Below are 48376 nucleotides of genomic sequence, written 5' to 3'. Positions count from 1 at the left end.
CGGCACGCTGTACACGGCGAAGGGCACGGCGTCGATGCTGGTTCCGGTGGCGTCGCTGCTGTCGGCGGTCGGTGGCTGGAACGCGGTGTTCATCTGCGCGGCGGGCATCTCGATCGCCGCGGCGATCGCGGCCAAGTTCCTGCTCGCGCCGATGAGAAAGCGCTGGATCAACAACACGGCGCTCGCGTACGAAAACGCAAGCTTCGAGGTCCCGGCGGAGGCGCGTCCCGCTTCTTCGTCAGGCCGTTGAGAGAAGCGCCGCGCACCGCGACCCGGTGCGCGGCGCGCTTCGTCTGCCGATCAGAATCAATGCAGGAACACGACCATGTCAGAGACCTACGACGAGCAGGCGGACCTCACGTTCCTCGCCATCGCACGCAAGCTCGAACCGATCGACGCGAGCGCGCCGCTGCGCAAGCAGGCGTACACCCAGCTGCGCCAGGCCATCGCCGACGCGGACATCTACGGCTCGGAGCGGGAAATCCGCCTCGACGAGCGCAAGCTGACGACCGCGCTCGGCGTGAGCCGCACGCCGGTGCGCGAGGCGATCACGTTGCTCGAACAGGAGGGATTTCTGCGGACCGTGCCGCGCCGCGGCGTGTACATCACGCGCAAGACGCGCGCCGAGATCATCGAGATGATTCATCTGTGGGCCGCGCTCGAAAGCATGGCGGCGCGTCTTGCCGCCGAGCGCGCCACCGACGAGGAAATCGCCTTGCTGCGGGCGATGTTCCATGACTTCCACGATCACTCGCCCGCCGACGACATCGACAACTATTCCGACGCGAACATCGCGTTCCATCAGGCCGTGGTGACGCTATCGAAGTCGGAGGTGATTTCGCAGACGCTCTCCAACATCTTTGCGCACGTGCGCGCGATCCGTCGCCATACGATTTCGCAAAGCGACCGCGCGTCGCGTTCGATGGCCGATCACGAAGAGATCATCGCCGCGCTCGAACGGCGCGACGGCGAACTGGCGGAAGCCATCGTGCGCCGCCATTCGCTCGATCTGGCGGCATTCGTCGAGACGAACTGGGGAATGTCGGCCTAGTTCATTGTCCGGCCAGTCTGCGCGCTTCCTCCAGCGCGGCGACGATGGTCGCGATGGTGCGCTCGCGCGCCGTGTCGTCGTCCTGACGCAGCGCATATGACGGGTGGTAGGTCGCGACGATCCACCGCTCGCCGAACGGCACCGCGCGCCCGAGATGCGACTGCAAACTCGCGCGCTTGCCGACGAGCGCATTGAGCGCCGTCGCGCCGAGCGTGACGATCACGCGCGCATCGACCGTGCGCAACTCCTTGTCGAGCCAGTAAGCGCACGCATCGACTTCCTGCTGCCCCGGCGTCTTGTGCAGACGCCGCTTGCCGCGCGGCTCCCACTTGAAATGCTTGACCGCGTTGGTCAGATACACGTCGCGGCGCGCCACGCCCGCCCGTTGCATCGCGTCGTCGAGCAAACGGCCGGCAGGACCGACGAACGGCTCGCCCTTGAGATCCTCCTGATCGCCCGGCTGCTCGCCGAGCAGCATGATGCGCGCGCGTTCGCTGCCCTGCCCCGCGACTGCCTGCGTGGCCGTGCGCCAGAGATCGCAGCGGCGGCAGGCGTCGAGCGACGTGGGCGCGTCGCGTTCGGGCTGCGCTTCGCTCGCTTCCACCGGAATCGACTTGCCGCCGAGCGCGCCGACGCCCTTCGCCTGCGCCACGCGCCGCGCGCCGCTTCTTGCCTCGCTGACGAGGCGCGGGATCAGCGCGCCTTCAGGCAAGCCTTTCCAGAAGCGCACCGGCATGTGCAGTTCCAGCGCGTCTTCGTTAAGCCGCGCGGGATTGAACGTGCTCTTGTAGTAGGTGAGCCAGAGCGCTTCGGCGGAATCGGGCGTGTCGCTCACGTGATCGGCGGCGAAGGCATGACGACGTTCGAGTCGCAACGTCTCGCCATTGAACATCGCGGCGCCAGTGGGCGTCGTGATGAGCCACGTGGATTTGCCCATGCGCTTGGCGAAGTGATCGGCGCCCCAGGCGAGGACGTCGTGATCCGGCTCGTACCACGCGACATACTCGGGCGAACCGAGCGAAGCGTCGCGCTTTCTGAAGCGCACATACGCGATCATGTCGTGCTGCGCGCGTCGCACTGCTTTCGCCATTCGATGCAGCCGCGCGCCGTCTTCATCGGCAGCCGATGCGACCGCACGATCACCCTGCGCCCACCGCCACAACACGCGATAGAGAAAGCCCCAGCGGGACGCATCGGTGAAGTGCGCGGCCTCCTTGATGAGCGTTGCCAGTTCCTTCGAGACGCGCACGGTCGGCGCGTGCGATTGCGCTTCGTGATGCTCTGCCTCCGAAGGTTCGAACAACGACAGCTCCGCAGCGTGAGCTTCCAAAGTACGCCATTCGATCGATTCCGGCGCGAGTCCTTGTGAGCGCGCGCTTAGCGCCGCGCTGCGCCACGCGTCGAATTCGTCTTCTATCGTGATCGTCTTCATCAGAGCAGCGCGAGCTGCACCGGCGCGGCAGAAAGCGCGCGCCGCAATTGCTCAGACGATGTCTCGCGAACCGGCGGCCGGTAATCCTGCGTGACGACGAAAGGCTTGACCTTCTCCATGCCGCAGCGCAGCCGGACAAGATCGGCATAACGAATGCGTCGCGAGCGCCGCAATTCGACGAGCCGCTTCGCATTGCGCATGCCGATGCCCGGAATGCGCGCGATCATCCGCACCGGCGCCGCGTTGAGATCGACTGGAAAGCGCTCCCGATGCGCGAGCGCCCAAGCGAGTTTCGGATCGACGTCGAGCGGCAGGTTGCCGGGCGCATCGAGCAATTCGGATGCGGAAAAGCCGTAGCCGCGCATCAGAAAGTCCGCCTGGTAGAGCCGATGCTCGCGCAAAAGCGGCGGCGCCTTGAGCGGCACGATCGACGGACTGTCGGGAATCGGACTGAACGCCGAGTAATAAACGCGCTTGAGCCGATACGATCCGTACAGCGTTTCGGCGGTGGCGAGAATGGTGCGGTCATCGGTTTCATCGGCGCCGACGATCATCTGCGTGCTCTGCCCCGCCGGCGCAAAGCGCGGTGCGCGCGGTTCCGCTTCCGACTCTTCCTGCGCGAGACGGATCGATCCCATCGCAAGCTTGATCGTGCGACCGCTCTTTTCTGGCGCGAGCTTCTCGAGACCGATCTCGGTCGGCAGTTCGATGTTCACGCTCAGGCGGTCGGCATAGCGTCCCGCCTGAGCGATGATTTCGGGGTCCGCGTCGGGGATCGTCTTCAGGTGGATGTAGCCGCGAAACCGATGCTCCTCGCGCAGCGACTTCGCGACGCGCACCAGTTGCTCCATCGTGTAGTCCGACGAGCGGATCACGCCCGAGCTAAGAAAGAGGCCGTCGATGTAATTGCGGCGATAAAAGTCGAGCGTAAGGCCTACGACTTCCTCCGGCGTGAAGCGCGCACGCGGCACGTTACTCGAACGGCGATTCACACAGTACTTGCAGTCGTACAGACAGAAGTTCGTCAGCAGGATCTTGAGCAGCGAGACGCAGCGGCCATCGGGCGTAAAGCTGTGGCAGATGCCCGAACCGGTGCTCGCGCCAAGCCCGTCAATGCCCCGCGACGCGCGTTTCGGCGCGCCGCTGCTGGCGCACGACGCGTCGTATTTCGCCGCGTCCGCGAGGATTTCGAGTTTTTCCGACAGCTCCATGCTCACCACTGATACTGTATATGCGTACAGTATCTTAAGCCGCATTGTGGCACGAAGCAAACGGTTTCAAACGGTGCGCATTGCCCTTCTTTTGTCCATCCGCAAGCGAGCGAGAGCGTCGAACTAGTTCGCTATGCAATCATCGGACGGCATCACGGCATCGCGTTCCATGTATGCGCCGTCACGTGCCACTTGCCATCGGCGCCCTTGCTCATCACGCTGAGCAGCACGCCCTTGTATTGCGACTTCTTGCCGTCCTTTTCCGCGACCGCGGTCCAGTTGGCCGTCTGATACATCGTGTTGCCGCTATGGCGCACTTGGATGACTTCGATGGTGTGATCGTGGACGCCCGCATCGAAGAAGCTCTTGAAGAGCTTTTCGATTTCCGCGCGACCCTCGATCGACTTGCCATTACCCGGCGATACCACCGCCTTCGGATCGTAAAGCGCGGCGAGCGCGTGCGCGTCGCCGCTATTGAACGCCTTGTTCCAGTTGGCGTTGGCTGCATCGACTGCCTTGTCGCCCTGTGCAAGAGCGGGATGCGAGGCCGCGAGCGCGAACAGCACGCACGCGCCGACATGTCGGACGGACTTTTTCATTGCGTATCTCCGGTGGCGTAATCGCAGACCGGACGCCTTCGCGCTGGGTCAGAGCGGCGGCGACGGGCGAGCACCAGCACGGCGCCAGCGCGGGCGCCGATCCGGAACAGGCAGTCGGGTCGATCTTTCTTACAGTTACCAGTCTGCGCGAGCAGTATAGGAACGGGGTTCTCTGTAATCAATTAGCGCGCCGCGTTCGTAGGGAGCACTTAGCGCGTCTCCATCCAGCTTACGTGCGCGCTCACCACGCGCCAGCCGTCCGCCGTCTTCATCCATGTCTGGCTTTGACGTCCGATGCGCGGATCGCCTTCGCGACGAAACTCGATGTTCGCGACGGCAAATGCATCGCCGTAAGAGGTCACGACGCGCGCCGTGATCGTGCGCGCGAGTGCCGTACCGGGACGCGCCGCCCGGAACGCGCGAATCGCCTCGTAGCCATAGAGGTTTTCCGTCGCGCCATAGCGCAGCGTGTGAGGCGAATCGAAGAACAGTTCGTCGAGCGTGGCGACGTCGTTGGTGACGAGCGCCTCTTCGTAGGCATCGAAGGCCGCGTCGACTTCGGCGAGCACATCGGGTCGATTGATCTCGTTCATTGCGCGCCTCCTGACAGCGGGAACGAAGGCGGTTCGGGACACCATGCAAGCTGTGCGTCGACCAGACGGCGCGCCGCTTCGAACGCGAGGTCCTCGCGCCACGGCGCCGCGATCACCTGCACGGCGAGCGGCAGACCGGTCGACGTGCGCATCGGCACCGCGACCACCGGCAGTCCGATACACGATATCGGCTGCGTCAGCAGCCCGAGGTTCGGACGCACCGCCAGACGCTGGCCGCCCACGTCCATGAACTCCTGTCCGATGTGCGGAGCGACGACAGGCGTCGCGGGCGCGATCAGCACATCGTAACGCTCGAACAGTTCGAGCACGCGCTTGCGCAACGCGGCGCGCACGCGCTGCGCCTGCAACACCCACGCAGCGGGCAGCAAGGCGCCCGCAATCAGACGATCGCGCGACAGCGGTTCGTGCTCGTCGTATCGCGAGCGCAGGGTCGGCAGATGCAACTGGCCGCCTTCCGCCGCGCTGATCATGAACGCGGCACCGGGCGCGGCCGCCGCCTCGGGAAACGCGATCGTCTCCCGAGCGCCGAGCGCGCGCGTTGCCGACAACGCGAGCTCGCGTGCTTCGTCGCCTGCGTTGTCGTCGAAGTAGCCGCCCAGCCGCGCGACACGCAACGCGCCGCTTCGATCCGATGCGCCGACCGGCTCGATCGCGCGCGCGGAACACGCAGGGTCGTTTGGGTCGATGTACTGCAATGCGTCGTAGGTCACGGCGAGGTCGTCGATGTTGCGCGCGAACGCGCCCATGTGATCGATGCTCGCGACGAACGGAAACGTGCCGTGGCGCGAAAGGCGCCCATAGGTCGGCTTGACGCCGAACACACCGCAGAGCGATGCGGGCACGCGCACCGATCCGTTCGTATCGGTGCCGAGCGTGACCGGCACGAAGCCCGCGGCGACCGCGGCCGCGCTCCCGCCCGACGAGCCGCCCGACGTGCGCGACAGGTCATGCGGATTGCGGCACGGCCCGGCGTGATGGTTCTCCGTCGTGAAGCCGTAGGCGAACTCATCCATGTTGAGCGCGCCGACCATGATCGCGCCCTGCTCGCGCATGCATCGCACGAGCGTCGAATCGCGCGTGGCGGGAGCGTTGCCGGCCAGTATGCGCGACCCCGCGATGGTCGTGATGCCGGCCACGTCGAACAGGTTCTTCGCGGCGAACGGCACGCCCGCGAGCGGCGGCAGCGACTCGCCTTTCGCACGCTTCGCGTCGAGTTGCGCGGCTTCGTCGAACGCGCGTTCCATCGTAAGCGCCGTGAACGCGTTGACGTGCTTGTCGCCGATCGCAATGCGGCCAAACGTGTCGTCGATCAGATCGCGTGCCGTGAATTCGCCCTGCGCATACGCGCGCGCGATGCCGAACGCATCGAGAGGATAGCGGGCGGCCGTCATGGTCTGTACACCGGTGCGGGTTCGTCGTCGGCGGCGAGCGGGTACAAAAGCACCGGGCCCGCGAGCATCGCGATGCGTGCGAACTGCTCATGCACGCGCGCGGCGGCCGCTTCCGTCACCGAGGGAAAATGCAGCGCGAGCGCGGCATCGACATAAGCGGTGGCGGTCGCGCGGTCGGGCGGCGTGTTGACGTCGTCGGTCATTGGGCTCCTCTACTCGATGGATGAAAACAGGTGGCGAACGAGCGCGATCAGCGCACGATCGCTTCCGCGCGGCCCGATGAAGGACAACGCCAGCGGACGATCACGCTCGTCCGCGAGCGGCACGGTCACTTGCGGCAGACCGGCGAGCGCGGCAATGGCGTCCATCGTCAGCGCATCGCGATAGAACGCGCCGATGCGTTCGCCCGATGCGTTCTTCTCGATGAGCGCGAGCGGCGTGGTCGGCAGAACGATCACGCTCTTGCTCACGAGCGCGTCGATGCGTGCCGCCAACGTCGAGCGCAAGGCGCGGCAGCGTGCGACTTCATCGTCGTCGAGCAGGGCGAGCCTCGCGAATCGCGATGCGATTGCGGGCCCGAAGCGCGGTGACGTCGCGTCGATCCAGCCGCCGAGCGACGCGCGGATCGCATCGTCCTGAAGCTGCTGGTAGCAGTGCAGCCATCGCGCGGCATCGCCGTGAAAGACGCTGATCTCGTCGTGTGCACCGACGCTCGCCGCCAGCGACGCCAGCGTTGCCGCCTCGTCGGGTTCGTTCGCGGCGCGCGCTCCGAACGCTTCCGAGCATCGCGTCATGTGCGGCGGCACATCGACGGGCGCCGTTCCCGCGAGCAGCACGTCCGCCACGCGCGCGAGCAACTCGCCCGAGCGCGCAAACCATCCGACCGTGTCGAAGCAGGGCGCGAAAGGCAACACGCCTTCAGCCGATACGGCATCGTGCGTCGGCCGGATGCCCCATAGTCCGCAGAACGCGGCGGGCACGCGCACGGAGCCGCCGGTATCGGTGCCGAGCGCGAAATCGACTTCGCCGCTTGCGACCGCGCTCGCCGATCCGCTCGACGACCCGCCCGGCAGCGCATGCGGCCAGCGCGGATTGAGCGGCGTGCCGTAGTGCTCGTTGACGCCTTCGAGGCTGTACGCGAGTTCGTCGGTGATCGTCTTGCCGTCGACCGACGCGCCCGCCGCGAGCAGCGCCGCCACCGACGGCGCGTGTCGCGTGGCCTCGGCATGCGTCGCGAGCCAGTCGGGGTTGCCGCCGCCGGTCACGACGCCCGCCACGTCGATCAAGTCTTTGACCGCGAAGCGCAAGCCGTCGAGCGGGCCGCTCGACGTCGCCGCGACGCGCACTCTCGCACCGGGGACGAACGCGCTCATCGCGTCTCTCCTTGCAATGCGTCGGCCAGTTGCGAAGACGCCGCGACAAAGCCGAAGCACTTCTTCACGTTCCAGATCGTCGCTTCCGTACAGAACGCCGGCGACGACGTTGCGCAGCAATCGGACAGCATCACGCAGCCATAGCCGAGGAAGTTCGCGTCGGTGAGCGTGTGCAGCACGCACTGGTCCGTATTGACGCCCGCGAAGAACACCGTGCGCGTGCCGAGGTTGCGTAGGATGCTGTCGAGCGGCGTATCCCAGAAGCCGCTGATGCGGTACTTGTCGACGCGGATGTCCTGCGGCTCGGGCGCGAGTTCATCGACGACCGCCGCCGCCCACGAATCCTTTTCGAGCACGTGCGCGCCGTGGCCGGGAAGCGGCTCGCCGAGGCCGATGCCCGTACCCGTCGGCTTATATAAATGGATTTGATTCGGCGGCATGTTCGCGAGATCGGGGCGATTGCCCCAGTTCACCCAGATCACCGGCACGCCATGGCGGCGCGCGATCGGCAGCAGGCGCTGCAATGGTGCAATCGGCGCGCGATCCGCTTCGTAGTCGCCCCCAAGATGGGCAACCCATCCGCGTTTGGTGCAGAAGTCATTCTGCATATCGATCACGACGATCGCTGCTTTATCAATGTCGAAGCGCACCTGCTGCGGCTCTGAATCGAGCGTCGCCAGGCGTGGCGAAGGCGTCGCGGGCGCCATGTCGACGAGCGTCTGCGTCGCGCTCCAGCGCGTCTGCGCGAAGACGCCGAGTGCGCCGGAAAGCGCCGTCGTATCTGGGCTTTCGCCGTTTTCCAAGGTGTTCTCCAAAGCGTGCCTCAAAGGGAAATAGAAGAGAAGCGGCTGACTTCCACGATGCGTCGATGCGGCCTTCACGCGCATCGCTCATCGCTCGTTTCGTGTTCCATGCATCGCATCGTCAGGCGTGCATGGCATCGAAGTTGCGTTGACGATTTCGTTCATGAATAACCTACTTACCAAATCCAACGCAAAAGGAGTGCCAGTGATGACTGGATCACAACAACCTTCGCAGCGCGTTCGTCACCGCCGCTTTGTCGCACGAACCGTGGTCGTCGCGGCATTGATCGCGATCAGCACGCCCGCGTTCTTCATCACGAAAGCGCGTGCCGCCGACGACGCGATGCGCGTCGGCGTGCTGATCCCCGGCTCGAAGACCGACAAGGGCTGGATGGAATCGGGCTACGACGGCGTCGTCGCCGCGCAGAAGGAATTCGGCCCGAAGCTGAAGACGCAGATCATCGAGAACATCAACTACGCGGACATGGAGCAGGCGCTCACCAATCTCGCGACGAAGAACCAGCTCGTGATCGGCGTCGGCGGGCAGACGCAGGCGGCGGTGCTAAAGGTCGCCAAGCGCTTTCCCAATGTGAAGTTCTCGATCGTCGGCGGCAGCAAGGGCGAGACGATGCCGCCGAACGTCGCGGGCTATGACGTGAAGCAGGCCGAGATCGCGTTCGTCGCGGGCGCCACGGCCGCGATGCTGTCGAAGTCGAATGCGGTCAGCTACGTGGGCGGCATGGAGATTCCGTCAATCGTCAACGCGGGCAAGGAGTTCGGCAACGGCGCGCGCTACATCAATCCGAAGGTCAAGTACTTCGAGAGCTACACCGGCGACTTCGACAACGTCGCGAAGGCCCGCGAAGCGACCGCCGCCGCCATCGCGCAGGGCGCCGACGTCCACTATCACATCCTGAACCTCGGCCTGCGCGGCCTCGAACAAGCGGCGAAGGAAAAGAACACGCACATCATCGGCAGCTATACGGACCGCTGCGGCAGTGACGCGCTCTATGTCGCGTACAGCATCACGGGCGTCGGCTACCAGGCGCAGTATGCGATCGAGCAACTCGAAAAAGGATCGTGGCAGCCGGGCTACAAGGCATTCGGCCTCGCGATGGGACCGAAGGCGTCAGGCATGGCCGTATGCCAGACGACGCCCGCGATGCAGGCGAAGATCAAGCAGATCGAAGACGACATCCTGAGCGGCAAGATCAAGGTCTCGGAAGGATGAACGCCGCCGCCCTCGCGCCGCGCACGGACGCGGCGCCGATCCTCTCGCTCGCGGGCATCGGCAAGCGCTTCGGCGCGTTCCAGGCGCTCGACGACGTCTCGCTCGACCTGATGCCCGGCGACGTACATTGCCTGATCGGCGAGAACGGCGCGGGCAAGTCGACGCTCTGCAACGTGATCTTCGGCGTGCATCAGCCGGACGCGGGCACGATGCGCGTCGATGGCGCCGCGTACCGGCCGCGCAATCCGCGCGAGGCGCTTGGCGCCGGCATCGCGATGGTTCATCAGCACTTCAGCCTCGTCGACGATGCAAGCGTGCTCGACAACCTGTTGCTCGGCCAGTCGCGCGGCTTTCTCGATCGCGCGGCGCGCTCGAAGGAAGTGCAGGCGGTGCTCGCGAGCGTCGGCCTCGATCTCGCGCTCGACGTGCGCATCGCCGACCTCTCGGTGGGCGAGCGTCAGCGTGTCGAGATCGTCAAGTGCCTGATGCGCGAGCCGCGCCTGCTGCTCCTCGACGAACCCACCGCCGTGCTGCTGCCCGCCGAGATCGACGCGCTGCTCGATACCTGCGCGCGCGTCGCCGAACGCGGCTGCGCGGTGGTGCTCGTCACGCATAAGCTGAAGGAAATCTGCCGCATCGCAACGCACGCGACCGTGCTGCAATCGGGACGCGTCGTCGCGCGCTCGGCTTCGCCTTCGACCGACATCGATCATCTCGTGCACGCGATGATCCATCGCGCCGAAGCGCCGGACGACAGCGAAGACATGGCGAGCCGCCTCTCGCTCGCGCAACTTCGCGCGACCTCGCCCTACTCGCGCCCGCTCGACGACGAAGTGCTGCAGATCGACGGCCTCTCCGCCCGCGATGCCGAGGGCGTCGCGCGCTTGTCCGACTGCACGCTCGTGGTGAATCGCGGCGAGATCGTCGGCATTGCGGGCGTCGAAGGCAATGGTCAGAGCGAACTCGGCGCCGTGCTCGCGGGCATGATGCCGGCGGCGGCGGGACGCTTCTTCATCGCGGGCCGCGACATGACGAACGCGGGCCCGCGCGAGCTGACGCGCGCGGGCGTCGGCATCGTGCCCGAAGACCGGCACGCGGTCGGCTGCGTGACGGGCATGAGTCTCGCCGACAACCTGCTCATCAATCACCTCGACCGCTACACGCAGTACGGCTTCCTGCGACGACGCGCGATGCGTGCCGCCGCGCTGGCGTTGATGACACGCTTCGACGTGCGCGCGAGCGGTCCCGACGCGCTGTTCGGCGGTCTGTCGGGCGGCAACCAGCAGAAAGCGGTGCTCGCGCGCGAACTGACGCTCGACCCGCTCGTCTTCCTGCTCGCCGCGCAACCGACGCGCGGTCTCGATGTCGGCGCGGTCGCCGCTGTCTACACGCACATCCGCGCGGCGCGTGAACGCGGCGTCGGCGTGCTGCTGATTTCATCCGAACTCGACGAACTGATGAGCGTCGCCGATCGCATCGTCGTGCTGTACCGCGGACGCATCATGGGCAGCTGCACGCCCGATGCGGCCAATCGCGGACGCATCGGCGCATGGATGGCGGGCTCGGGAGACACCGCATGAATCCCGATCTGAATCTGCATGGCACGCTTTCGCGGTTGCGCTTCAGGCGTGGCGACGGCAACGCTTCGCCGCAAGTGCGCGTCGCGCTCGTGGTCGGCGCATCGGTCGGGCTGGCGCTCGTCGCGGCGTTGCTGTTGATCACGGTCGTCGGCGTGCCGATCCGCGATGCGATCGGCGCCTTCGCCGACGGCGCATGGGGCTCGCCTTACGCCATCGGCGCGTCGGTCAACCGGAGTCTTGCATTCGCGCTCGTCGGCACGGGCTTCGTGATCGCGAACCGCGCGCGGCTCACGAACGTCGGCGGCGAAGGGCAGATTGCGATCGGCGGTATTGCGGCCACCGCGATGAGCCTCTACGGCGGATGCGCGCATCTGCCGTTCGGCCTCTCGTTCGCCGTGCCGATGCTGACCGCGGCCGCCGCGGGCGCGGTCTGGGGCGGCGTGCCGGGCGTGTTGAAGGCAAAGGCCGGCACGAATGAGGTGATCAGCACGCTCTTGCTGTCGTTCATCGCAGTATGGCTGCTTTACTGGTGTGTGCAGAGCGAAGCGCTCTTGCGCCAGCCGATGACGAGCGGCGCCACGCTGCCCGAATCGCTCGACATTCCGGACGCGACCAAGCTGCCGGCCGTGCTCGCCGCGAGCGGCATGAACCTCACCATCGGATTGCCGCTCACGCTCGTGCTGGCGGTCGCCTCCGCCGTGATGCTCCGGCGCACGCGCTTCGGGTTGTGCCTGCGCGCCGCCGGCCTGAACCCGGTCGCGGCGCGCCGGGCCGGTCTGCCGATCACGTCGGCGCTGGTCGGCGCGCTCTCGCTCGCCGGCGCGTTCGGCGGCCTTGCGGGCGCGTTGATGCTGCAAGGCGACCAGTATTCGCTGAAGGCGGGCTTCTCGTCGGGCTACGGCTTCGACGGGCTCGTGGTCGGCCTGCTCGCGCGCGATTCGATTGTCGGCGTGTTCGCTGCCGCGCTGCTCTTCGGGTTCCTGCGCTCGGGCGGCATCAACATGGAAATGGTCGCCTCGGTGCCCTCGGCGCTGGTGCTGATCGTGCAGGGCATCGTCACGGTCGCGCTGGCGGGCGGCGCGATGTGGCTCGAACGCAAGGGAGCGCGCCAATGAACATCGAGCTTCTGGCTGTCTTCGCGGGCGCCTCCATCCGCCTCGCCGCGCCGATGATGCTCGCCGCGACGGGCGAACTCATCAGCGAACGCGCGGGCGTGCTCAACATGAGCGTCGAAGGCATGATGCTGACCGGTGCGTTTCTCGGCGCGACGTTTTCCTGGCTGACCGGCAATCCCGGGATCGGTCTCGTGTGCGGCATGATCGGCGTGATTCCGCTTGCGTTGTTGCAGGCGTTCCTGAGCATCACGCTGCGCGCGAACCAGATCGTGACCGGCATCGGCATCAACATTTTGGCGCTCGGCGGCACGACGCTCGCGTATCGCGAAGTGTTCGGCGAGCGCTCGAGCGCCGTGATTCCGGGGCTGTCGCGCTGGTCGCCGCCGGGGCTCGGGCAACTGCCGGTGATCGGCGAACCCGTGTTTCATCAGGTGTGGCTGCTGTATGCGGGACTCGCCGTGCTGATCGCGACGTCCATCGTGATGCGGCGCACCGCGCTCGGCATCGCGCTGCACGCGGCGGGCGTCGCGCCGCGCGCGGTCGATCAGTCGGGCTTGTCGGTCGCGCGCCTGCGCTATGGCGCGGTGGTGTTCTCGGGCGTGATGTCGGCGGCGGCGGGCTGCTTCATCTCCATCGGCGACATCCACACGTTCACCGAAGGCATGACGAATGGCACCGGTTATCTCGCGATCGCCGCGATCATCTTCGGCAACTGGAAGATCGGCCGCACCGCGCTCGCGTGCCTGCTCTTCGGTGCCGCGACCGCGATGCAGTTCCAGTTGCCGATGTTCGGCATTCACGTGCCCACGGCGCTGCTCATCATGCTTCCGTACCTGCTCGCGCTCGTCGCGGTGGCGGGGCTGATCGGCCGGCAGACCGCGCCGCCCGCGCTGACGCAGCCATTTCGCCGATAACGCCGCACGGAGTACCATCGCGGAGATCATCGACGTGCATCGATCACCGTTCGCTCAACCATTCGACACTGTCCATGCCTAGCAAGAAGCCGTCATCGTCTGCTAAAGCGCTCGGCGCCGACTCTCCGGCTGCGCCGGCCACCCGCCGCCAGCAACTCGCGAGCAAGACGCGCGAGCGGATGCTGAAGATCGCGATCCGCGAATTCGCGGACAAGGGTTATAGCGGCGCGCGGGTCGAGACGATCGCGAGCCGCTCGAAGGTCAACATCCGGATGATCTATCACTACTTCGGCGGGAAGGAGAAGCTGTACGTCGAAGTGCTGGAGCATGTGCTCGCACGGCTGCGCGAAGCGGAACTGGCCGTCACGCTCGACGTGCATACCGTCGATCCCGCTGCCGGCATCATTCAGCTTTACGACTTCACCGAAGAGCATTTTTCCGCGCACCCCGAATTGCTTTGCCTACTTTCGTGGGAGAACCTGAACCGGGCGCGGTATCTGAAGCTTTCCAAAGTGATTCAGGCGATGTCGTCGCCGGTGCTGGACAAATTGCGCACGCTGATCCGGCGCGGGGAAGTGGGCGGAACGTTGCGACGTGGCATCGATCCTTTGCATCTGTATGTCACGCTCGTCAGCCTCGCTTATTTTCACAAGTCGAATGCGTATACGCTCTCGCGGATGTTCGATACCGACATGCTCGCGGCGAGCTGGCAGGCCGCGCATAAGGAGCAGGCGCATGAGCTGGTGCGCGGGTTTCTCAGGAAGGGGACGGTGCGGCAGGGGTTGGCGGTCGCGTAGGGTCTAAGGTTCGGTTTCGGGATCTGAATCATCACCTTCGAGCCCAAGCACCGTCACTCCCACATCCACCCGGTGCGACCCACCCCCAAGAATAAGCCCGCGCAGCAGAGAAACATCGCTATAGTCCCGCCCGATTGCGAGCGTGATGTGATCCAGATCGGCGAGCACGTCGTTGGTCGGATCGAGATCGATCCACCCGCTGCCCGGGCAAAACACCGACACCCACGCGTGCGACGCATCCGCGCCAATGAGCTTCACCTGCCCCGGCGGCGGATCGTTGCGCAGATAGCCGCTCACATACCGCGCGGGCAGGCCGATTGCCCGCATGCAGCCGATCATCACCTGCGCGAAGTCCTGACACACCCCGCTCTTCAGTTCGAACGCCTGATGCGCGGGCGTATCGTATGAAGTGGAAAGCGGCCGGTACTCGAAGTCGGCATAAATGCGATGCATTAAATCGATCGCGCCTTCGGCGAGCGGTCGCCCCGGCGTAAAACTGACGAGCCCGTATTCCTGCAAGTCCTGCCGCAAGCCGATATTCGGCGAGGCGAAGCAGAACTCCGTTTCCGGCACGAACGGCGCGCCGGCGCAATAACGCGTGGTCGCCGCGACCGTGTCCCAGGCCGGCGTCGCGGCCGGATCAAGCGATGCCCAGCGCGGCGTCAACTCCACGGTCGTCTCGCTGATCATCTGCAACGATCGGTGCGGCGACTCCAGCGAAAAATACAGCACGTCGTTGCCGAACGCATCGACGCGGCTGTTGATGTACGACGGCGCCGGCTCGATGCTCTCCTCGTGCGCGATCACGCGCTGCCACGCCGTGTTCTGCGGACGAATCGTCGCGAGATGCTGGGCCGTCTCGACGTAGGTGGAGTAGCGATAAGTCGTCCGGTGCGACACCGACAACACGGCCTTTTCGATCGTCACGACGACACCTGCAGCGATTGCGTCTTCGCGTGGCTGAAGTAGCGCGCGCTGATTTCATGCGCGGCCGCGCTCACCTGCGCCTCCAGTTCGTCGCATGCGGCGACGAGCTCGGCGTGCATGCCCCCGGCGTCGGTCGTGCAGAGCGCTTCGAGATTGCGCAGCGACGCCGCGTAACGCGTCGCCTCGCTGAAATCGCTGTGCGCGCCGCGTCCCGCCGCCTGCGAAATCTCGACGAGCTTCGTGCACAGGCGCTTGTACACGCCATAGAGACCGCGCGGATTGGTCGGCTCGACCACCAGCAGGTCGATCAGCGGCGGCACTTCAAAGCGTCCGGGATAGAGCGACCGATACGTCAGCGTGCTGTCGAAGAGTTGCAGCAGCAGATCGAAGCCGCCCGCCGTCGCGATCTGCCGGTGCTTGACCGCCGTGCGCAGGAACGTCGCCATCGTCGCGACGCGTTCGATGTGCCGCCCCGCAAAAATCAGCCGCCACGCTTCGTCGCGCGTCATGCGGTCGCCCTGCGCGCCGCTGATCGCGAGCAGTTGCGACGAGAGCGTTTCCAGCGTGCGCGTGAGCAGCACGCGGTCATAGCGCTCGATGCCGCGCACCGGATGCAGCGCCTGGATCGCATCGCGGAAATCGTTGCGCGCCGTGAGGATCGTGCGCCAGTGATCGGTCGAGAGGCGTCCGCGAATCTCGCCGCTCGCGCGCGCCTGGCTCGCGAGATTCTGCCCGATGCTCGACGCCGCGCTGCCTTCGCCGAGGTTCGCGACGAGCATCCGTTCGAGCGAAGCCGACGTATAGCCGCCGCGCGGCGCGCCCGGCGGCAAGAGGCCGCATTGCCAGGCGAGATCGACCATCGTGTCGAGCAGGCCTTCGGCGTCGTTGCTCTCCAGCGACGAAAGAATCACGCGCATCAGCCGCGTGTTGTTCTCCGCGCGCTCGCCGTAGCGGCCAGCCCAGAACAGATTCTCCGCGGCACGGCTCGACACCGTGCGGTGCTTGCGCGCGAGGTCGTCGGGCGTCATCGGCGTGGGCAGGAGCGAGAGCGTCGAACTCGGATGGCTCGACAGCACCCACGTATCGACGCTGCTGCTGCCATATTGCATCGACACCGATGGCTGCCGTTCCGCGCCGAGGCGCGTGAAGCCGCCCGGCATCACCGACCAGCCGCCTTCCATGTCGGCGATTGCGTAGACGCGCAGCACGCTGGAACGACCGGCGATCGTGCTCTCCTCGTAGCGCGGCGCGTGCGAGCCGGGAAACAGCTCCTGGATCGTGAAGGCATCGGGCATCGCCTCGATGCGCTTTGCCCACTTGGCAAGCGGCTGCAAACCGTCGCCGAAACCGCGCGGACTGCGCCCGTTCACCTCGACGCCAGGCCACGTCGGAATGACGAACGCTTCGTCGAGCGATTCGAGCGCCGCCTCGCGCGCGGCCGCCTCGCCGCACCACCACGTCGGCACGCTCGGCAGTTCGAGCCGCTCGCCCAGCAGCGAATGGGAAATCGCGGGCAGGAAACCATGCAGCGCCGGCGATTCGACGAAGCCCGAGCCCGGCACGTTCGACACCATCACGTTGCCCGCGCGCATCACCTGCAAGAGACCCGGCACGCCGATGCTCGAATCCGCGCGCAGTTCGACGGGATCGCAGAACGCGTCGTCGAGACGGCGCAAGAGCACGTGCACGCGTTCGAGTCCCGCGAAGGTCTTGAGGAACAGCTTGTCGTCGCGCACGGTCAGGTCCTTGCCTTCGACGAGCGTCACGCCGAGATAGCGCGCAAGGAACGCGTGCTCGAAGAAGGTTTCGCTGAACGGGCCCGGCGTGAGCAGCGCAATGTGCGGCGAGCCTTCCTCGCCGCGCATCGTCGCGCGTCCGCCTTCGACGAGCGATGCGATCAGCCGCGAATAGAACGGCGCGAGGCGCTGCACGCGCATCGAACGGAACGGGTCGGCGAAGACGCCCGCGACGATCAGCCGGTTCTCCAGCGCATAGCCGAGCCCCGACGGCGCCTCGGTGCGATGCGCCATGATGACCCACTCGCCGCTCGGCGCGCGCGCGAGATCCACCGCGACGAGTTGCAGGTACTGACCGCCCGGCGGCACGAAGCCCTTCACCGAGCGCAGATAGCCGGGGTGGCCGAAGACCATCGCAGGCGGCAGAAAGCCTTCGTGCAGCAGCGTCTGCGGCCCGTAGACATCCTTCACGATGGCGTTGAGCAGGGTCGCGCGCTGTTTGATCGCGCGTTCCAGCTTCGCCCACTCGCCTTCGTCGATGAGGAACGGCAGAAGGTCCAACGCCCACGGACGCGGCTCGCCGTTATCCGCGTAGACGTTGTAGCTGATGTCGTTGTCGCGCACCTGCTGCGCGATGGAGTCGACCGCGTGATCGAGACCGGCGATGCCTTCGTCGCCGAGCAGGTCGAAGAAGCGCCGCCAGATGGGACGCAACTGGCCCGATTCGTCGCGCAGTTCATCCCAGTGACCCTCCCTCACCGGCAGCGCGCGCAAAGGCGACGACACCTTCGCGCGGACCGCGGCTTCTTCGAAAGGGAGTGAGGTTTGAACGGCCAAAAGTTAAACCGGTTGTCGTTTTAGTAATCGATCACAGGCGGCAATTTCACCGCCAGCGGCGCAAGTCGAGCGTGAACGGGAATTCGAAGCTGCGCTGCGGTTCGCCCACGTTCACGCGTCCCGGCGTGTGGCCGCTCTTGAAGAAGCGCGCGCGCCGCCGGCTTTCCGCCTCGTAGGCGTTGACCGGAAACGTGCCGTAGTTGCGGCCGCCCGGATGCGACACATGATAACGGCATCCGCCGATCGAACGCTTGTTCCATGTGTCGATCACATCGAAGGTGAGCGGGGCATCGACGCCGATCGACGGATGCAGCGCCGACGACTGCTGCCACGCCCTGAAGCGCACGCCCGCGACGTGTTCGCTCGCGCGGCCTGTCGGCTGCAAGGGCAGCGGCACGCCGTTGACCGTCACCACGTGCCGGTTGCTGTTCAAACCGAGCACATGCACTTCGAGCCGCTCCACCGACGAATCCACGTAACGCACCGTCCCGCCCGGCGCGCCTTCCTCGCCCATCACGTGCCACGGTTCGAGCGCGTTGCGCACCGTCAGTTCGATGCCGCTCGACTGGACCGTCCCGACCAGCGGGAAGCGGAATTCGAAGTGCGGCGCGAACCACGCGGCGTCGAACGCGAAACCGGACGCGTTGATGTCGGCGATCACGTCCTCGAAATCCATCCGGATGAACGAGCCGAGCATGAAGCGGTCATGCAGCTCCGTCCCCCAGCGCGTGAGACGCGTCGTGTAAGGCTTCTCCCAGAAGCGCGCGACGAGCGCGCGCAGCAGCAGTTGCTGCACGAGACTCATGCGCGCGTGCGGCGGCATTTCGAAACCGCGCAGTTCCAGGAGACCCAGGCGGCCGGTCGGGCCATCGGGCGAATACAGCTTGTCGATGCAGAACTCGGCGCGGTGCGTGTTGCCCGTCACGTCGATCAGCAAGTTGCGCAGCGTGCGGTCGACGAGCCACGGCGGCAGTTTCGCGCTGTCACGGCCGCCGAGCAGGTCGAGTTGCCGCTGCAGTTCGTTGAACGCGATCTCCAGTTCGTAAAGCTGGTCGTTGCGCGCTTCGTCGACGCGCGGCGCCTGGCTCGTCGGTCCGAGAAAGAGCCCGGAGAACAGATACGACAGCGACGGATGATTGATGAAGTACGCGATCAGGCTCGCAAGCAGGTCCGGGCGCCGCAGGAACGGGCTGTCGGCGGGCGTCGCGCCGCCGAGCACGAAGTGGTTTCCGCCGCCGGTGCCCGTGTGGCGGCCGTCGGTCATGAACTTCTCGGTGCTGAGATACGTCTCGTGCGCCGACTGATACAGGTATTCGGTATGGTCGACGAGTTCGTCCCAGTTCGCGGCCGGATGAATGTTCACTTCGATCACGCCCGGGTCCGGCGTCACCTGAAGCAGCTTCAGGCGCTGGTCGCGCGGCGGCGGATAGCCTTCGATGATCACCTTCATCCGGAGATCGGCGGCCGTCGCTTCGACGGCGGCGAGGAGATCCAGATAGTCGTCGATTTCGGTGAGCGGCGGCATGAACACGTGCAACAGGCTGTGGCCGCTGCCGAACGATTCGGCTTCGACCTTCGGTCCCGCCGCCCGCGCCGGATTGCGCGCCTCGACGCACAGCGCCGTGCGGCGAATCCATGAAGCGGATTCGCCCCGCGCGGGCTCGCGCGAGACTGCTGCGGCCGGCGTCGCCGCCGTTCCCGTGCCTGTTCCCGTCCCGCTTCCGGCGCCCAGACCGCCGACGCCTGCCCAGCCCGCCGTCTCGACCGCGCCCGGCACGCCGGCCGCGAGCGTTCCGCCGCCGTACTGCATGCGCAATTCCGTCGCCGATCGCAACGGCGCCTGCTGCCCGAACGGATCGACCGGATGCTGATACGGATAATCGCCCGCGCTCACCCACGGCAGCGAGTCGAGCGGCAGCCGATAACCCATCGGCGAATCGCCGGGAATCAGATACATGCGGTCGTCGCGGAAGAACCACGGGCCGCTGACCCAATGCGGCGGCTGCATCGGGATGTCGCGTTCGCGCGTGATCGGCAACACGTAGCCCGTCACGCGCGCGAGACCGGCGTCGAATACGCGCCGCAGACGCACGCGCTCCAGTTCGTCGTCGAGTTCGGATTCGAACGGATCGACGTTGACCGGCAGCTTGCGCTCGCGCCACAGGTAGTAGAACGTGTCCTCGTAGCCGGCCTGGACGTGTTTCGTGTCGAGCGCGAGCTTGTTCGTCAGATGCAGGATGAAGCGATGCGCGTCTTCCGCGGTATAAGCGCCGGGTTCGCGTTCGTCGGCGAAGAGCGTCGGGTCGGACCAGACCGGCTGGCCGTCCGCGCGCCAGTAGAGCGACATCGCCCAGCGCGGCAGCTGCTCGCCCGGATACCACTTGCCCTGCCCGATATGCACGAAGCCGCCGACGCCATAACGCGCGCGTAGCTTGTCCATTAAGCCGACGGCATAGCCGCGCTTGGTCGGCCCGAGCGCGTCGGTGTTCCATTCGGCGGCGTCGCGGTCGCGCACGGCGACGAAGGTCGGTTCGCCGCCCATCGTCAGACGCACGTCCATGTCGGTGAGACGCCGATCCACCTGCGCGCCCATCGCGAGCACGTCGGACCAGACTTCCTCGGTGTACGGCTTCGTGACGCGCGGCGTTTCCAGCACGCGCTCGATCGACATCAGATGCTCGAACTCGACCTCGCTCTTGTCGACGGCGCCCGAGATCGGCGCGGCGCTGCCCGGCTCCGGCGTGCACGCGACGGGAATGTGCCCCTCGCCCGCGAGCAGGCCGGACGTCGGATCGAAACCGATCCAGCCCGCGCCCGGCAGATAGACCTCGCACCATGCGTGCAGGTCGGTGAAATCGACTTCGGTGCCGCTTGGGCCATCGAGCGAGCGCTGGTCCGGCGTAAGCTGGATCAGGTAGCCGGAGACGAAGCGCGCGGCGAGCCCGAGATGCCGCAGCGTCTGGACGAGCAGCCAGCTCGTGTCGCGGCAGGAGCCGAGCGCTTTTTCGAGCGTCTCCTCGGGCGTCTGCACGCCGGGCTCCATGCGGATGATGTACGCGATCTCGCTTTGCAGGCGCTGGTTCAGCGCGACGAGGAAATTGGTCGTGCCGGTCGGCGTCGTATCGATGCTCTCGACGAACTGCTTGAGGCGCGGCGTCAGCTCACTCTTCACGAGATACGGCGCGAGTTCGGTCGCGACGTGCGGCTCGTACTTGAACGGGAATTCCTCGGCGCTCGGTTCGAGGAAGAAGTCGAACGGGTTGTACACCGCCATTTCGACGACCAGATCGACCGTGACCTTGAACTCGCGCGTCTTCTCCGGGAAGACGAGGCGCGCCTGATAGTTGGCGAACGCGTCCTGCTGCCAGTTGACGAAGTGATCGGCCGGCTCGACCCGCATCGAATACGCGATCACCGGCGTGCGGGTGTGAGGCGCGGGCCGCAGCCGCAAGACTTGCGGGCCGAGCGCGACAAGGCGGTCGTAGCGGTAGTGCGTGATGTGGTTCAGCGCGACGCGGATTGACACACCTGGCTCCTCTTCGAATGAGATGATCTGCAACGAGGACGTTACCGACCTCGCGGATTGTACGTCGCATCATGCGGCAGACAATTTACCGATTGAACAAAGTCGCATGGCCGGGACGCCCCGCCGCTCTTTCGTGTGTGAATCGCGGCACGTCGCTTGCTCCCTGCTTCCGATAGTCCCGCACCCACCTGACTGTCTATCATGAAAACGTTTCATTGCGACCGATGCCAACAGCACGTCTTCTTCGAGAACGTGAAATGCGAGTCCTGCGCCGCGCTGCTCGGCTACGTTCCCGCGCTCGCGGAAGTCTGCGCGTTCGAACCCGCCGATGAAGGCACGTGGCGCAACCTGCATGCATCCGCGAACGGCGCGCTGTACAAGCAGTGCAACAACTACGCACTGGAAAACGTCTGCAACTGGATGCTGCCCGCCGACTCGCCCGACGTGCTGTGTCCCGCCTGCAGCCTCACGCACACCATTCCGAACCTCACGGTTCCGGAGAACCGCGTCTACTGGTATCGGCTCGAAACCGCCAAGCGTCGCCTGCTCTATGCGCTCGGCGCCCTCGGGCTGCACGTCGAATCGCGCAAGGAGAATCCCGGGGGCGGCCTGCAGTTCGAGTTCCTCGAAGACGGCGGCGTCGGCGAGAAAGTCCTGACCGGCCACGACAACGGCCTCATCACGATGAACATCGCCGAAGCGGACGACGCGCATCGCGAGAAGACCCGCATGGAGATGGGCGAGCCTTATCGCACCTTGCTGGGGCATTTCCGCCATGAAATCGGCCATTACTATTTCGACCGGCTCGTGACCGGTTCGAAATGGGAAGAGCCGTTTCGCGCGCTCTTCGGCGACGAGCGCACCGACTATCAGGCCGCGCTCCAGGCGCACTATGAAGAAGGCCCGCCCGCCGACTGGGACGCGTCGTACGTGAGCGCCTATGCGACCACGCATCCCTGGGAGGACTGGGCCGAAACGTGGGCGCACTACCTGCACATCGTCGACACGATCGACACCGCGGCTAACTGCGGCCTCGAACTCAAGCCCGACGACAAGAACGAACCGACCCTCACCGACAGCTCGCCGATCGAAAGCGAAAGCTTCGATAACCTGATGAAGCGCTGGTTTCCCCTGACCTATGCGCTCAACAGCCTGAACCGCAGTCTCGGCCTCGCGGATGCCTATCCGTTCACGCTCGCGCCGAAGGTGATCGACAAGCTGCGCTTCGTCCACCGGGTGATCGCGAGCGCGGATTCGAAGCAGGAACCCATGCCGAACCAGATCAGCGAATCCGAGCCTTCCGGCGCGGAGGCAACACCCCCGAAACCCGCGACAACCGCGCCGGATGGCAAGAACGCGCCCGCGCCCTCGGATGGAACGGCAGTTGCTTGATAACGGGTGCGGCCCGCCCTACCCTTCGCCGCTCCATTGCTGCATCACCGAGAAAGGACCTCCGATGAGACTCCGCGTTGGTTACGACCTGATGTATGAGTGCGCGCAGCCAACACCGATGTTGCTGATGCTGAACACTCATTACTCGCGCGCTCAGGACATGCTCGTGCCGGATCACATCTATACCGATCCGCTCGTGCCGCTGCGTCAGTACCGCGATTCGTTCGGCAATCTCTGCACGCGGCTGACCGCGCCGCCGGGCAGGCTGACGCTGTCGGCGCGCGGCGTCTTCGAGGTCCCGCCGACTCACGAGATACCCGAAACGAACGGCTATCAGCATGCGATCGAGGAACTGCCCGACGAATGCATGGTGTACCTGCTCGGCAGCCGCTATTGCGAAACCGATCTGCTCTCCGAGGTCGCGTGGCAGCGCTTCGGCCACACGCCGCTCGGCCGCGACCGCGTGCAGGCGATCTGCGACTTCGTGCACAACCATATCCGCTTCGACTACAACTGCGCGCGCCCGACCAAAACCGCCTGGGAAACCTGGCAGGACGGCGCGGGCGTATGTCGCGACTACGCGCATCTGGCCGTCGCGCTGTGCCGCACGATGAACATCCCGGCGCGCTACTGCACGGGCTACATCAGCGACGTCAACCTGCCGCCGCCCTACGCGCCGATGGACTTCTGCGCGTGGTTCGAAGCGTATCTCGGCAATACGTGGCACACCTTCGATCCGCGCAACAACGCGCCGCGCACCGGGCGCATTCTGATGGCGCGCGGCCGGGATGCCGCCGACGTCGCCATCAGCAACACCTTCGGGCCGACGATCCTCAGCAAGTTCTTCGTCGTCTGCGAGCCGGAGTAAAGCACGCCGGACGCACGCGGCAAGGGCACCTCCCGCTCATGCCGTTTGCGTCTGGCTCTGGCTGCTCGGCGGCGGCTCATTCGGTTCCGGCGCGAGCGGCAAGAGGAAGTCCTGGCTCACATGGCTCGCGAGGTCGTTGACGCGCGCAAGGAAGCTCACCAGATACGCGTGCAGGCCGCCCTGCAAGATGTCCTGGATGCGCGCGTTCTTCAGTTCCTCGCACAGTTGCGTCGCCATCCGCGCCGTCTCGCTGCTGCGCCCGTTCATCACCTTGCCGATCAGATGCTGCACTTCCGCGATGCTCGCCGCGAGCGAGCGCGGCCAGTCGCCGTACAAGATCAACAGACCCGCGACGCGCTCCGGCGTAACGACATCGCGATACACCTTGCGATACACCTCGAAGCCCGACACCGAGCGCAGCACCGCGGTCCAGTGGTAATAGTCGAACGGTTGCGCCGACGTATCCGCGCGCTGCTCCATCATCTCGAACTTCACGTCGAGGATGCGCGCGGTGTTGTCGGCACGTTCGATGAAGGTGCCAAGCCGCATGAACCAGAACGCGTCGTCCTTCACGAGCGTCCCCAGCTGCACGCCGCGCGACAAATGCGAGCGGAACTTGACCCATTCGAGAAACTCGTAGGGATCGCGCTCCAGAATGCCGTCCGCGACCAGACGCTGCGCGTCGAGCCATGTCGTGTTGAGGCTTTCCCACAGTTCGCTGTTGGTCGAACTGCGCACCGCCCGCGCGTTCTCGCGCGCCGCGCGCAGGCAGCTCAGGATCGACGACGGATTCGACAGGTCGCGAACCATGAAGTCGATCACGTCGCGGCTTTTCATGCCCTGATGCCCGGCGGCATAGACGCCGGAGAGTTCGGAAATCGACAGCATCGCGCGCCAGCCGAGTTCGGCGTATTCGTCGGACTGCGGCAGAAGCGACAACTGGTAATTCGCGTCGAGCATCCGGGCTGTGTTTTCGGCGCGCTCGATATAGCGCGCCATCCAGAAGAGATGATCCGCGGTACGGCTCAGCATGGGTGCTCCCGGTCCTCTTGTTCGACTCTTGTTGAAAGTGGCGACGAATGTCGTGAGCGATCGTGGCTTTCCATCAGCGCTCGAGTACCCACGTGTCCTTGGTGCCGCCGCCCTGCGACGAATTCACCACGAGCGAGCCCTCGCGCAGCGCCACGCGTGTGAGTCCGCCCGGAACCATGCGCACCTCGTTGCCCGACAGCACGAACGGCCGCAAGTCGATATGGCGCGGTGCGATGCCGGCGTCCACGTAAGTCGGGCAGGTCGAGAGCGCGAGCGTCGGCTGGGCGATGTACTTGTCCGGGTTCGCCTCCAGCACGGCGCGAAACGCCTCGATCTCCGCCGTCGTCGACGCCGGCCCGACCAGCATGCCGTAGCCGCCCGCCCCGTGCGTTTCCTTGACGACCAGATCCTTCAGGTTCGCGAGCACGTGTTCGAGATCGTCGCGCTTGCGGCACATCCAGGTCGGCACGTTGTTGAGGATCGGTTCCTCGCCCAGATAGAAGCGCACCATGTCGGGCACGTAGGGATAGATCGACTTGTCGTCGGCGATGCCCGTTCCCACCGCGTTGCACAGCGACACGTTGCCCGCGCGGTACGCCGAGATCAGCCCCGCCACGCCGAGCGTCGAATCGGCGCGGAACACGTCCGGATCGAGGAAGTCGTCGTCGAGGCGCCGGTAGATCACGTCCACGCGCTGCGGCCCTTGCGTCGTGCGCATGTAGACGTGATCGTTCTCGACGAAGAGGTCCTGCCCCTGCACGAGTTCGACGCCCATCTGCTGCGCGAGAAACGCGTGCTCGAAGTACGCGGAGTTGTACATCCCTGGCGTCAGCACGACGATGCCGGGATTGTCGACGCCCGCGGGCGCGGCGGCGCGCAACGTATCGAGCAGCAGGTCCGGGTAGTGCGCGACCGGCGCGACGCGATTGCGCGCGAAGAGGTCGGGGAAGAGCCGCATCATCATCTTGCGGTTCTCCAGCATGTACGACACGCCGGACGGCACGCGCAGGTTGTCTTCGAGCACGTAGAACTCGCCCTGCCCGGCGCGCACGATGTCGATGCCCGCGATATGCGCATAGATGTTGCGCACGACGGAGACGCCCTTCATCTCCGGCCGATACTGCGCGTTGTTCAGGATCTGCTCTTCCGGGATGATGCCGGCCTTGATGATGTCCTGATCGTGATAGACGTCGTGGATGAAGCGGTTGAGCGCATTCACGCGCTGGCGCAGGCCGCGCTCCAGCGCCTTCCATTCCGTCGCGGGGAAGATGCGCGGAATCACGTCGAAGGGAATGGTGCGCTCGGCATCGACGCCCAGTTCGTCCTTGCCATACACCGCGAACGTGATGCCGACGCGCCTGAAGTTCAGGTCCGCCTCCGCGCGCTTCAGGTGAATCTGCTGCTCGCTCTGCGTGTTCAACCAGTTCATGAATTCCAGGTAATGCCTGCGCGGATCGCCCGCGCCACGAAACGCCGCCGCCGGAACGCCTGCCGCCTGGAGGTCGGAGCGTTCGAACATTTCGTTGAAGAAAGCTTGCGTCATAAACCGGTCTTCCATGTGAAGTGCGTGCCGGGCTCGGTCCCGGCTTATCTGTGCATGCTTTCGCACGGCCTTCGCACGGCGTTCGTCGCTTGCGGTTCGCGACAGTCGCAAGACAGTCGAACGCCGGCCGCACCGGCGCGCGGTGCGGACATTGTCTCTTCACGCGGCGAGCGCGAACGTGCGATGCATAACGCCTGCAACTCCATCGCGGCCGCGCAAAAGTGAACGAGACGGTTAAAGCAACAAACACGCCAACGTTGCGCGGCATGAAAGGAAGGCGTGTCGTGCCCGATTCGATGGCGCGTCGAGCGACACGTTTTGGCGCCTGCGCACCAACGCGGGGCGCGGTTTACGCTCGATCGCACAGTTAGGGGTTTTGCGGCGTCGCTTATCCTTGGCGTTCTTGGTCGACAGACTTCAGAGGCGATCCATGACGCAACCGGCATTCTCAGGCGCGCTGCCACTCCCGCATTCCTTCGATTTCGAAGGCCAGTCGGTGCGCTACGGCGTGATCGGCACGGGCGAGCCGCTCGTCTTCGTCCACGGCACGCCGTTCTCGTCGCAGGTCTGGCGACGCATCGCGCCGATCGCCGCCCGCGTGCGGCAGGTGTTCTGCTTCGATCTGCTCGGCTACGGCGCGTCCGAACAGCGCGCGGGACAGGACGTGTCGCTCGGCGTGCAGAACCGCTTGCTCGCTGCGTTGCTGAAGCACTGGCAGCTCGGCAGGCCCGATGTCGTCGCTCACGACTTCGGCGGCGCGACGTCGCTTCGGGCCGCGCTGCTGAACGGCTGCGAATACCGGTCGCTGCTGCTCGTCGATCCAGTCGCGGTGGCGCCGTGGGGTTCGCCGTTCGTCCGGCACGTCCGCGCGCACGAAGCCGCGTTCGCGGGCGTGCCCGCCTATATCCACGCGGCGATGCTCGACGCTTACCTGCAAGGCGCCGTGCATCGGAATCTCGACGCCGATACCTTGCGCATCCACGCCGCGCCGTGGACGGGCGAAACGGGTCAGGCGGCGTTCTACCGCCAGATCGCGCAGATGGATCAGCGTTACACCGACGAAGTCGAGCCGCGCTACGGCGACTTGCGCTGTCCCGTCTCGATCCTGTGGGGCGAAGAAGATCAGTGGATTCCGGTCGAACGGGGCGAGGCGCTATCGAAGATGATCCCCGGCGCGCGTCTGACGCGCGTGAAAGGCTCGGGTCATCTGATGCAGGAGGACGCGCCGGAAGCGATCGTCGGCGAGTTGCTCGGGTTCCTTCAGTAAGTGCGTTGAGGACCCCGGCGCGCAATCGGGGCAACTCCTCGCCGCCGCACGCGCGCACTGGCCCGGATACTGCATTCGATCCGCCGGTATGATTCGCCAGTCCCGGTCTTAACCAAACAGTACGGACCCACGCCGTTTCGCCGCACGAACGACGCCCTCGCATGGTGCACGCGCACGCCATTGCGGGGCATCGTCTTGCCAGGCCGATGCACGCGGACCGTCTCTGGACCGGGGCCGACCCGCCAATCCGACCCGACGAGGATCAACGTGAACAATCGCGCGTCCGAACCGAGCTTGGCACGATATGCATTATGGAATCGCAAGCAGACACGGGTTCCGGCGAACTCGCGGCGAGTGCTCCTCGCCAATGCCGACAAGGCGCTCGGCGAATCGCTCAGTTCGCTGTTCGCCCTGAAAGGCTTCTCGACGGACTTCGCGCTCGACGTCACGTCCGTGCGCACGATCGTTCGATCCTGGAAGCCGCAGGTCACCTTTCTCGATACGCGCATCGGCGGATGCGGCAACTACGCGCTGGTGCGCGAACTGCGCGTGCTCAACGGCGACCGGAGCGGCGTCATCATCGCGATGAGCAGCTTCTTGCCCGAGGAACCGGTGCATCTATTGAAGGAAGCAGGTTACGACGGCCATTGCCGGCGGCCGTGCGCCGTCTGGCAAATGACCGATCTGCTCGAAGAGTTCTTCGCGCCGGGGCCGGGCTCCGCGCGGTAACGGCGATGGCGCCGGTACGCGGGCGCCGTCGCGTTCAATCCGAAGCGCGCGCGTTGCGCTGGGCGACGCTCGCCGCTTCGTTCGACGCCGCCTGCGGCTGCGGCGTCAGCGCGAAACCCGTTTGGCCGTCTGCGTGTGCCTGCGATGCGTCGCTGGCCGCGACGGCGCCCGCGGCCGTGCGTTCAAAACCCGGCGCCTCGTTCTGCGCATGTTTCGACGACCGTCCGATGCCGGCGATGAGGAGCGTTGCCGCCACCGCGACGCCGACGAGTACTGCCACGACCGCGAATCCGCCGTTTTTCTTCCGCATGACTCTCCCTGATCCGATGCAATAGCGTTAAACGCGCGTTCAGAGCCGCAGCACGACCGCGCCGGCGATCACCGCGGCCACGCCGGTCCACTGGAGCGCGGTCAGCCGCTCCGCGCGCAGGGTCAGGCCGAGCAACGCGGTGACGCCGCCCGACAGCGTGCTCAGCACGGTGACGATCGCGACCGCCCCCGTCGACGCCCCGATGGCGAAGCTGCCGAGCGCGGCAAGACTGGCTGTCGATTGCGCGAGCAAGAGCGGCCACGCGGACGCGGGCGGCGCGCGCCAGCTTTCGCCGCGTGACAGCGTCAGGAGCAGCGCGAGGCTCGCCACGCCGAACGCGTAGCCGACAAGGAGCGTCGCCGTGGTGCCGAGCGTCGGCAGCGCGTAGCGTCCCTGAACGAAAAAACCGACGCCGTACAGCAAAGCGGCCAGTATCGCAAAGAAGACCGGGGACGTCTGCGCGCCATGCCGCACGGCCGGCGCCTCGCGCGTGAGCGCGGTCAGCGGCACGCCGCCGATGCAGATCAGGATGCCCGCGACGCCCAGCGCGCTCAGGCGCTCGCCGCTCAGCACGGAGAGGAGCGTGGTGACGGCGCCGTAGCTCATGGCGATCGGCGCGACGATCGCGGCCTTGCCGGTCGAGAGCCCTTTCGAAAGCGTGAGCGAGCCGAACAGCGTGCAGACCGCCGCCGCGACCGCGCCCGCCCAGCCGCTCGCGGGCGCGTCGAAGGCCTGGCTGCGCGCGGCGGGCATCGAGAGAAACACCGTCCCGACGACGACGAGCCCGAAACTCAGCGACACGAACACCGCCCGCCGCACGCCGATCCTGCGCGCCGACATGCCCGCGAGAAAATCCGTAATGCCCCAGAAAAAAGCGGCCAGGAGGCCGAATGTCACGCCCACGTCCGATCCTCCGCCGGGAAACGGCTCATCCTATCCGCTTCGACGGAAAGCGGCGGCGCACCGGATCAGCGGCAGGACGCGTTCACGGCTCGCTCGCGCTCATCGCCGGCGTGGCTTGCGGGTCCCGCGCGTGTTCCCAGAAGCGGATCATGCCCTTGCCCGCCGACTTGGCTTCGTAGAGCGCGTTGTCTGCGTGTTTCAGGACGTCGTCGAACGATTCGCCGGCGCCCGCGATCGCAATGCCGATGCTCGCGCCCACCAGCGCACGTCCGCCCGACGTCAGCGGATACGGCGCCGACAGTTCCTGAATGATGCGCCGCGCGAGCACGGCGCTCGCGGACGTGCCCGTCTGCGACGCGACGACGGCGAACTCGTCGCCGCCGAGACGCGCGACCAGTTCGCCACGCCGCATCACGTTGCGCAGACGGTCCGCGACCTGCTTCAGCACTTCGTCGCCGGCGTTGTGGCCGAGCGTGTCGTTGACGTGCCTGAAGCCGTCGAGATCGACGTACATGACGGCGACGCGCTGTCCCCGCACGCTCGCCGAAGCCGACAGCAGCCGCTTCGCGTGATCGCCCAGATAGCGGCGGTTCGGCAGGCCGGTGAGCGAATCGTGATGCGCCCAGTGCAGGATTTTCGCTTCCGACTTCCGGCGTTCCGTGACGTCCTCGATGATGACGACCTCGCTGCCGTCGGGCACCGGATTGCGCGTCATTTCGAGCTGACGGCCGTCCGCGAGCTTAAGATCGAGCGGCGCGCGCTCCTCGCGCAGCCATTCGGCGCAACGCCGCACGAGTTCGTGGCGCAAGGTTTCGCCGAACTTCGCGAGTCCCACGTAGCCGATGAATTCCGGCAGCGGCACGTTCAGCCGCAATTTCTCGACCGTCGCGCCGAAGAGTTCCGCCGCCTTGCGATTCGCGATGACGACCTTGCCGGCTTCGTCGATCGTGCACAGGCCGTGCGGCATGTGAGCGAGCGCGGCGTCGAAGCGGGCGGCGAGTTCGGCGTGCCGCTGTTCCGCCGTCATCAGCCCGACGAGCGCGCGATAGTGGCGGCGCACGACCGACACCATCGCGCCGACATACAGGAAGAGCGGCGGAATGAGAATCCAGTAGGCGGTATCGGCGGCGAAGGCGGCGCCGATACCGATCGGCACGGCGCCCATGCAGATCTGCGCGATCGCGAGGCGCGGCAGCGCGGCGTTGCGCGACGCGACGCCGCCCAGGATGCCCGCCGTCACCATGATGGCGAGCGTGGCGAGGACGGCATCGCGCGAAATCACGCACGCCATCGCGCCGAGGCCGAGCAGCAGGCAGGCAGCGAGGCCAAACGGTACGTAGCGCGCGGCCCACGGCCCGGGATGAAGCGGCGCGGAGCGGCTTTTCGCGCGATAAAGCTGCACGACGGCGAGACGCGCGGCGAGCAGGCTGATGTCGAGAACGAGCCAGAGGAACGCCCAGCGCTCGTGCAGACGCAGCACGGCGGTCAGCGCGACGAACACCGCGGCGGTGCCGGACAGAAGCAGCGGCCGATTGTCTACGAGCACGGTCGAAAGGAGCGAAGCGCGGATCGCGGGCGTGATGTCGCCATCCTCGGTGGGCGGCGTCGCCAGAATGGAATCGGTGAGGGATGCGTGGGCTGGCATGCGGTGGCCGTATAGGGACGAGGAGTCTGCTGGCCGCACCGGAGCCGCCGCTATTCGTGTTTACGGCGGAGTCGCGCAGTTCTTGAATGCGGACGAATCTTGCCGTTTGTGCGGCGCGCCGTATGGAAGCGTGCGCCGCGCTTGTGCATAATGGCCGCGTTCCAATTTCCGGTCATCGCCATGCCAGTTTCACCCCGACGCGCCCGCGTGCGGCCCAAGCCGCCGCGCGGGGCGCTCGTGCGTTATCAGGACCGCATCGCGGAAGTGCTCGGCGAAGCACGCGGACAACGCGTGATGATCCGCTCGATTCACGCCGACGGCGTCGAACGGAAGACCGCCGTGAAGTGGGTGAATCTGGTGCCGCTCGAGGGGCAGTTGTTTTAGGGGCTCGCCTAGCCCGCCGCGCCGACCGGTCGGGTAAACCGGGCGCGAAAACCGAACAATCGGTGAATGAGGGAAGGCTTGATTCGCTGCGCCGGTTGGGGCGTCGCGACGCCCGCAGATGCTTCCGGCTCTGCCGGCTCCGGCATCCCGACCGTCACCCCCGCCTCCCGCGCCTTCGCACACCGCTGATTCAGCAGCATCCGCATCGCGGCTTCATCGATCAGTGCGCGCGCCTGAATCCAGCCGTGCTCGAAACGCAGCGCATAGTCGATGTCGGTGAAATCGTGATACTGGCCCGAGTCGGCGAGCGCGGTCGCCGTCGAGATGACCCGTTGCAGCGTCCAGGCTTCTATTTCGTCGATGTCCGTCGGCACGTGCGACCCTCGCTCACTGATGAGGTCTACGGATCTTAGCCCAGCGTCTGGCCGCGCCCGTCGTCTGCCGACAACACCGCATCAAAAAACCCAGACGAATGAACGTGCGCAAAAAGCACTTTCCGCGCGGCCTGTGCAACGCGCTTCAACGGCGAAAAGCGCCGTCTTTCCGGTCGCCTACAAACATTTAATTCACCCATATAATCGCCGGACCCGGGCGCCTCGACGGACCGAAACCCGGGCCGGCGCCCCGCGCGCCGCTCTCATGCACCCGCTTCCAACCTCACGGAGCCACCGATGAAAGTGAATGCGCTGTCGAAGAAGGGTCTGCCCCGCCGCCGGTATGCGGCGCTCACCGCGCGGAGCGCGGCCGCGCTCGCCGCCACGCTCGCCTTCGGCGCGTGCGCGCCAACGTTTGCGCAAGACTCCGACGACTTCCGCTCAGGCGGTCATCGCGGCGATCACGCCGGCGGCGACCGCGACGTGAAAGTGATGATCATCTCGATGTTCGGTCCCGAAGGACAGGTCTGGCTCGACCGCCTCGGTCCGTGGAAGGCGATCAAGGTGCCGGGTCTGTCACCCGACTATCCCGAGGTGCACTGCAACCGGCAGGACATCTGCGTGCTGACCACCGGCATGGGACACACGAACGCCGCCGCTTCGCTGATGGCGCTCACCTTCTCCGACAAGTTCGATTTGCGCCGCACCTACTTCATGATCGCGGGCATCGCGGGCATCGATCCGATGCAGGGCACGGTCGGCTCGGCGGCGTGGGCGAAGTATTTGGTGGACTTCGGCATCCAGTGGGAACTCGACGCGCGCGAAAAGCCCGACAGCTGGCCGAGCGGTTTTACCGGCATCAACACGAAATCGCCGACGGAGAAACCGCCGCTCGACTACCGCACGGAGGCGTTCGCGCTGAATGCGAAACTCGCCGATACGGCGTTCGCGCTCTCGCGCAACGTCGTGCTCGCCGACAGCCCGGAGGCGCAGGCCGCGCGCGCCAAGTTCAGCTACGCCCCGGCGAATCAGGTGCCGAAGGTGATCCAGTGCGACACGCTGGCGGGCGACACGTGGTGGTCGGGCAAGTACATCGGCGAGCGGGCGCGCGACTGGACGAAGCTTCTCACCGACAACAAGGGCACCTATTGCACGACGCAGCAGGAAGACAACGCCACGTATGAAGCGCTCAAGCGCGCGGCGAGCACGGGGCGCGTCGATCTGAACCGCGTGGCTGCATTGCGCTCGGGATCGGATTTCGACCGTCCCTACGAAGGCCAGACGGCCGCGGACAATCTGCTCAACTACCAGGCGCAGGGCGGCTTTGCGCCCGCCATCGAGAACCTGTATCGCGCGGGCAATCCGCTCGTGCAGGACATCGTCGCGCACTGGAGCGAATGGCGTTACGGCGTGCCGACGCGCTGAACGCACGAACGAAGGCGGCGGCGGCCGCCTTCTCCACGGCGAATGCTTCGGACCGGGAAGCAACGCGCCCTGCGCTGTTTTAAGCACCGAGTACGAAGCATCCCCACGAACGCATGTCTCCTTCATGCGGACTATCTGCGCGCGGCGAGCGTCTATAACTTGTATATCGTGCTTGCCCGACTGCATCCGGATCCGACCGCCACAATCGATCGCTTTCCTCAGCAAGTCGCTTGGCAGGGCAGGCGCCATTCCGGCCGCATTCGCGTGCGTAATTGCACGAACGCGGCACGACACCATCGACGCAAGGCGCAGTGAAGCGCGCGCCATCAAGGAGATCGACATGAACGCAAGACTTTTCGCCGCCGCTGCCGTGGGGCTTTTCGCCATCGCGGGCGCCGCACAAGCGCAGATGACGCCCGAGCAGCAGCAACTCGTACAGACGATGCGCCCGATGCAGACTGCGCAGTCCACGCAAGCGGCGCAAGAGAACGCCGGCATGCAGGCCGCATCCACCGGTGACACGTCCTACGGCGGCACGCCCGCGAGCCGCAGCATGTCCGCGCCGGGACATCGGCAAGGTTCGTGCAGCGCCGCGCCGAACTGCGACATCTTCTTCGGCCAGTAAGCCTCGCATGAAAGGCGCGCCCGGGTGGATGCGCCTTCCCGATTCCCGCTTTCCGCGCGCAAAAACGTTCGCAAATATGGGCGGCAAAGCGCGTTTCAAGACGCTCCAACGCGATATCGACTGCGAATGAAAATTTCGCTGGATCGATATTGAAAGTCCCCTGGCGGCTCCTATCTGGGTATCAACGCAGCCACGAAGCAGTTCCGCTTCGCGGCCCAACCGATCCCAACGTCCGTATCACGGAGACGAAGCCATGAGTGACCTTTATTTCACAAGCGACCTGTTCGGTGATTTCGATCGCGTGCAGCGCCAGATGTCCGCGCTGCTCGGCAATCTGCCGTCGAGCATCCGTTCGACCCGCGCGAACGCCTTTCCGCAACTGAATATCGGCAGCACCGACGACTCGATCGAGATCGTCGCGTTCGTGCCGGGCGTCGATCCGGCGTCGCTCGACGTCACGATCGACAAGGGCACGCTCGCCATCAGCGGCGAGCGCCGTGCAACCGAAGCGAGCACCGAAGGCGAAACGCGCACTTACGCGAAAGAACGCTTCTTCGGCAGCTTCCGGCGCGTGATCGAATTGCCGCAGAACGTCGATCCCGACAAGGTCGAAGCACGCTATTCGAACGGCACCCTTGCCATCAGCGTCGGCAAGCGCGAAGCATCGAAGCCGCGCGCCATCGCCATTCAGTAACCGGATACTCGATACATCGGGAGAGAAGCCATGAACGCACAGACTCAGATCGCAGAACGCAATGCCGGAGCAGCCGCCGAAGTCGCGCGGCGCGAGCCCCAGCGTACCCGGCGCGTCGCGCTGACGCCGGCCGTCGACATCGTCGAAGACACGCACGGCGTAACATTGTGGGCCGACCTGCCGGGCGTGCCGCGCGAAAACCTCGACGTGCGCGTGCACGACGGACGGCTTTCGATCGAAGCCCAGGCCGTCGTGTCGACGCCGGATAACTTGCGGCCGAGCCATGTCGAGCTTCGCGAGCCGTTCTTCGCGCGGGCCTTCACGCTGAGCGACGAGTTCGACACGTCGCGCATCGACGCCAACCTGCAGAACGGCGTGCTGAAGCTGACCATTCCGCGGCGGGAAGAAGCGCGGCCGCGACGCATCGAAGTGCGCACGCAATAATCAGCCGCGCGTTGATTCAATGCAGAAAGCAAGCCATCGTCCCCGACGATGGCTTTTTTGCATGCGCCGATCAGGCCTCGACCCGCACGTCCCCCGCGACGCCGCCGCGCTTTCGCCCCGCTCCCGCGCGCGGCCACGGATCGAACTTCGCCGCGAACGCCTCGAAGCCTTCTATCGGCAACGGCCGGCAAAAGAAGTACCCCTGATACGCGTGACAGCCCGCGCTCGCGAGAAAGTCGCGTTGCGCTTCGGTCTCGACGCCCTCGGCGATCACGCCGAGTCCCAGGCTCTGCGCGAGCGCCACGATGGTCTTCGCGATAGTGGCATCGTTCGGATCGACGAGCACGTCGCGCACGAACGACTGGTCGATCTTCAACTGGTCGAGCGGCAGCCGCTTCAGATACGACAGCGACGAATAGCCGATGCCGAAGTCGTCGAGGGAGAAAACCACGCCCTTCGCCTTCAACGCATACATCTTCTGGATGATGTCCTGCACGTTGTCGACGAGCACGCTCTCGGTCAGTTCCAGCTTCAGGCGATGCGCCCGCGCACCCGTGCGCTCGATCGCCGCCAGCACCTTGTCGACGAAATCGGGCTCGCGCAACTGCTGCGCGCTCACGTTCACCGCGATCGTCAGGTGCGCCATCTCGGGCCGCAGCGCCCACAACGTGAGCTGCATGCACGCAGTTTCCAGCACCCAGTTGCCGAGCGGCAGGATCAACCCGGTTTCCTCGGCGAGCGGGATGAAATCGGCGGGCGGCACGAGGCCGCGTTGCGGATGCCGCCAGCGCACGAGCGCTTCGGCGCCCGTCACCTTGTCGCCCTGCGTCACCTGCGCCTGATAGTGCAACAGGAACTGCTGGTCCTCGATGGCCTTGCGCAGGTCGGCTTCCAGCGCCGCGCGCTCGACCACGACGGTCTGCATCGCGGGATCGAAGAAACAGAGCGCGTTGCGGCCGCGCTCCTTCGACTTGTACATCGCGAGATCGGCCTGCTTGAGCAATTCGTCGATCGACGTCCGATGACCTTTGAACACCGTCGCGCCGACGCTCGCCGTCGAGCGGTATTCGACCTCGCCCAGCTGATACGTATTGCCGAGCAGCGACAGAATCTTTTCGCCGAGCGCCTCGGTCTGGATCGCCGCCTCCTGCCGGTTCTCGTGCAGGCTCTGCAGCACCACGACGAACTCGTCTCCGCCCACCCGCGCGACCGTGTCGCTCTCGCGCACGCTCGACGCGAGCCGTCGCGCCACTTCCTGGAGCAGCCGGTCGCCCTTGTCGTGGCCGAGCGTGTCGTTGAGCGTCTTGAAGTGATCGAGGTCGATGAAAAGCAGCGCTCCGCAAGTCCCGCCGCGCGCGCTCGCCGTGATCGCCTGCTTCAGGCGGTCGAGCAGCAGCGAGCGGTTCGGCAGGCGCGTCAGCGCATCGAAGAAGGCGAGTTCCCTGATCCGCTCTTCCGCGATCTTCCGCTCGGTGATGTCGTGATGCGTGATGACGTAGTGCGTGACGACGCCATCGTCGCCGCTCACGGCCGAGATCGTCAGCCACTTCGGATACACCTCGCCGTTCTTGCGACGATCCCAGATCTCGCCCTGCCAGCCGCCCTCGCGACGGATCGTGTCCCACATCTCGCGGAAGAACGCGTCGTCGTGACGGCCCGAACGCAGCACGCGCGGCGTCTGTCCGACGATCTCGGACGACGCGTAACCGGTGCACTCGGTGAACGCGGAATTGACGCGCAGGATGGTGTTGTCGGCGTCGGTCACCATCATCGCTTCGAGCGAATCGAACGCGACGGCGGCGATGCGCAATTCCGCTTCCAGCTGCTTGCGCTCGGTGATGTCGCGCCCGCTCGTGCGAAAGCCGGTGAACGTGCCGCGCGCGTCGCGGATCGGCGCCCACGACACCGAGAACCAGATGTCCGAGCCGTCCTTGCGCACGCAGCGAAATTCGAGGTCGTCGCCGCGCAGGCCGCGCAGCCCGTCGGCGAAGGCGGGCGCGACGCGCGGCATGTCTTCCGGATGAATCAGCGTGGCCGCGAAGTCGGGCATCGCCATGCATTCGTCGACGGTGTAGCCGGTGTATTCGGTCACCGACGGATTGATCCAGCGCGGCTTGCCATCCGGACCCCACCAGACTTCCCAGTTGACCGTGCAGTCGGCGATCGCACGGAATTTCTCTTCGTTCTCACGCAACTCGCGCGTCATCATCGAGGCGAGCTGCATCGCCCGGCGACGGCCCGTCAGCGTGAGCCACGCGAGCAGCGCGAGAAGCAGGCTCAGGCCCGTGCCGGCCACGGCGATCGTCAGTTCGGCATTGCGGCCGAAGCGCGTCCGGAAGTCGTCCTGCGCGTTCATCGCGAGCATCCAGTTGTGCCCGGCGACCACCAGATATTCATTCGCGAAAAGCGGCGTGCCCGCGTGCGGCGCGGCGGCATCGGAGGACCGGTAGAGCAGCGACCTCGCGGACGCCTCGACGCCGTCGTACACGGCAAGCGCAAGCCCGGGCGGCCGTTCGCCGTAAAGGCTCGCGATGACGTCGGCCATGCGGAACGACGCATACACCCAGCCGACCAGATGCGCCCGCCGCTCGGCGACCGTCAGGAGCGGCTGGCCGCGCTCGTAGACCGGCAGGTACATGACGAAGCCGGGCGGCGCGTCCGGCTCGGTGTCGACGGTCAGGCGCAGCTTGCCGGTGATGCAGGCCATGCCGGAATCGCGCGCCTTTTCCATCGCGAGGCGCCGCACCGGGTCGGCCCACGCGTCGTAGCCGAGCGCCGCGCGATTTCGGCCGATATACGGCTCGCGTTGCACGATCGGCGCATAGTCGTGGCGGCGGCCGTCCGACTGGATCGCGTAACCGGGGAAACCGAGCCGGCGCATCTCGTCGACGTGCGCCTCCCGACGCGCCGCCGGCACCCATTCGACGATCCCGATCGCCTGGATGCCGGCGAAATTGGCGTCGAGATTGAGCGAGCCGACATAGTCGTGGAAACTGCCGCGGTCGACGCCGTCGGTGGCCGCGAAGAGGCTCTGCACGCCGCGCAGCATCAGCTCGTAGGTCGCCATGCGCTGCTCGACGCGGCTCACCGTATCGCCGAGCGAATACTTGAACTGCGACAGCAGTTCATTGCGGGAGCTTTGCCGCTCGTGGCTCCAGATGGTCCACGTGACGCTAAGTGCGGCACACAGGATCAGGAGCGGCAGCAGAAGAAGGCGCGCCCGGCTCACGGCGGCGCCTGGAAATCGACCATCGACTTCGCTAGGTCGGACTTGAAGTATTTCTCGAAGATGCGCCGCACGGTTCCGTCGGCGCGCATGCCGTTCACGAGCGCGCGCCACTTCTCCTGTTCGGCGGCGGGCAGCGACTTCTTCGACATGATGAGACCGTGCGGCACGGCCGGATCGTTGAACTCGATGATCGCCGTGACGTCGCGAATCTTTCGCTCTTCGAGCGCGGGATAGTCGAACGGCTCGATGATCATGCCCTGGATACGGCGCAGCAGCAGCGCCTGGTAGAGCGGATCGAGGCCGCCCGCCTGGCTCGTGCGGTTCGCGGCGGCGAGTTCGTCGACGAGACGGTTCGCCGATGCGCTATAGCGGAAGCTGCGGATCACGCCGAGCTGGAAGGCGTCGTTGTGCTCGAAATCGGCGAGTTGCTGGATGCCGGCGTCGCGGCGCACGAGCAGGTAGTACTTGTTGCTGAAGTACCAGGCGAACGACGCGTAGCGGTCGCGATCGGCATTCGTGATGCCCGAGAGGCTGAAATCGAGCGCGCCGGATTCGATCAGTTGCCAGATGCGCGCGCGCGACATGAGGCTGACGCTGACCTTGCAGCCGCTGCGGCGGATCAGTTCGTCGGCGAAATCCTTGTCGATGCCGGTGTCGGTATCGGCGGAATAGAGCAGGCCGTGATCGTGCAGCGCGAGCGTGAACGGACGCGAGCAGTCGGGCCCGGCTGCCATCGCGGGACCGAGCATGCACAACGCGAGCAGCAAGCCGCCGATTCCGTGTCGGATCACTACGCCTCCAGGAGTTTGAAGCGAACGAAAGCGGAGGCCGTCGCCGGGCGCTATCGATCACGCGGTTGGTGTGCCTTCCTGCATGGACGGCCGTGGCCCATACGATGCACGAGCGCGAAGCGCTCCATATGCGTTGTCGGCAGGGGCGCGGCAATCTTGAGGGCGCGCGGCCGATTTTGTCGCGCGAGGCGCATCCATCCGTCCGGATGCCCGCTTTCCGGCGGAGCGCGGCCCCTCGCATGCCGGGTGGCGCGCGCGCGACGGATATTGAAGAATGGGCGCAGGACACGCGGAAACGATTCGGCGGGGAGCAGCTCATGCGGTGCATCGTGGTGGCATACAACGGTTCGGAGTGCGCGCTCGGCGCCGCGCTTTTCGCGAAACACATGGCGCAGCAACGCGGCGCGCGACTGCACATCCTGACGGTCGCGCGGGTGCCGGCCGTCGGTTTCGACGCCTGCATGAACGAGATCATGGAGCAGCGCATCGCGCACTGGGAACAAGCGCTGTGCGCATTGAAAGCGAGGCTGCCGGACACGCAGGACACGATCCGGCTGTCGCTACGCACCGGCGACCCGTGGCGCGAGATCGTCGATTACGCGGCCGAGCACAGCGCGGGCGAAATCGTCGTGGGCTGCCGCCGCTACTGGCTCTGGCGCTGGCCGGCGAGCCACGTCGTGCGGCGCGTCGTGGCGCATGCGCGATGCGCCGTCACCGTCGTGCCGAAGCCCGGCCGCGCCTTCACCGTGACGCGCGGCCACGCGGTCGCGTGATCGAAAGCGGCGCGGTTCGCTTACAGCTGCGATTCGATCGGCAAGAGCCCGAGGAACCAGATCCCGGTGCGCCGCATCGCCGACACGTCCGGCTCCTTGTCCAATTCCGTCACCGTGCCGTCGGCCGCGGTGTCGATCCAGACGATGTGGCTTCCGCCCTGCGGATCGCCGCGCAATTCGAGCCGCCACGCGACGCGGTCGAGATTCTTGCCGATGCCGTCGACCACTTCGCCCGCCGCCTGCGGGCTCTCGCAATACACGCCGATTTCCGTGTTCAGTTCGACCGAGCGCGGATCGAGGTTCATCGAGCCGATGAAAATGCCGGTGCGGTCGAACACGTAGGTCTTCGCGTGCAGCGAAGCCTTCGACGATCCGAACGTCGATTTCTTTTCCGTCGACTGGCTGCCCGCGACCGGCTTCAGTTCGTAGAGACGCACGCCCGCTTCGAGCAGGTCGCGGCGATAGCGCTGATAACCCGCATGCACGGCGGAGACGTCGGTGGCGGCGAGCGAATTGGTTAGCACCGTGACGCGCACGCCGCGCGCGGTCATGCCCGCAAGCCACGCGACGCCTTCCTTTTGCGGCACGAAGTACGGCGAGACGACCAGCATCTCATGCTCCGGCTGGAGTTTCAGCGCCTTCAATTGCGACATCAGATGCCCTTCTGCATCCGTGGGCGCGCGGGTGATCTTCGAGGGATCGTCGTAAAGAAGCGTGGCCTTGCCCCAGGAGAATTCGGCATCGCGGCTGTGCAGCGCGTCGGTCAGGCGCGCCTTCGCCTGGACGAAGTACGGCGTGCTCCGCTCGGACGCCATGTACGCGTCGAGTTGCGCGCGATAGTCGAGCAGGTCGTTCGGATCTCCGTGACGGCCCGTCAGGCTGTCGATTGGATACGCGGCCTCCGAGTTCCAGTATTCGTCGAACGCGACCGACACTTCGCGCACCACCGGACCGTGCACGAGCACGTCGAGGTCGCCGAACGCGACGGTCGTCGAGGCGCCGAAGTATTCATCGCCGATATTGCGGCCGCCGAGAATCGCGCCCTGGTTGTCCGCGATCAGCGCCTTGTTGTGCATGCGCCGGTTCACGCGGAAGAATTCGAGCGCCGAGCCGAGCCGCTTGAAACTGCGGCTCGCGACCGGATTGAAGAGCCGGACTTCGACGTTCGGATGCGAGGCGAGCGCGAGCAGCACGCGATCGTCCGCGTTCGTGCCGAGGTCGTCGAGCAGAAGGCGCACGCGCACGCCCCGGTCCGCCGCGCGCAGCATGGCGGCGGCGAGCGTGCGGCCCGTGGCGTCGTCGTGCCAGATGTAGTACTGCATGTCGAGCGTGCGGTCTGCCGTCTCGGTCAGGATGATGCGCGCGACGAGCGCGTCCATTGCGTCGGGCAGCAGGTGAAATGCGGTTTCGCCAGGATGTGTCTGCTCGCCGGGCGTGAAAGCGGCGCCGAGGCGCGTGCGGGCGGTGTCGTGAACGGCGTGCGTCGCGATGCGGCCGCCCTGCGGCGGAAGGCTCGCGCACGCGTTCAGAAGCAGGACGAGCAAGGCCGCCATCAGTCGACGTAGCTGGATCATGTGCGCTCCCCGCGTGACATGAAAAAGCGCTGCCGAGGACAGCGCGCCGTCGGTGATCCTACATGGTTTGCCGCGCGCTGCTTTCCTGATGATTCGTCGGGTGCTGGCTTCGGCGGTTTGCCGGCTAGTCGTCGGCGGCGGGGTTCTTCTCGGGCAGCGGCTGGTCCGTGCCGGGCTCCACGGGCGTAGGAATGGCGTCGCCGATCGGCTTCGAGACTTCGGTCACCGCCTCCGGGGTGTCCTCGACAGGGCGCGCGACCTCGGCATCGTTTCCCGGGCTGCCGCTTTTCGCGGGGATCGGCTGATCGAGGCCCGGTTCGACCGGCGCCGGTATCGCATCGCCGATGGGCACCGATACTTCCGATGGCGCATCGTGTGCGTCGTCCGGCGTCGCGTTCTCGTCCGAAGGTGAAGTCGTCATGACGGCCTCCTGCCGGCAGTGGTTGATTCACGATGGCGCAAGACCCGTTCCACGATCATTGTTGTCTTCGACACTTCACCGGCTCGCGCCCGACACGAGCCGGTCGATCATATTGCGGATCGCACGCATCTGGACGCCGCGATTGTCGGCGAAATGGCTACCGGTGTAGCCCCACCAGTCCCAGCAGCCATTGGGATTCAAGCCGGGGATGGAGACTGCCTGCGGAAACAGCACGACGATCCGGTTGGTCTCCGCCCAGCGCGCGTAACCCGCGTGGCGCACGAACGTCCCGCCGTAGAAGAGGCCGCCGCCCGGCGGCGAGTCGAGCGGCAAATAATCCTGACCCTGCTCGCAGCCGTGCAGCGCGACGTGCAGGCGGCAGCGCGTCCCGCTCTTGCACGCCGCGGGCACGTAGAGCCAGCCGGAGGTATCCATGCCCGTCGTCCAGGCGAAGCTCGCGGGGCGATCCGCCGACAGATAGCGCGTCTGGTCGAAACGGAGAAAGTGCGTCTGCGTCGCCTGCGTCGTCGCGGGCGCGGCGAGCGGCGCCGGACCGTAGATCCAGCCGAGCATCTCCTTCGCCGCGTCGAACCGGCATTGCCCGATGAACGGCGACGCGGACTTCGAACACGCCACGCCGTAGTTCGTGGTCGGCATCGTGTGACCGGTCTTGTCGCGATCGATCTCCGTGCGGTTTTGCTCCGGCACGCCGAGCGCCGCGTAGTAATCGCCGAGTTGCTTCACGACGGGTCGCGGCACGGTCGCGTCGCTCGCGCCGGAAATCGTGATGACGCGCTGGCCGCCGATGTTCGCCGCATCGTCGATCAGGCGGCTCGCCGCGAACGCCTTCGTCTTCGCGACGAGCGCGGGGACGTCGGCGCTCGTCGGCGTGACTGCGCAGAGGCTCGCCGGCTGAATCGTGCACGAGCATTTCGTCGTCGCGATCGCGATGCTGTCCTGCGCGCAGTAGTACGGTCCGCCCGCCACGACGCCGACGCCTTTCACGATCGACGAATACGCGACGCCGAGTTGCACCGCCATGAAGCCGCCGGACGAAAGACCGGAGACGGAAGTCTCGCTGACGTCGATATCGAGTGCAGGCAGCGGCGGGTACGTCTCGGCAGAGACGAAGCCCGGCCAGATCGCCGACAGCGCCGACATCGCGAATGCGCAGACACACGGAATGGCTCTCATCGGCTCGCCTCGCGCGGTTCGATGCGGCTCGTGCAAAAAGGAAAACAGGGAGACGCTTGGCGCACGCGCTAAACGGCGCGAGCAAGCTGATCGAGATAATCTTAGGAGGTAAAACCGGCGTGTTCGGCTTTGTGTCGTCCGGGTGCCGGAGATTGGCCGATTTACCGGGCGAGCGCGCCCTGCACGAACGCCGGTCCTTCGGCGGCCTGCGCCTCGGCGCAACGGCTCGAAAGCGCCACGACGTTGCGGCCCATTGCCTTGGCGCGATACAGCGCACGGTCCGCGTCCTGGATCATGTCGGACACGTCCATGCCCGATTCCGGGTCCCAGCTCGCGCTGCCGATGCTGGCCGTCACGCAGCCGAACTCGCTGCCGGCGTGACGAAGCGACAGATCGCAGATGGCCGCGCGGATCTTTTCCGCGATGCATGACGCCCCCGCCGCGTGCGTGTTCGGCAGCACGACGACGAATTCCTCGCCGCCGTAGCGCGCCGCCGTATCGCCGGGACGCCGGATGCTCTCGCCGATGCACTTCGCGACCGCCGCGAGCGCTTCGTCGCCGGCCTGATGGCCGTAGGTGTCGTTATAAGCCTTGAAGCGGTCGATATCGACGAAAAGCAGCGAAAAAACGCTGCGCGCGCGCCGTGCGCGACGCCATTCGAGATCGAGGATTTGCCCGAACGTGCGGCGGTTGTTGAGGCCCGTGAGACCGTCGGTTCGGGCGAGCAGCTGCAACTCCGATTCCGCGCGCATGCGCCGCCGCAACTGCCTGCCGAGCACCGCGGAGAGCGCGACGAACGCCACGCCGAGCGCCGCCATCAGCGAGCCGATTGTGAGCGCGCGGCGCCGCCACGCGGCGTAGATGTCCTGCTCGGCGACCGCCACCATCACGATGAACGGCAGATGCGGCAGCGTCTTGAACGTATAGAGGCGCCGGATATTGTCGATGGAGGCGGTGTCCGCGAAGTCGCCTTCCTTGTCGGCGACGAAGCGGCGGAACGTGCTGGCCGTGCTGATGTCGCGTCCGATGATGCGTTCGTCGAACGGCTGGCGCATGACCATCACGCCGTTGCCGCCGATCACGGAGGCCGATCCGCGCGCGCCGAGCGACAGCCCGGCAAAGAGATTGCGGAAATAATCGAGGCTCACGGCGATCATCGCGATGCCCGCGAACGACCCGTCCGGGCGCGAGATGCGGCGGCTCAGCACGATGCTCGGCGTCGGGCCGAGCAGGACGAAGCGGACCGGGTCGCTGATGAAAAGCCCGGCGTCGCGCTTGTCGCGCTGCGCGGTGAAGAACGCGGCGCTGGCGAAATTGGCCCGGCGCGGCACGTCGCTCATGGAATCGATGACGACATTGCCCGACGCGTCGAGCACCAGCAACGCTTCGAGAAATTTCGCGGTGGCCGCGCGGTCGAACAGGACGTCGCGGCGCAGATGCGCGGGCAGCGCGCCGACGGCGGGCTGCCTCAGTCCTTCGATGACCGCCTGAAGCGAGAGATCGTAAAGCTCGAAATTTCGGACGATGTCGCGCTCGGCGATCAGCGCGACATTACGCGAGGTTTCGCGCGTGCGTTCGAGCGCGTCCTGGCGGCTCTGATAAAGCACGAGCGCGCTCAGACCGACCATCACGATGGCAAGCAACGCAGCGCCATACACGATGCCATTCAGCGCGATGGATTCCTTGTCTACGAATCGTTCTCGCAGACCTATAAACCATTCGTTCGTTTTCATTGATCAGAGCTTTGAAACGTTTGCCAGGGAATTCTATTTATAAAAACACTTCAGTGCCATTGAAAAAATTCTTCTGAAACGTTTTCGTTGGATAAATGCCCACATCAGGAAAACCCCGATCGTCCTTTCGCAATACGAATGCAAGGCTGCGTTAATATCGCGGGAAACCCAAGCCTGGCGGGGATCGCACGGAAATTCGACGGTCCCGGTTCGAGGGTTCGCACGCGTCGCGCACGACAAGTCGGTAGGTTATGCAGCACGAACATTCGTATTCGGCGACCTGCGGCAATCAACCACCATTAATCGCATGATCGCACAGCGCTTTCTACCGCGCGCACAAAAGCAGGACAAAACAAATCAAGTTTTTGGAATACGAAAAAATGGCGATGACAAGTGCGGACATCAATCTCGCGGGCGAGCGTGAATCGCTTTGGCGCCTGTTCTGGACGGTATGCGGGTTATCGTCGGTATCGTGGGGCGGGCTCGCACTCATGGCGCAACTCGAACGCCATTATGTGGAACGCAGGCAGTGCCTTTCCCCATTGGCGTTCGCCGATCTGACGGCGCTCGCGTGGATGGTGCCCGGGCCGGTGGGATGCAATGTCGCCGTGCAACTGGGACACGTACTACGCGGCCGCGCGGGCGCGTGGGCCGCCGGAATCGGGAGCGTGCTGCCGTTTTTCCTGCTGATGACGCTTTTCGCGATCTTCTATCGCACGCCGCTGGTCCGCTCGCTGACCTCGCCGACGCTCGTGAATCACTTCAGCGTCGTGCTGGCCGTGCTGATCGGCGTGACGTGGTACAAGCAGACCCGCACGATCCTGCGCGGCAAGGTGGAATGGGCGGCATCGCTCTTCGCCTGCGCGACGCTCGTGCTTGCGCACGGGCCAGGGGCCTATGTGCTGGTGCTCGCGAGCACTTTCGCCGCGGGATGGATGCTCGAAGCGGAACGCGAGACCGTCTCCGATGTCCTGCGCGCGCGCAGCGACTGGCGGCTGCCGGTGGTGCTCGTCGCGCTGCTGCTGGTTTTTGCGCTGCCGCTGCCGACGCCGTGGCAATTCACGCTGTTGTGGCCGCGGCTCGCGGGCGCGGGGCTGACGCTGTTCGGGGGCGGTTTTTCCGCGCTGCCGGTGTTGAAGGCGCTGTTCGTCACGCCGGGCACGGGCGTCTCCGACAACGATTTCACGCTGGCCTTCGCCCTTTCGCCGATCGCGCCGGGGCCGCTTCTGAACGTGATTCCGTTCTTCGGCTATCTGATCGATGGCTGGCTGGGCGCGCTCGTCGCGACGGTCGCATTGTTCGTGCCCTCCGGATGCCTCGTCATCTTCGCCCAGCGGCATCTCGCGGCGCTCAAGAGCTACCCGCGCTTCGAGAACGGCATGCGGCTGCTGCGCGCCGCCACCACCGCGTTTCTCGCGATCGCCGTGCTGAAGATTCTCCTGCACATTCCGCCGCAGCCTGCGTACCTCGTGACCGCGGCCTTCGGATGCATGTGCCTCGCGAAGCTGAAGCTGCCGGTGTATACCGTCTACGCGACCGTCGCGGGCACATTCGGCCTCTGGCTGCTATGTCATTAGGACTGGCTCGCTGAGGCCTGCTCCGGTGCGACGGCCGGTTCGGCCGACTGTCCGTCCGCCGATTCGTCCTGCGGTGCCACGACGGCCAGTGCCTGTTCCGGCGTCGCGGCCTGTTCGCACTTGCGTGCCGCCTTTGCGGCGCGGTTCGATTCGGAATTGCGGGCGCGCACGGCATCTTCCGCCGACACTTCGCCCACGGCCGCGCCGCCGAGATCCACGCGCGGCGCGCCCTCGACGAGACTCGACCAGTAACGGCTGCCGCGGCACCAGATCTTAATGGCGTCGCGCAATTCGGCTTCCGTCAGCGCGAGTTGTTCCGCCTGCGCGACCAGATCCTTGAAGATGCCGACCTTCAGCGGAACCTTCGACGCCGGCTTCTTCGGGAACGCCTGCGGGAAGCTGTTCTGCAGCTTGCGGATCGTCAGCACGACGGGATCGGTCGGCTTCGCGTCGACGGGCCTTGCCTGCACCGGCGCCGGACGCGGCGATTTCGCGCGCTCGGGCCGGGCGTGCGCCGTCCGCGCCTGTCCGGACTTCGACTGCGCGGACTTCGACTGCGCGCCCTTCGCTTGCGCGCCCTTCGTCTGCGACGGTTGGGCGTCGCGGCCGGGCTCGCCCGCCTGCGGACGATGCTGCCGGGAAGGCTTGTTCGGTTTGGACGCCTCGGACGTCTTCGGCGGCGGCGTTTTCGCCCGTTTCGCCAGTTGCTCTTTCAGTGCCGCGAGTTGTTCGAAGCCCATGGTGCATGCCTCAGGAAGTTTTCGATGCCGGTCGTAAATGACGAGCGCCAGTCGGCCGCTCGTCGCGTGACCGCAAAACGCATGATACGCAACCGGTCCATATCGTGCCGCGCGAATCAAGCGAATCGCGTGCGAAACGGTGCTGGCCGCCGGTCGGGGCGAACGGCGGGCAAAAAAAAGCCCGCTCAATTTGGCGGGCATAATCCATATCGGTTGAGACATGGAGGAGACACGGTCAGTATAAACCCGAATCGTGTAAACCGCTAGTGCAAGATGAATCCAATTGCTTAGTGGAATCGACGAAGGAAATCGACGAAGGCCCGCAACGGCGCCGGCATGTACCGGCGGCTCGGGTAATACAGGAACGGCCCGGAAAAGCTGCACCACCAGTCTTCGAGCAGCGGTTCGAGCGCGCCGCTTTCGAACGCGGGCGCGAGCCACTCCTCGAACAGGAAAATAACGCCGAGTCCCGCCACCGCCGCGCTCACCGCCATATCGGCTGCGATGGTCGTCACGACGAGCGGCCCGCTCGGGTCCACGCGCACCGTCTTGCCCTTGCGCTCGTATTCCCACGGCGGCATCGCGCCGCTCGCGAAGCGCTGTCGGATGCACGCGTGCCCGAGCAGATCGCGCGGATGGCGCGGCCGCGCGCGGCCCGCGAGATAAGCCGGCGCGGCGGCGGTCGCGAAGCGTTGCCGCCTCGGGCCAATCGGCACCGCGATCATGTCCTGTTCGAGCCGCTCCTCGTAACGCACGCCGGCGTCGCAACCGGCGGCGAGCACGTCGACGAAGGTATCATCGACCGTCAGTTCGAGCCGGATGTCCGGATGTTCGCGCAGAAATGCCTCGATGATCGGCGACAGAAAGAGCCGCGCCGCGACGGCCGGGACATTCAGCCGCAGCGTGCCGCGCGGACTTTCGCGAAAACCGTTGACGACGTCGAGCGCGGCCTCCACTTCGCCGAGCGCCGGCACGAGCCGCTCCAGCAGTTGCGTGCCGGCCTCGGTGAGCGTGACGCTGCGCGTCGTGCGCTGGAAGAGCCGCACGCCGGCCTGCGCTTCCAGCCGCCGCACGGCGGCGCTCAACGCGGATGCCGAATAGCCGCTCGTGCGCGCCGCCTCGCGAAAACCGCGGCTTTGCGCGACCGCCATGAACGCCGCCAGGTTGCCAAGATCCAACGCCATCGCCGCGCTCCGTTGCAAAGGTCGTAAGCGCCCATTGTGCGGTTTTTCGCACGACCTGTATCGAATGAATCCGCTTATCGCACAACGCGCTCGCGCCTATAGTTTCTCCACGGCAATCCAACCTCAACGGAGAAATCGCATGACTTCCTCAAGCCTTCTCGGCGGCCGCTTCACATTCGCGGACGGCGCGATCACGGTGAACCGCATGGGCTACGGCGCGATGCAGCTCGCCGGTCCCCAGGTCTTCGGGCCGCCGAAGGACGAAGACGCGGCCGTCGCCGTGCTGCGCGAAGCGATCGCGCGCGGTGTCGATCACATCGATACGTCCGATTTCTATGGCCCGCACGTCACCAACCAGATCATCCGCCGCGCGCTGCATCCGTATTCC

Annotated in this window: 43 protein-coding genes and 1 pseudogene (1 of these 44 running past the window's edge); 19 read left to right on the top strand and 25 right to left on the bottom strand. The window is 65.9% G+C overall.

Going from position 1 to position 48376, the window contains the following annotated elements:
- A pseudogene (locus QCE48_RS19785) lies at window positions 1–250 on the top strand (oxalate/formate MFS antiporter); the annotation flags it as partial.
- 75 nt (window positions 251–325) lie between these two features.
- Complete coding sequence (locus QCE48_RS19780) at window positions 326–1051, top strand: GntR family transcriptional regulator (protein WP_309784212.1); 726 nt, start codon at window positions 326–328, stop codon at window positions 1049–1051.
- 1 nt (window position 1052) lies between these two features.
- On the opposite strand, the gene QCE48_RS19775 is transcribed toward QCE48_RS19780, so the two are convergent.
- The 8 genes from QCE48_RS19775 to QCE48_RS19740 all read right to left on the bottom strand — a co-directional run bounded on the left by QCE48_RS19775 (window position 1053) and on the right by QCE48_RS19740 (window position 8474).
- Window positions 1053–2483 (bottom strand): UdgX family uracil-DNA binding protein, encoded by a 1431-nt coding sequence (locus QCE48_RS19775; protein WP_309784211.1) that lies wholly within the window; start codon window positions 2481–2483, stop codon window positions 1053–1055.
- Window positions 2483–3694 carry a putative DNA modification/repair radical SAM protein gene (locus QCE48_RS19770; RefSeq protein ID WP_309784210.1) on the bottom strand — a complete coding sequence of 404 codons (1212 nt, stop codon included), beginning with the start codon at window positions 3692–3694 and terminating at the stop codon, window positions 2483–2485. The genes QCE48_RS19775 and QCE48_RS19770 overlap by 1 nt, the downstream gene beginning before the upstream one ends.
- A 152-nt stretch (window positions 3695–3846) precedes the next feature.
- Complete coding sequence (locus QCE48_RS19765) at window positions 3847–4293, bottom strand: SgcJ/EcaC family oxidoreductase (RefSeq protein WP_309784209.1); 447 nt, start codon at window positions 4291–4293, stop codon at window positions 3847–3849.
- Window positions 4294–4502: 209 nt separating this feature from the next.
- Window positions 4503–4886 carry an oxalurate catabolism protein HpxZ gene (gene hpxZ, locus QCE48_RS19760; protein ID WP_309784208.1) on the bottom strand — a complete coding sequence of 128 codons (384 nt, stop codon included), beginning with the start codon at window positions 4884–4886 and terminating at the stop codon, window positions 4503–4505.
- Complete coding sequence (locus tag QCE48_RS19755) at window positions 4883–6298, bottom strand: AtzE family amidohydrolase (protein ID WP_309784207.1); 1416 nt, start codon at window positions 6296–6298, stop codon at window positions 4883–4885. The genes hpxZ and QCE48_RS19755 overlap by 4 nt, the downstream gene beginning before the upstream one ends.
- A complete protein-coding gene (locus QCE48_RS19750) occupies window positions 6295–6501 on the bottom strand; it encodes an AtzG-like protein (RefSeq protein ID WP_309784206.1) in 207 nt (68 codons plus the stop codon). The genes QCE48_RS19755 and QCE48_RS19750 overlap by 4 nt, the downstream gene beginning before the upstream one ends.
- Window positions 6502–6510: 9 nt before the next feature.
- Window positions 6511–7671, bottom strand: a complete 1161-nt coding sequence (locus QCE48_RS19745) for an amidase (RefSeq protein ID WP_309784205.1) — start codon at window positions 7669–7671, stop codon at window positions 6511–6513.
- Window positions 7668–8474, bottom strand: a complete 807-nt coding sequence (locus tag QCE48_RS19740; protein ID WP_309784204.1) for a cysteine hydrolase — start codon at window positions 8472–8474, stop codon at window positions 7668–7670. Before QCE48_RS19740 ends, QCE48_RS19745 begins: the two co-directional genes overlap by 4 nt.
- A gap of 205 nt (window positions 8475–8679) precedes the next feature.
- On the opposite strand from QCE48_RS19740, the gene QCE48_RS19735 reads away from it, so the two are divergent.
- From QCE48_RS19735 to QCE48_RS19715, 5 genes are all read left to right on the top strand, one after another.
- Entirely contained in the window at window positions 8680–9705 is a 1026-nt protein-coding gene (locus QCE48_RS19735) for a BMP family protein (protein WP_404982439.1), read from the top strand.
- A complete protein-coding gene (locus tag QCE48_RS19730) occupies window positions 9702–11285 on the top strand; it encodes an ABC transporter ATP-binding protein (protein WP_309784202.1) in 1584 nt (527 codons plus the stop codon). Before QCE48_RS19735 ends, QCE48_RS19730 begins: the two co-directional genes overlap by 4 nt.
- Entirely contained in the window at window positions 11282–12400 is a 1119-nt protein-coding gene (locus QCE48_RS19725; protein ID WP_309784200.1) for an ABC transporter permease, read from the top strand. The genes QCE48_RS19730 and QCE48_RS19725 overlap by 4 nt, the downstream gene beginning before the upstream one ends.
- Window positions 12397–13314 (top strand): ABC transporter permease, encoded by a 918-nt coding sequence (locus tag QCE48_RS19720; RefSeq protein ID WP_309784199.1) that lies wholly within the window; start codon window positions 12397–12399, stop codon window positions 13312–13314. The genes QCE48_RS19725 and QCE48_RS19720 overlap by 4 nt, the downstream gene beginning before the upstream one ends.
- A 74-nt stretch (window positions 13315–13388) precedes the next feature.
- Window positions 13389–14111 (top strand): TetR family transcriptional regulator, encoded by a 723-nt coding sequence (locus tag QCE48_RS19715; protein WP_309784198.1) that lies wholly within the window; start codon window positions 13389–13391, stop codon window positions 14109–14111.
- A gap of 3 nt (window positions 14112–14114) precedes the next feature.
- Here QCE48_RS19715 and QCE48_RS19710 read toward each other — a convergent pair whose 3' ends face one another.
- The 3 genes from QCE48_RS19710 to QCE48_RS19700 are packed head-to-tail and all read right to left on the bottom strand — an operon-like array spanning window position 14115 to window position 21137.
- A complete protein-coding gene (locus QCE48_RS19710; protein ID WP_309784197.1) occupies window positions 14115–15038 on the bottom strand; it encodes a transglutaminase family protein in 924 nt (307 codons plus the stop codon).
- On the bottom strand, window positions 15035–17611 hold the full coding sequence (locus tag QCE48_RS19705) for a circularly permuted type 2 ATP-grasp protein (protein ID WP_309784196.1): 2577 nt from the start codon (window positions 17609–17611) through the stop codon (window positions 15035–15037). The genes QCE48_RS19710 and QCE48_RS19705 overlap by 4 nt, the downstream gene beginning before the upstream one ends.
- Window positions 17612–17657: 46 nt before the next feature.
- A complete protein-coding gene (locus QCE48_RS19700; RefSeq protein ID WP_309784195.1) occupies window positions 17658–21137 on the bottom strand; it encodes a transglutaminase family protein in 3480 nt (1159 codons plus the stop codon).
- A 201-nt stretch (window positions 21138–21338) separates the two neighbouring features.
- Between QCE48_RS19700 and QCE48_RS19695 the strand changes: the two genes are divergently transcribed.
- Both QCE48_RS19695 and QCE48_RS19690 read left to right on the top strand, forming a co-directional pair.
- Entirely contained in the window at window positions 21339–22529 is a 1191-nt protein-coding gene (locus QCE48_RS19695; protein WP_309784193.1) for a putative zinc-binding metallopeptidase, read from the top strand.
- A 64-nt stretch (window positions 22530–22593) separates the two neighbouring features.
- Window positions 22594–23397, top strand: a complete 804-nt coding sequence (locus QCE48_RS19690) for a transglutaminase family protein (protein WP_309784192.1) — start codon at window positions 22594–22596, stop codon at window positions 23395–23397.
- 36 nt (window positions 23398–23433) lie between these two features.
- On the opposite strand, the gene QCE48_RS19685 is transcribed toward QCE48_RS19690, so the two are convergent.
- The gene (locus QCE48_RS19685) at window positions 23434–24429 is read right to left on the bottom strand and encodes an alpha-E domain-containing protein (protein ID WP_309784190.1); all 996 of its coding nucleotides are present in this window, start codon (window positions 24427–24429) and stop codon (window positions 23434–23436) included.
- A gap of 73 nt (window positions 24430–24502) precedes the next feature.
- Window positions 24503–25972, bottom strand: coding sequence for a circularly permuted type 2 ATP-grasp protein (locus QCE48_RS19680; protein WP_309784188.1), 1470 nt, complete (start codon window positions 25970–25972; stop codon window positions 24503–24505).
- A 430-nt stretch (window positions 25973–26402) separates the two neighbouring features.
- On the opposite strand from QCE48_RS19680, the gene QCE48_RS19675 reads away from it, so the two are divergent.
- Both QCE48_RS19675 and QCE48_RS19670 read left to right on the top strand, forming a co-directional pair.
- Window positions 26403–27239, top strand: a complete 837-nt coding sequence (locus QCE48_RS19675) for an alpha/beta hydrolase (protein ID WP_309784186.1) — start codon at window positions 26403–26405, stop codon at window positions 27237–27239.
- Window positions 27240–27593: 354 nt separating this feature from the next.
- A complete protein-coding gene (locus tag QCE48_RS19670) occupies window positions 27594–27968 on the top strand; it encodes a histidine kinase (protein WP_309784185.1) in 375 nt (124 codons plus the stop codon).
- Between the two features lie 34 nt (window positions 27969–28002).
- On the opposite strand, the gene QCE48_RS19665 is transcribed toward QCE48_RS19670, so the two are convergent.
- The 3 genes from QCE48_RS19665 to QCE48_RS19655 all read right to left on the bottom strand — a co-directional run bounded on the left by QCE48_RS19665 (window position 28003) and on the right by QCE48_RS19655 (window position 30826).
- Window positions 28003–28278 (bottom strand): hypothetical protein, encoded by a 276-nt coding sequence (locus tag QCE48_RS19665; protein ID WP_309784183.1) that lies wholly within the window; start codon window positions 28276–28278, stop codon window positions 28003–28005.
- A gap of 39 nt (window positions 28279–28317) precedes the next feature.
- Window positions 28318–29175 (bottom strand): DMT family transporter, encoded by an 858-nt coding sequence (locus QCE48_RS19660; protein ID WP_309784182.1) that lies wholly within the window; start codon window positions 29173–29175, stop codon window positions 28318–28320.
- 88 nt (window positions 29176–29263) lie between these two features.
- The gene (locus tag QCE48_RS19655; protein ID WP_309784181.1) at window positions 29264–30826 is read right to left on the bottom strand and encodes a diguanylate cyclase domain-containing protein; all 1563 of its coding nucleotides are present in this window, start codon (window positions 30824–30826) and stop codon (window positions 29264–29266) included.
- A gap of 180 nt (window positions 30827–31006) precedes the next feature.
- Here QCE48_RS19655 and QCE48_RS19650 point away from each other — a divergent pair, with 180 nt between their 5' ends.
- The gene (locus tag QCE48_RS19650; RefSeq protein WP_309784180.1) at window positions 31007–31210 is read left to right on the top strand and encodes a hypothetical protein; all 204 of its coding nucleotides are present in this window, start codon (window positions 31007–31009) and stop codon (window positions 31208–31210) included.
- A gap of 8 nt (window positions 31211–31218) precedes the next feature.
- Here QCE48_RS19650 and QCE48_RS19645 read toward each other — a convergent pair whose 3' ends face one another.
- Window positions 31219–31584, bottom strand: coding sequence for a hypothetical protein (locus QCE48_RS19645; protein WP_309784179.1), 366 nt, complete (start codon window positions 31582–31584; stop codon window positions 31219–31221).
- Between the two features lie 297 nt (window positions 31585–31881).
- Between QCE48_RS19645 and QCE48_RS19640 the strand changes: the two genes are divergently transcribed.
- The 4 genes from QCE48_RS19640 (at window position 31882) to QCE48_RS19625 (ending at window position 34772) form a co-directional block, all read left to right on the top strand.
- Window positions 31882–33009: a purine nucleoside permease gene (locus QCE48_RS19640; RefSeq protein ID WP_309784178.1), complete on the top strand. Its 1128-nt coding sequence runs from the start codon at window positions 31882–31884 to the stop codon at window positions 33007–33009.
- Between the two features lie 340 nt (window positions 33010–33349).
- Window positions 33350–33634 (top strand): hypothetical protein, encoded by a 285-nt coding sequence (locus tag QCE48_RS19635; protein ID WP_309784177.1) that lies wholly within the window; start codon window positions 33350–33352, stop codon window positions 33632–33634.
- A gap of 253 nt (window positions 33635–33887) precedes the next feature.
- On the top strand, window positions 33888–34328 hold the full coding sequence (locus tag QCE48_RS19630) for an Hsp20/alpha crystallin family protein (protein ID WP_309784176.1): 441 nt from the start codon (window positions 33888–33890) through the stop codon (window positions 34326–34328).
- 30 nt (window positions 34329–34358) lie between these two features.
- Window positions 34359–34772, top strand: a complete 414-nt coding sequence (locus QCE48_RS19625; protein WP_309784174.1) for an Hsp20/alpha crystallin family protein — start codon at window positions 34359–34361, stop codon at window positions 34770–34772.
- 70 nt (window positions 34773–34842) lie between these two features.
- Here QCE48_RS19625 and QCE48_RS19620 read toward each other — a convergent pair whose 3' ends face one another.
- A complete protein-coding gene (locus QCE48_RS19620; RefSeq protein ID WP_309784173.1) occupies window positions 34843–38001 on the bottom strand; it encodes an EAL domain-containing protein in 3159 nt (1052 codons plus the stop codon).
- Entirely contained in the window at window positions 37998–38792 is a 795-nt protein-coding gene (locus QCE48_RS19615) for a transporter substrate-binding domain-containing protein (protein WP_309784172.1), read from the bottom strand. Before QCE48_RS19615 ends, QCE48_RS19620 begins: the two co-directional genes overlap by 4 nt.
- Window positions 38793–39109: 317 nt before the next feature.
- Between QCE48_RS19615 and QCE48_RS19610 the strand changes: the two genes are divergently transcribed.
- Window positions 39110–39565 (top strand): universal stress protein, encoded by a 456-nt coding sequence (locus QCE48_RS19610; protein WP_309784170.1) that lies wholly within the window; start codon window positions 39110–39112, stop codon window positions 39563–39565.
- 20 nt (window positions 39566–39585) lie between these two features.
- Here the strand turns inward: QCE48_RS19610 and QCE48_RS19605 are convergent, their stop codons facing one another.
- From QCE48_RS19605 to QCE48_RS19590, 4 genes are all read right to left on the bottom strand, one after another.
- Entirely contained in the window at window positions 39586–41139 is a 1554-nt protein-coding gene (locus QCE48_RS19605; RefSeq protein ID WP_309784168.1) for a phospholipase D family protein, read from the bottom strand.
- A 124-nt stretch (window positions 41140–41263) separates the two neighbouring features.
- Complete coding sequence (locus QCE48_RS19600; protein WP_309784167.1) at window positions 41264–41560, bottom strand: hypothetical protein; 297 nt, start codon at window positions 41558–41560, stop codon at window positions 41264–41266.
- A 75-nt stretch (window positions 41561–41635) separates the two neighbouring features.
- Complete coding sequence (locus tag QCE48_RS19595; protein WP_309784166.1) at window positions 41636–42754, bottom strand: PHB depolymerase family esterase; 1119 nt, start codon at window positions 42752–42754, stop codon at window positions 41636–41638.
- Between the two features lie 161 nt (window positions 42755–42915).
- On the bottom strand, window positions 42916–44487 hold the full coding sequence (locus QCE48_RS19590) for a sensor domain-containing diguanylate cyclase (RefSeq protein ID WP_309784165.1): 1572 nt from the start codon (window positions 44485–44487) through the stop codon (window positions 42916–42918).
- Window positions 44488–44867: 380 nt separating this feature from the next.
- Here QCE48_RS19590 and QCE48_RS19585 point away from each other — a divergent pair, with 380 nt between their 5' ends.
- Window positions 44868–46064: a chromate transporter gene (locus QCE48_RS19585; RefSeq protein ID WP_309784164.1), complete on the top strand. Its 1197-nt coding sequence runs from the start codon at window positions 44868–44870 to the stop codon at window positions 46062–46064.
- Here QCE48_RS19585 and QCE48_RS19580 read toward each other — a convergent pair.
- Window positions 46061–46804 carry a ProQ/FINO family protein gene (locus QCE48_RS19580; RefSeq protein ID WP_309784163.1) on the bottom strand — a complete coding sequence of 248 codons (744 nt, stop codon included), beginning with the start codon at window positions 46802–46804 and terminating at the stop codon, window positions 46061–46063. The two genes, QCE48_RS19585 and QCE48_RS19580, sit on opposite strands and share 4 nt — an antisense overlap.
- A 287-nt stretch (window positions 46805–47091) precedes the next feature.
- Window positions 47092–47988, bottom strand: coding sequence for a LysR family transcriptional regulator (locus QCE48_RS19575; RefSeq protein WP_309784162.1), 897 nt, complete (start codon window positions 47986–47988; stop codon window positions 47092–47094).
- A 139-nt stretch (window positions 47989–48127) separates the two neighbouring features.
- On the opposite strand from QCE48_RS19575, the gene QCE48_RS19570 reads away from it, so the two are divergent.
- Window positions 48128–48376 carry the 5' portion of an aldo/keto reductase family oxidoreductase gene (locus QCE48_RS19570; protein WP_309784161.1) on the top strand. The gene runs 636 nt beyond the window's last position, so the window shows 249 of its 885 coding nt (coding positions 1–249); its start codon is at window positions 48128–48130; the stop codon falls past the right edge of the window.

It is taken from the genome of Caballeronia sp. LZ024, assembly GCF_031451455.1.
Lineage (GTDB): Bacteria > Pseudomonadota > Gammaproteobacteria > Burkholderiales > Burkholderiaceae > Caballeronia > Caballeronia telluris.
Note: the sequence above shows the minus strand (reverse complement) of the source record. Positions and strands in the feature narration are given on the sequence as shown.

Bases quoted from the DNA above. Each gene is read 5' to 3' on its own strand.
- QCE48_RS19780 (WP_309784212.1), top strand. From the start codon at position 326: ATGTCAGAGACCTACGACGAGCAGGCGGACCTCACGTTCCTCGCCATC.
- QCE48_RS19775 (WP_309784211.1), bottom strand. From the start codon at position 2,483: ATGAAGACGATCACGATAGAAGACGAATTCGACGCGTGGCGCAGCGCG.
- QCE48_RS19770 (WP_309784210.1), bottom strand. From the start codon at position 3,694: ATGGAGCTGTCGGAAAAACTCGAAATCCTCGCGGACGCGGCGAAATAC.
- QCE48_RS19765 (WP_309784209.1), bottom strand. From the start codon at position 4,293: ATGAAAAAGTCCGTCCGACATGTCGGCGCGTGCGTGCTGTTCGCGCTC.
- hpxZ (WP_309784208.1), bottom strand. From the start codon at position 4,886: ATGAACGAGATCAATCGACCCGATGTGCTCGCCGAAGTCGACGCGGCC.
- QCE48_RS19755 (WP_309784207.1), bottom strand. From the start codon at position 6,298: ATGACGGCCGCCCGCTATCCTCTCGATGCGTTCGGCATCGCGCGCGCG.
- QCE48_RS19750 (WP_309784206.1), bottom strand. From the start codon at position 6,501: ATGACCGACGACGTCAACACGCCGCCCGACCGCGCGACCGCCACCGCT.
- QCE48_RS19745 (WP_309784205.1), bottom strand. From the start codon at position 7,671: ATGAGCGCGTTCGTCCCCGGTGCGAGAGTGCGCGTCGCGGCGACGTCG.
- QCE48_RS19730 (WP_309784202.1), top strand. From the start codon at position 9,702: ATGAACGCCGCCGCCCTCGCGCCGCGCACGGACGCGGCGCCGATCCTC.
- QCE48_RS19725 (WP_309784200.1), top strand. From the start codon at position 11,282: ATGAATCCCGATCTGAATCTGCATGGCACGCTTTCGCGGTTGCGCTTC.
- QCE48_RS19720 (WP_309784199.1), top strand. From the start codon at position 12,397: ATGAACATCGAGCTTCTGGCTGTCTTCGCGGGCGCCTCCATCCGCCTC.
- QCE48_RS19715 (WP_309784198.1), top strand. From the start codon at position 13,389: ATGCCTAGCAAGAAGCCGTCATCGTCTGCTAAAGCGCTCGGCGCCGAC.
- QCE48_RS19695 (WP_309784193.1), top strand. From the start codon at position 21,339: ATGAAAACGTTTCATTGCGACCGATGCCAACAGCACGTCTTCTTCGAG.
- QCE48_RS19690 (WP_309784192.1), top strand. From the start codon at position 22,594: ATGAGACTCCGCGTTGGTTACGACCTGATGTATGAGTGCGCGCAGCCA.
- QCE48_RS19685 (WP_309784190.1), bottom strand. From the start codon at position 24,429: ATGCTGAGCCGTACCGCGGATCATCTCTTCTGGATGGCGCGCTATATC.
- QCE48_RS19680 (WP_309784188.1), bottom strand. From the start codon at position 25,972: ATGACGCAAGCTTTCTTCAACGAAATGTTCGAACGCTCCGACCTCCAG.
- QCE48_RS19675 (WP_309784186.1), top strand. From the start codon at position 26,403: ATGACGCAACCGGCATTCTCAGGCGCGCTGCCACTCCCGCATTCCTTC.
- QCE48_RS19665 (WP_309784183.1), bottom strand. From the start codon at position 28,278: ATGCGGAAGAAAAACGGCGGATTCGCGGTCGTGGCAGTACTCGTCGGC.
- QCE48_RS19655 (WP_309784181.1), bottom strand. From the start codon at position 30,826: ATGCCAGCCCACGCATCCCTCACCGATTCCATTCTGGCGACGCCGCCC.
- QCE48_RS19650 (WP_309784180.1), top strand. From the start codon at position 31,007: ATGCCAGTTTCACCCCGACGCGCCCGCGTGCGGCCCAAGCCGCCGCGC.
- QCE48_RS19640 (WP_309784178.1), top strand. From the start codon at position 31,882: ATGAAAGTGAATGCGCTGTCGAAGAAGGGTCTGCCCCGCCGCCGGTAT.
- QCE48_RS19635 (WP_309784177.1), top strand. From the start codon at position 33,350: ATGAACGCAAGACTTTTCGCCGCCGCTGCCGTGGGGCTTTTCGCCATC.
- QCE48_RS19630 (WP_309784176.1), top strand. From the start codon at position 33,888: ATGAGTGACCTTTATTTCACAAGCGACCTGTTCGGTGATTTCGATCGC.
- QCE48_RS19625 (WP_309784174.1), top strand. From the start codon at position 34,359: ATGAACGCACAGACTCAGATCGCAGAACGCAATGCCGGAGCAGCCGCC.
- QCE48_RS19610 (WP_309784170.1), top strand. From the start codon at position 39,110: ATGCGGTGCATCGTGGTGGCATACAACGGTTCGGAGTGCGCGCTCGGC.
- QCE48_RS19605 (WP_309784168.1), bottom strand. From the start codon at position 41,139: ATGATCCAGCTACGTCGACTGATGGCGGCCTTGCTCGTCCTGCTTCTG.
- QCE48_RS19600 (WP_309784167.1), bottom strand. From the start codon at position 41,560: ATGACGACTTCACCTTCGGACGAGAACGCGACGCCGGACGACGCACAC.
- QCE48_RS19595 (WP_309784166.1), bottom strand. From the start codon at position 42,754: ATGAGAGCCATTCCGTGTGTCTGCGCATTCGCGATGTCGGCGCTGTCG.
- QCE48_RS19590 (WP_309784165.1), bottom strand. From the start codon at position 44,487: ATGAAAACGAACGAATGGTTTATAGGTCTGCGAGAACGATTCGTAGAC.
- QCE48_RS19585 (WP_309784164.1), top strand. From the start codon at position 44,868: ATGGCGATGACAAGTGCGGACATCAATCTCGCGGGCGAGCGTGAATCG.
- QCE48_RS19580 (WP_309784163.1), bottom strand. From the start codon at position 46,804: ATGGGCTTCGAACAACTCGCGGCACTGAAAGAGCAACTGGCGAAACGG.
- QCE48_RS19575 (WP_309784162.1), bottom strand. From the start codon at position 47,988: ATGGCGTTGGATCTTGGCAACCTGGCGGCGTTCATGGCGGTCGCGCAA.